Source organism: Microcystis sp. M44BS1, from assembly GCF_020244875.1.
GTDB lineage: Bacteria > Cyanobacteriota > Cyanobacteriia > Cyanobacteriales > Microcystaceae > Microcystis > Microcystis panniformis.
On record NZ_JADBVM010000092.1, the window covers coordinates 1 to 54,189 of the forward strand.

43 protein-coding genes, 1 tRNA gene, 1 other RNA gene and 2 pseudogenes are annotated in these 54,189 nt (G+C 42.9%); 18 read left to right on the plus strand and 29 right to left on the minus strand.

The window, feature by feature from the left end; genetic code table 11:
• Positions 1–78: 78 nt before the first annotated feature.
• The 4 genes from IM515_RS06405 to radA form a co-directional block, all read right to left on the minus strand.
• On the minus strand, positions 79–534 hold the full coding sequence (locus IM515_RS06405; RefSeq protein WP_287627932.1) for a DUF29 domain-containing protein: 456 nt from the start codon (positions 532–534) through the stop codon (positions 79–81).
• A 12-nt stretch (positions 535–546) separates the two neighbouring features.
• Positions 547–1,002, minus strand: a complete 456-nt coding sequence (locus IM515_RS06410; protein WP_287627934.1) for a DUF29 domain-containing protein — start codon at positions 1,000–1,002, stop codon at positions 547–549.
• Positions 1,003–1,065: 63 nt separating this feature from the next.
• Positions 1,066–1,167, minus strand: a complete 102-nt coding sequence (gene petL, locus IM515_RS06415) for a cytochrome b6-f complex subunit PetL (RefSeq protein ID WP_002752397.1) — start codon at positions 1,165–1,167, stop codon at positions 1,066–1,068.
• 45 nt (positions 1,168–1,212) lie between these two features.
• Positions 1,213–2,739, minus strand: a complete 1,527-nt coding sequence (gene radA / locus IM515_RS06420; RefSeq protein WP_002766575.1) for a DNA repair protein RadA — start codon at positions 2,737–2,739, stop codon at positions 1,213–1,215.
• A gap of 233 nt (positions 2,740–2,972) precedes the next feature.
• Here radA and rpaB point away from each other — a divergent pair, with 233 nt between their 5' ends.
• The 3 genes from rpaB (at position 2,973) to IM515_RS06435 (ending at position 4,682) form a co-directional block, all read left to right on the plus strand.
• Positions 2,973–3,701 (plus strand): response regulator transcription factor RpaB, encoded by a 729-nt coding sequence (rpaB, locus tag IM515_RS06425; protein ID WP_002734727.1) that lies wholly within the window; start codon positions 2,973–2,975, stop codon positions 3,699–3,701.
• Between the two features lie 9 nt (positions 3,702–3,710).
• On the plus strand, positions 3,711–4,352 hold the full coding sequence (locus IM515_RS06430; RefSeq protein WP_008206296.1) for a cofactor assembly of complex C subunit B: 642 nt from the start codon (positions 3,711–3,713) through the stop codon (positions 4,350–4,352).
• Positions 4,353–4,496: 144 nt separating this feature from the next.
• The gene (locus IM515_RS06435; RefSeq protein ID WP_061433146.1) at positions 4,497–4,682 is read left to right on the plus strand and encodes a hypothetical protein; all 186 of its coding nucleotides are present in this window, start codon (positions 4,497–4,499) and stop codon (positions 4,680–4,682) included.
• A gap of 86 nt (positions 4,683–4,768) precedes the next feature.
• On the opposite strand, the gene IM515_RS06440 is transcribed toward IM515_RS06435, so the two are convergent.
• The 5 genes from IM515_RS06440 to IM515_RS06460 form a co-directional block, all read right to left on the minus strand.
• Positions 4,769–5,443: a dual OB domain-containing protein gene (locus IM515_RS06440; RefSeq protein ID WP_287627937.1), complete on the minus strand. Its 675-nt coding sequence runs from the start codon at positions 5,441–5,443 to the stop codon at positions 4,769–4,771.
• Positions 5,431–5,877 (minus strand): DUF488 domain-containing protein, encoded by a 447-nt coding sequence (locus tag IM515_RS06445; RefSeq protein WP_002804177.1) that lies wholly within the window; start codon positions 5,875–5,877, stop codon positions 5,431–5,433. Before IM515_RS06445 ends, IM515_RS06440 begins: the two co-directional genes overlap by 13 nt.
• Complete coding sequence (locus tag IM515_RS06450) at positions 5,813–6,514, minus strand: DUF488 domain-containing protein (protein WP_061433144.1); 702 nt, start codon at positions 6,512–6,514, stop codon at positions 5,813–5,815. Before IM515_RS06450 ends, IM515_RS06445 begins: the two co-directional genes overlap by 65 nt.
• A gap of 117 nt (positions 6,515–6,631) precedes the next feature.
• Positions 6,632–9,265 carry a cyanophycin synthetase gene (cphA, locus tag IM515_RS06455; RefSeq protein ID WP_287627938.1) on the minus strand — a complete coding sequence of 878 codons (2,634 nt, stop codon included), beginning with the start codon at positions 9,263–9,265 and terminating at the stop codon, positions 6,632–6,634.
• A 104-nt stretch (positions 9,266–9,369) separates the two neighbouring features.
• Positions 9,370–10,224, minus strand: coding sequence for a cyanophycinase (locus tag IM515_RS06460; protein WP_043996481.1), 855 nt, complete (start codon positions 10,222–10,224; stop codon positions 9,370–9,372).
• 373 nt (positions 10,225–10,597) lie between these two features.
• Here IM515_RS06460 and trmD point away from each other — a divergent pair, with 373 nt between their 5' ends.
• The gene (trmD, locus tag IM515_RS06465; protein WP_287627940.1) at positions 10,598–11,293 is read left to right on the plus strand and encodes a tRNA (guanosine(37)-N1)-methyltransferase TrmD; all 696 of its coding nucleotides are present in this window, start codon (positions 10,598–10,600) and stop codon (positions 11,291–11,293) included.
• Between the two features lie 46 nt (positions 11,294–11,339).
• Here the strand turns inward: trmD and pglZ are convergent, their stop codons facing one another.
• From pglZ to IM515_RS06515, 10 genes are all read right to left on the minus strand, one after another.
• Complete coding sequence (gene pglZ / locus IM515_RS06470) at positions 11,340–13,871, minus strand: BREX-1 system phosphatase PglZ type A (protein ID WP_287697927.1); 2,532 nt, start codon at positions 13,869–13,871, stop codon at positions 11,340–11,342.
• Positions 13,872–13,884: 13 nt separating this feature from the next.
• On the minus strand, positions 13,885–15,027 hold the full coding sequence (locus tag IM515_RS06475; RefSeq protein WP_287627942.1) for a Fic family protein: 1,143 nt from the start codon (positions 15,025–15,027) through the stop codon (positions 13,885–13,887).
• A 317-nt stretch (positions 15,028–15,344) separates the two neighbouring features.
• Entirely contained in the window at positions 15,345–18,884 is a 3,540-nt protein-coding gene (gene pglX, locus IM515_RS06480; protein WP_287627944.1) for a BREX-1 system adenine-specific DNA-methyltransferase PglX, read from the minus strand.
• A 31-nt stretch (positions 18,885–18,915) separates the two neighbouring features.
• Positions 18,916–19,401, minus strand: a complete 486-nt coding sequence (locus tag IM515_RS06485) for a hypothetical protein (protein WP_287627945.1) — start codon at positions 19,399–19,401, stop codon at positions 18,916–18,918.
• On the minus strand, positions 19,398–20,462 hold the full coding sequence (locus tag IM515_RS06490) for an AAA family ATPase (RefSeq protein WP_002766560.1): 1,065 nt from the start codon (positions 20,460–20,462) through the stop codon (positions 19,398–19,400). Before IM515_RS06490 ends, IM515_RS06485 begins: the two co-directional genes overlap by 4 nt.
• 74 nt (positions 20,463–20,536) lie before the next feature.
• A complete protein-coding gene (gene brxC / locus IM515_RS06495) occupies positions 20,537–24,043 on the minus strand; it encodes a BREX system P-loop protein BrxC (RefSeq protein ID WP_287627946.1) in 3,507 nt (1,168 codons plus the stop codon).
• A 13-nt stretch (positions 24,044–24,056) separates the two neighbouring features.
• On the minus strand, positions 24,057–24,665 hold the full coding sequence (locus IM515_RS06500) for a DUF1788 domain-containing protein (RefSeq protein ID WP_228020846.1): 609 nt from the start codon (positions 24,663–24,665) through the stop codon (positions 24,057–24,059).
• 132 nt (positions 24,666–24,797) lie between these two features.
• Positions 24,798–26,294 carry a serine/threonine-protein kinase gene (locus tag IM515_RS06505; protein ID WP_287627948.1) on the minus strand — a complete coding sequence of 499 codons (1,497 nt, stop codon included), beginning with the start codon at positions 26,292–26,294 and terminating at the stop codon, positions 24,798–24,800.
• 518 nt (positions 26,295–26,812) lie between these two features.
• Positions 26,813–26,884, minus strand: a tRNA-Gly gene (locus IM515_RS06510).
• 324 nt (positions 26,885–27,208) lie between these two features.
• Positions 27,209–28,255, minus strand: a complete 1,047-nt coding sequence (locus tag IM515_RS06515) for a glucokinase (RefSeq protein ID WP_287627949.1) — start codon at positions 28,253–28,255, stop codon at positions 27,209–27,211.
• A 190-nt stretch (positions 28,256–28,445) separates the two neighbouring features.
• On the opposite strand from IM515_RS06515, the gene ccmP reads away from it, so the two are divergent.
• Positions 28,446–29,087 (plus strand): beta-carboxysome protein CcmP, encoded by a 642-nt coding sequence (gene ccmP, locus IM515_RS06520; protein ID WP_002766539.1) that lies wholly within the window; start codon positions 28,446–28,448, stop codon positions 29,085–29,087.
• A 386-nt stretch (positions 29,088–29,473) separates the two neighbouring features.
• Here ccmP and IM515_RS06525 read toward each other — a convergent pair whose 3' ends face one another.
• From IM515_RS06525 to ssrS, 3 genes are all read right to left on the minus strand, one after another.
• Positions 29,474–29,728 carry a hypothetical protein gene (locus tag IM515_RS06525; RefSeq protein ID WP_002731866.1) on the minus strand — a complete coding sequence of 85 codons (255 nt, stop codon included), beginning with the start codon at positions 29,726–29,728 and terminating at the stop codon, positions 29,474–29,476.
• A gap of 53 nt (positions 29,729–29,781) precedes the next feature.
• Positions 29,782–31,161: an NAD(P)/FAD-dependent oxidoreductase gene (locus IM515_RS06530; RefSeq protein ID WP_287627951.1), complete on the minus strand. Its 1,380-nt coding sequence runs from the start codon at positions 31,159–31,161 to the stop codon at positions 29,782–29,784.
• A gap of 423 nt (positions 31,162–31,584) precedes the next feature.
• Positions 31,585–31,772: non-coding RNA, 6S RNA (gene ssrS, locus IM515_RS06535), on the minus strand.
• Positions 31,773–32,014: 242 nt separating this feature from the next.
• Between ssrS and IM515_RS06540 the strand changes: the two are divergent.
• Both IM515_RS06540 and IM515_RS06545 read left to right on the plus strand, forming a co-directional pair.
• Positions 32,015–32,782 (plus strand): annotated as a pseudogene (locus IM515_RS06540) (XisH family protein); the annotation flags it as partial.
• 96 nt (positions 32,783–32,878) lie between these two features.
• Positions 32,879–33,214: a XisI protein gene (locus IM515_RS06545; protein ID WP_287627972.1), complete on the plus strand. Its 336-nt coding sequence runs from the start codon at positions 32,879–32,881 to the stop codon at positions 33,212–33,214.
• Positions 33,215–33,244: 30 nt separating this feature from the next.
• On the opposite strand, the gene IM515_RS06550 is transcribed toward IM515_RS06545, so the two are convergent.
• The 3 genes and pseudogenes from IM515_RS06550 to IM515_RS06560 all read right to left on the minus strand — a co-directional run.
• Complete coding sequence (locus tag IM515_RS06550) at positions 33,245–34,471, minus strand: PEP-CTERM sorting domain-containing protein (protein WP_287627953.1); 1,227 nt, start codon at positions 34,469–34,471, stop codon at positions 33,245–33,247.
• 206 nt (positions 34,472–34,677) lie between these two features.
• Positions 34,678–35,691 (minus strand): PEP-CTERM sorting domain-containing protein, encoded by a 1,014-nt coding sequence (locus tag IM515_RS06555; protein ID WP_287697929.1) that lies wholly within the window; start codon positions 35,689–35,691, stop codon positions 34,678–34,680.
• A 153-nt stretch (positions 35,692–35,844) separates the two neighbouring features.
• A pseudogene (locus IM515_RS06560) lies at positions 35,845–36,018 on the minus strand (hypothetical protein); the annotation flags it as partial.
• 294 nt (positions 36,019–36,312) lie between these two features.
• Here IM515_RS06560 and IM515_RS06565 point away from each other — a divergent pair.
• From IM515_RS06565 to IM515_RS06575, 3 genes are all read left to right on the plus strand, one after another.
• Positions 36,313–37,602 carry a M16 family metallopeptidase gene (locus IM515_RS06565; RefSeq protein WP_287627955.1) on the plus strand — a complete coding sequence of 430 codons (1,290 nt, stop codon included), beginning with the start codon at positions 36,313–36,315 and terminating at the stop codon, positions 37,600–37,602.
• Between the two features lie 115 nt (positions 37,603–37,717).
• Entirely contained in the window at positions 37,718–38,578 is an 861-nt protein-coding gene (locus IM515_RS06570) for a fructosamine kinase family protein (protein ID WP_287627956.1), read from the plus strand.
• 35 nt (positions 38,579–38,613) lie between these two features.
• Complete coding sequence (locus IM515_RS06575) at positions 38,614–39,204, plus strand: Uma2 family endonuclease (RefSeq protein WP_287627957.1); 591 nt, start codon at positions 38,614–38,616, stop codon at positions 39,202–39,204.
• Here the strand turns inward: IM515_RS06575 and murG are convergent.
• Positions 39,186–40,259: an undecaprenyldiphospho-muramoylpentapeptide beta-N-acetylglucosaminyltransferase gene (murG, locus tag IM515_RS06580; RefSeq protein WP_287627958.1), complete on the minus strand. Its 1,074-nt coding sequence runs from the start codon at positions 40,257–40,259 to the stop codon at positions 39,186–39,188. The genes IM515_RS06575 and murG overlap by 19 nt on opposite strands.
• 81 nt (positions 40,260–40,340) lie before the next feature.
• On the opposite strand from murG, the gene IM515_RS06585 reads away from it, so the two are divergent.
• Positions 40,341–41,147, plus strand: a complete 807-nt coding sequence (locus IM515_RS06585) for a DUF8623 domain-containing protein (RefSeq protein ID WP_287627960.1) — start codon at positions 40,341–40,343, stop codon at positions 41,145–41,147.
• 111 nt (positions 41,148–41,258) lie between these two features.
• On the opposite strand, the gene IM515_RS06590 is transcribed toward IM515_RS06585, so the two are convergent.
• The 3 genes from IM515_RS06590 to psb32 all read right to left on the minus strand — a co-directional run bounded on the left by IM515_RS06590 (position 41,259) and on the right by psb32 (position 43,815).
• A complete protein-coding gene (locus IM515_RS06590) occupies positions 41,259–42,077 on the minus strand; it encodes a transglutaminase-like domain-containing protein (RefSeq protein ID WP_287627961.1) in 819 nt (272 codons plus the stop codon).
• Positions 42,078–42,299: 222 nt separating this feature from the next.
• Entirely contained in the window at positions 42,300–42,899 is a 600-nt protein-coding gene (locus tag IM515_RS06595) for a hypothetical protein (RefSeq protein WP_287627962.1), read from the minus strand.
• Positions 42,900–43,131: 232 nt separating this feature from the next.
• Positions 43,132–43,815 (minus strand): photosystem II repair protein Psb32, encoded by a 684-nt coding sequence (psb32, locus tag IM515_RS06600; protein WP_002766515.1) that lies wholly within the window; start codon positions 43,813–43,815, stop codon positions 43,132–43,134.
• A gap of 222 nt (positions 43,816–44,037) precedes the next feature.
• Between psb32 and IM515_RS06605 the strand changes: the two genes are divergently transcribed.
• The 7 genes from IM515_RS06605 to mutS all read left to right on the plus strand — a co-directional run bounded on the left by IM515_RS06605 (position 44,038) and on the right by mutS (position 53,993).
• Positions 44,038–46,047 (plus strand): ATP-binding protein, encoded by a 2,010-nt coding sequence (locus IM515_RS06605; protein WP_287627963.1) that lies wholly within the window; start codon positions 44,038–44,040, stop codon positions 46,045–46,047.
• A 74-nt stretch (positions 46,048–46,121) separates the two neighbouring features.
• Positions 46,122–46,583: a hypothetical protein gene (locus IM515_RS06610; RefSeq protein ID WP_287627965.1), complete on the plus strand. Its 462-nt coding sequence runs from the start codon at positions 46,122–46,124 to the stop codon at positions 46,581–46,583.
• Positions 46,580–47,221 (plus strand): LppP/LprE family lipoprotein, encoded by a 642-nt coding sequence (locus IM515_RS06615; RefSeq protein ID WP_193960928.1) that lies wholly within the window; start codon positions 46,580–46,582, stop codon positions 47,219–47,221. The genes IM515_RS06610 and IM515_RS06615 overlap by 4 nt, the downstream gene beginning before the upstream one ends.
• A 58-nt stretch (positions 47,222–47,279) precedes the next feature.
• Positions 47,280–49,244 carry a single-stranded-DNA-specific exonuclease RecJ gene (recJ, locus tag IM515_RS06620; protein WP_287627966.1) on the plus strand — a complete coding sequence of 655 codons (1,965 nt, stop codon included), beginning with the start codon at positions 47,280–47,282 and terminating at the stop codon, positions 49,242–49,244.
• Between the two features lie 27 nt (positions 49,245–49,271).
• On the plus strand, positions 49,272–50,411 hold the full coding sequence (gene proB, locus IM515_RS06625) for a glutamate 5-kinase (protein ID WP_287627968.1): 1,140 nt from the start codon (positions 49,272–49,274) through the stop codon (positions 50,409–50,411).
• 182 nt (positions 50,412–50,593) lie between these two features.
• The gene (gene apcB, locus IM515_RS06630) at positions 50,594–51,103 is read left to right on the plus strand and encodes an allophycocyanin subunit beta (RefSeq protein WP_043995782.1); all 510 of its coding nucleotides are present in this window, start codon (positions 50,594–50,596) and stop codon (positions 51,101–51,103) included.
• Positions 51,104–51,344: 241 nt separating this feature from the next.
• Complete coding sequence (mutS, locus tag IM515_RS06635) at positions 51,345–53,993, plus strand: DNA mismatch repair protein MutS (protein ID WP_287627971.1); 2,649 nt, start codon at positions 51,345–51,347, stop codon at positions 53,991–53,993.
• Positions 53,994–54,189 lie beyond the last annotated feature (196 nt).

Consider the following 54,189-nt stretch of genomic DNA (forward strand, 5'->3'; position numbering starts at 1 on the left):
GGTTTCTTCTAACCAAAGAGAATCATCAATTTCGTAGAGAGTTTTTAAGTCGGGAATAACAGTCATTTTTTATCTCCTTTATTCGTAAGGTGGTAGCCAATTAGGATCGAGAAGTTCTGCTAAACTGTAGGGACAAGTATCAGGGAAAGTAACTTTATTCTTTGTCTTTTTCCGCACAAAGAAAACTGCATCTTCATAAATGCTAGTTAATTCATTTTGTAAATAATTACGGAGATTGGTGGTTAAGCCTCTTTTTAGCTGAATTTGAAAGTTGACTATTTCTAACTCCCAGTGATCCTGATTATATTCTCTTTCCCTTGTCCAAAATTGTAATAATAAACAATGTCTGATTATTTGCTGTAAAAAACTAGCAGCACGAAACTTTTTCTCGTTTCCCAAGTCTTCTAACTCCTCGATTAAGTTTTCTAAATCTAAAGCGTCAAATCTTTTCGCTTTTAAGAGTTCGATGGTTTCTTCTAACCAGAGAGAATCATCAATTTCGTAGAGAGTTTTTAAGTCGGGAATAACAGTCATTTTTTATCTCCTTTATTCGTAAGATGGTAGCCAATTAGGATCGAGAAGTTCTTCTAAACTGTAGGGACAAGTATCGGGAAAGTTGACTTGATTATCAGTTTTTTTACGAACGTATTGCCGGGACTCAAAGTAAATTTGCTCAAATTCCTGTTCTAGATATTTGCGAAGATTTGTGGTTAAATAGCGCTGTAACTGATATTGAAAACTTATTATCTCTGCTTGCCAATGAGCCTGATTATATTCTCTTTCCCTTGTCCAAAATTGCAGTAACAAAGCATGACGAATAATTTGCTGTAAAAAACTAGCAACACGAAACTTTTTTTCGTTTCCCAAGTCTTCTAAGTCCTCGATTAAGTTTTCTAAGTCTAGCGCTTCAAAATTTTTAGCCTTGAGCAGTTCTATAGTTTCTTCTAACCAGAGGGAATCATCAATTTCGTAGAGAGTTTTTAAGTCGGGAATAACAGTCATTTTTTATTTCCCCTAGAATTGGCAATAGTGACCAGTTAAACCGATCACTACAGCTTTTATATACTAGATAATTTTAGCGGAGCGCAGACCGAAAAAGAGACCGAGGGCAATTCCGGTAAAAACGATCAGATAACCCGCTAAAGCGGCAACAGCTAACACAGACATGGTGAAAATCTCCCAAGTAATTTAATCTTTTTTAGCATTGTACCGTTATTCTTGCCCTTCCCCTTCCTCGTCTTCCAGATCTTCCCCAAAGCGCTGCTGGGGGGGAATTGCGGCGACAATTGCCTCGATTACCTTACCGACTGGAACAATTTCTAAGCCCACATCTTCGGGATAAACTTGACCTCTGGGGACAATTGCCCGTTTAAAGCCCAATTTCGCCGCTTCTTTTAATCTTAGTTCCATTTGCGACACTAAGCGCACTTGTCCGCCTAATCCCACTTCCCCGATTAAGACTGTGCGCGGATCCACGACTCGATCGCGAAAACTAGCGACAACAGCGATCGCAACTCCCAAATCCGCCGCCGGTTCTTCCACTCCCAACCCTCCCGCGGAGGCAACATAGGCATCTAATTTCGATAAAGGAATGCCGACGCGCTTTTCTAAAACGGCGAGAATTTGCTGTAATCGGTTGTATTCTATGCCAGTAGTCGATCTTCGGGGGGAAGCATAACTGGTAGGGCTAACTAATGCCTGTAACTCCACCACAATCGGGCGTGTACCTTCACAGGCTACCACCGTCGCCGTACCCGGGGAAAATTCGTCGCGATTGCCTAAAAACAATTCTGAGGGGTTTTCCACTTCCACCAAACCGTGATCCACCATCTCGAAAATACCGATCTCATGGGTTGCTCCAAAACGGTTTTTCACGGATCTTAAGAGACGATGGGAGGCATAGCGATCGCCTTCAAAATATAACACCGTATCGACCAAATGTTCCAAAACTCGCGGACCTGCGATCGCCCCTTCTTTAGTCACATGACCGACAATTAATAAAGTAATATTCTCCCGTTTTGCCACCTGCATCAAGGCGGAGGTACATTCGCGAACTTGGGCGACGGATCCCGGTGCGGAAGTTAACGCCCCAAAATAAAGAGTTTGAATACTGTCAATTACCGCCACCTGTGGGCGTAGAGATTCTAATTCCCGCAAAATTTCCTCTAAATCAGTTTCTGGCAGAACATAGAGATGATTATCGAGTTCTGCGGTTGATTCAGAGGCTTTGTTCTCCTTGCCATTGCCATTATTTTCCGACTCCACGGGAACCACTCCCACCCCTAAACGGGCAGCCCGCAGTTTAATCTGTTGTCCCGATTCTTCGGCGGAAACGTAGAGGATGCGCGGTAATCTTTGGGCGAGTTGGTTGGTAACTTGCAGTAAAAGCGTCGATTTGCCGATACCCGGATCGCCGCCGATTAGTACAAGAGAACCGGGGACGATGCCACCACCGAGAACGCGATCGAATTCCCCGTAACCAGAGGGAAAACGTTCCTGTTCATACTGGGTAATTTCCGAGAAGCGCACCGAGATGCGCGGTTGCGGGTTGCGTTGCCCTTTGCCGTTATTTGGGCGACTATTTTGCCATCCTGGGCGATTTCCCGCCGGATTATTGCCACCAGCCATCACTTGTTCTTCTAGCGTCCCGTAGGTGTCACAACTGGGGCATTTTCCCAACCATTGGGGAGATTCCGCCCCACAAGCGCTACAGATATATATTGTTCGCGATTTCGCCATGTTTTTTAAGAAAAGTTGAAGAAAAGTGGTTTGAGGATCAATTCTCTTGTCAAATTTAATTAAGTATGATAGAGGGGAAGGAAGATCCTAAAGTTATTGATAATTGCCATAAAAGAAATAAAATAAGAAATTTAGGCTTAATGATAACGGCCAAAGGATATTCTATAAACAGGAACGCTCGTTATTTAACTTTAAAATTCATCACACTATTTAACTAAGGAGTGTTAATTCAGTTGGAGAACCAGAAGGAAAAAATTCTCGTTGTTGATGATGAAGCCAGCATCCGTCGTATCTTAGAGACTCGTTTGTCGATGATTGGTTATGAAGTCGTCACCGCCGCCGACGGAGAGGAAGCTTTAGAAACCTTCCGCACCGCCGAACCCGATTTAGTGGTTTTGGATGTGATGATGCCGAAATTAGACGGTTACGGTGTCTGTCAGGAACTCCGCAAAGAATCGGATATTCCTATCATTATGTTAACCGCTTTGGGGGATGTGGCCGATCGAATTACCGGGCTAGAATTGGGCGCGGATGACTATGTAGTTAAACCTTTTTCTCCCAAAGAACTCGAGGCGCGGATTCGTTCGGTGTTGCGTCGGGTAGAGAAAAATGGCGCTCCGGGGATTCCTAGTTCCGGTGTGATTCATATCGGTTCCATTAAAATCGATACCAATAAACGCCAAGTTTATAAGGGGGATGAACGCATCCGTCTGACTGGTATGGAATTTAGTTTACTGGAATTATTGGTCAGTCGCTCGGGAGAAGCTTTTTCCCGCTCGGAAATCCTTCAGGAAGTTTGGGGTTATACCCCCGAACGTCATGTGGATACGCGGGTGGTAGATGTGCATATTTCCCGTTTACGAGCCAAATTAGAAGATGATCCCAGCAATCCTGAGTTAATTCTCACCGCTAGAGGTACAGGCTATCTTTTCCAGCGGATTTTAGAACTAGACGAGGAATAGTTTTCAGCTATGGCACCAGCTGATCCCAATCGTATTTTAAGACTGTTACCCCTGTTCGCCGGCATCGTCGGGGGTACGGTATTAATGTTTAATCGTTTTGCCACTGCCGATTTAACCCCATCGCAAGCGCGTTCCGATGTGATGGGAGTGATTTTGAGTGGGGTTTTAATTTTGGTGGGTTTAATCTGGCAAAGAGTTCAACCCCGCTTACCGGATGCTGTGGAATTAATCGGGCGCGAAGGTCTGGAATTTGCCCCAGATTTGCCAGAACCGGTTAAAATTGAGCTTGCTTGGGCTTCCCATTTACTTTTAACTAACACCGTGACAAAATCTCTGATCGTTTATTATCGGGGAGAAGTTTTATTACGTCGCGGTATCTTAAGCCAGAATTCTGAAGTTAAAGTTAGTAATATTATCAAAAGAGTTTTAGAAACCGGTAAAGCCGTTTATTTAGTTAATTTAAATTTATATCCCGCTAAAATCGAGTTTGACTATTTGCCAGAAAACACCCAGGGCTTAATCTGTCAACCCATCGGTAAGGAAGGGGTGTTAATTTTGGCGGCAAATGCGCCGCGCAGTTATACTAAACAAGATGAAATTTGGATCGAGGGAATTGCTGATAAATTAGCCGACACTTTCAGTCAGTTTTAGACGATTTCAGTTGAGTAGGGAAAAAAGATGCCAAGAATCCAGTTTAGCAATCTTCATATCTGGTTGTAGGGCGATTTTGTCCAAAATTGGCACAAAGCAAGAGAATTGCTTGAGTATCGGCGGCGAACATCTAAGAATCTCCCCATGAATTCATCTACTTTTGATCGCTTGATTACCCGCGGCGAAAATTTCGATGCAGTATTAGCGATCGCCAAAGTAACCACTTCTATTCAGATTCTACCAGTTTATTTTCCCTTGATCGCTCCAGCATTTATGCTAAATTTACTGGTAGAATACTGGGGATTTACCCCGCCCACTTCAGTCTGTTAAACTCCACTGTTCATAGCTCTGAAAATTTCACGAACAGAGATTTTTTCGAGCAAACAACCTATAAAAAAGTTGTCTAGCCGTAATTCCTATAATTCAATTACAGCTGCTATTAATTTCCAGCAGGGAGCTTCTCCTTCCCAATTTGCCGAAGAGACCCAAGTCAGACTAAGACTGACGGTAACAAAACAGTTTTGCTGAGGTTGATAGCCTGTATTTAATTTCTCGACAAATACGGGATCAGTTATCTTTGCTTCTGTCAAACTGTTACCATTCGCTGTTGTAATTGTGCCACGCCACTCAAAATTTCCTTTTGAATTTTCTTTTTGATATACTCTAAAACTCTGCACATGAATCAACTGGAGAGTATAACGTTGATTGAAATTAAGGTTTTTCAAATAAGAAGGATTAACATATTTAATTGAATTGTGCAGTATTTTTGTTGGGGTTCTACAATACTTTCCCAAATCATTGATATTGAATCTACCTACACATTTCCATTCACCGGGTAAAACGGAAAGATTTTCCGATTCAAACCCAAAATCATTGCCAGTATCAGCAAGGGGAATTTCGAGAATATCTAAAACTTTTGGTTCTTTATCAGAAATTAGTCTAACTGATCGTGGAACCCTGCCATCTTCTGGATAAAGAGAATCACACACAGGACGAACCCAATTTCCTGAACTAATATCAATTCCAGCGATACAGCGTTCATTTAATTTCCATGAATTAGCAAGACAGACAATTTTTTTCAGAGATGACATATATTGATATTCCCCCATTTCTCCTTTAAATATTCCGCCACTAAACGACGGTGACAATTATGAGGTTTTGCCTCACTACAGAGTAAACAAGCGTTATTAATTACATCTGGAGAAACTTTTGTTTCAATCCTCCGGCTACTAATAAGTTGTCTAAATTTTTGTTCGTATATTGTCCAATCAACTTTTTTCTTTTTATATTCATCAAGAATATCTTGAGTTGGAGCTAAGTCTAAAACATGAACATAGTCAATTCCACCGATGACTTTTAAAAAATATTCTAGGTCAGCTTTTTTACTAAATCCTGCTAACTGGGAAACATTATTTAAACGAGTATCTATAACTCTCTTAACACCAGCTTTTTGTAAGTCATCAAAGAACTTCTGTGCAGTCTTTTGAGTAAAGCCGATTGTAAAGAGATTGATTGTCCTGTTCATCTTGATTACCACTTGTTTCTATATAAGCAATTGCATCACCCTGAAGCTTATAAGCTTTCTCCAAACATTCTGCTTTTGTGAGAAGATTGCTATTTGGCTCGACAAATAAAGAAAGCTGAATTTCTTTTTGACTACTTGCTGAAAAATCGGTCAAACTATGTTTAAACAGCATTCTTTCTTCCAGATGGTCATGAGATTCCAAGTCACCATTTTTGAGAATATGATAAATATCTAAATCGCAATGACGTAGATGTTGACAAACCAGAATCGCTCTATGACATTCAATCGGGTCTTTCTCCGCACACATAAGGGCAATTCGATGTTTTTTCACTCCCTGTAAAATTCGTTCAATTCCATGATTAAAAGCAGATGTTTTCGCAATTTTTTCGTATAAAGCTTGACCATTGACATAACATTCTTGGCTGCTCGGTCTGGCTCCTAATTCCTTGCCCAAAAACACATAGTAAATGCCTTCACTTTTTAAAGCATTTGACAATATTGACTGATTAAAATGCTTGAGAAATCGGCTATAAGGATGAGAACGAACATCAGCAAGGGCAGTTATATTATGCTTCTTAAGTAGAAGCATAAATGAGGCAATTTCGTGATTAGAGTGACCGATGGTGAATAACTGCATCAATATTATTATTCCTTCGATGAAAGCCTACAATAATCATTGTAGATCAACGATTGCCTAGAGAGGGGAACAGGCCATCGGGCCAGAAGTGACTCTATAGGCAGAATATCCTAACTTCTAACCCTGATTATCGGTAACGGGTCGATGTTTCTCGATCAAATCGATCGCCTGGGTGACACTTTCGGGGAAAATTACCACTAAACCACCCTCAGAAACCGTGCTTAAAGCCTTCTCTAAAGCCTCCGTTTCATCGAGAATAACTTCCGGACGCAAACTGGCATTTTCTTGGCTAATTCCCCGGAGAATTAAATCGGCCACTTCCCCCCGGCGGCGACCGCGAGTATCGTTATCTTCCTTAACAATAATTCGATCGAACATAAGCGCCGATAATTTCCCTAATAAAATTAAATCATCATCGCGTCGATCGCCAGGTCCCCCGACCACGCCGACTTTTTCCCCGGACCAATTGCCGACAAAACCGCCGACGGCTTCGTATCCGGCGGGATTATGGGCATAATCGATTAAAGCGTGATGGTGTCCCAAGTCAAACAGGTTCATCCTGCCGGGGGTCTGGGCCACGGAAGGTTTAAAAGTCCGCACCCCTTGGCGAATTAACTCGATATCGATACCCTGCACAAAAGTGGCTAAACAGGCGGCCAGGGCGTTAGCAATCATAAAAGGAGCCATTCCCTGCATAGTCACGGGAATATTAACCGCTTCCTCGATTCTCAGCGTCCATTCTCCCTCTAGAATCGACAGATAGCCATTCTCATAAATGGCGGCCATGCCACCGCGACGGATATGGTCGTGAATAATCGGGTTATCGGGACTCATGGAAAAATAAGCGACTCTTCCCTTCACTTTTTCGGCCATACTAACGGTCAAGGGGTCATCGGCATTTAAAACCGCGTAACCCTCGGCGCTAACCACCTCGGCAATAACGCTTTTTACTTTCGCCATCTGTTCGATGGTGTCGATATCACCGATACCCAAATGGTCGGCGGCCACATTTAACACCACCCCCACATCGCACTGATTAAAGGCTAAACCCGATCGCAGGATACCACCCCGGGCCGTTTCCAACACGGCAATCTCCACCGTGGGATCCTTCAAAATCATACTGGCACTGTAAGGACCGGTGTTATCGCCCTTTTCTACCAGATAATCATCGATATATACGCCGTCCGTCGTGGTAAATCCGACTATTTTCCCCGTTTGTCGGCAAATATGAGAAATTAAGCGGCTAGTGGTGGTTTTGCCGTTAGTTCCCGTAATCGCCAGAATTGGCACGCGACTGGGAGTCCCGGGGGGGAATAACATATCGATAACTGGGGCGGCGATATTGCGGGGTAAACCGCGACTGGGGGCGACGTGCATCCGAAAACCGGGGGCGGCGTTGACTTCTACGATCACCCCGTCCACTTCTTTCAGGGGTTTGCGGATATCATCTGTCACCACATCGATACCGGCAATGTCCAAACCGATTAATTTTGCCACTCTTTGGGCGATCCAGACGTTTTCGGGGTGAATTTCGTCGGTACGATCCACGGCGATGCCGCCGGTGCTTAAATTAGCGGTGGCCCGCAGATAGGCGATCGCTCCTTGGGGTAAAATGCTGGTTAATTCATAGCCCTGTTTTCCTAGCACATTAAGGGCGGTTTTGTCAATGGTTATTTTAGTTAAAACGTTGGCATGACCGTCACCCCGGTTGGGATCCTGATTAGTAATTTCGATTAATTCTTCTACAGTTGAGCGCCCATCACCGACGACGTGAGCGGGGATCCGTTCGGCCACGGCGGCGACTTTGCCATTGATGACTAAAATTCGGTGATCACTGCCTTTATAGTACCTTTCTACGATCACGCTGCGGGTTTTCGAGGCGGCACTGGCCAGATCATAGGCTTCCTCTGCTTCCTGTTGATTTTTGATGTCGATGCTGATGCCCCGGCCGTGGTTGCCATCGAGGGGTTTAATCACGATGGGAAACCCTCCCACTTCCTCAATTGCCGCTGACAACTCATCCAAGTATTGAATCACCGTACCCCGGGGGACGGGAATCCCACCATCCTTGAGGATAGTTTTCGTGCCTTCCTTGTCACAGGCCAACTCAACGGCTAAAATCCCCGAAAAACTGCTTAAAGTGGCTTGAATGCGCTTTTGGTGAACGCCATAGCCCAATTGCACCATGGCACGAGCGCTCAGAAGTAACCAGGGGATATTTCTAGCTTGTGCTTCTTTGACGATGGTTTCGGTACTCGGACCGAGGGCGGCATTATTGCATAAATCGCGTAAATCGGCTAAATCCTGGGCCAATTCTTCCTTAGGATAGGTTCCCGTATCGACAATCGATTGACACAAACGCACGGCAGCCCGACCCGCATAACGTCCCGCTTGCTCCTCAACGTACTCAAATACCACGTTATAGACTCCGGGGGTGGAGGTGCTTCTAGTGCGACCAAACCCGACGGGAGTTCCCGCCAATTCCTGCAATTCTAGGGCGATATGTTCGATGATGTGGCCCATATAAGTGCCAGTGCGGACTCGTTCAAAGAAACCGCCGCGATAACCGGGCGAGCAGTAATGTTCGACTAAACTGGGGAGAACGTCGATTAATCCCTCGTAAAAGCCGGGGATTTCATTCGATGGCTTCTCTGCGAGATCCTCGAGATCCAGACGCATAACAATGAGCTTGTCGCGACGAATACTCCAGTAGTTGGGACCGCGCAGGGTTTGGGTTCTGAGAATTTTCATGATGCTGGTGTTCGCTGTTGAGAAGCACAAAGAAGCCGTTGTTTATTGTCTGGTTTTCCGAGATGGGTAAACTGTTCATCGTGAACAGTTTTTCAGGAGTTTTTTTACCCCAATTTAGCGATCACTTGCTGTTTTTTGAGATGATAGCCATCACCGTAGGAAAGAATATGCACCCGCAAATTATGCAGACTCAGGGGTTCGTTAGCGGTGACGTGATGGTGGTTGGTGTGGGACATTTCCCTAGCATCAATTACCGTCACTGTACCGCAGCCGATTACTGTCATCGTGCCATCCCGTTCAAACATAGCGCAGGTATCCTCATCGATGCCAATTCCTAAACGTTCGGGATAACCAGAGATAGCGCTCATTAGCCGGGCCATGCGGTTGCGATTGTGGAAGTGTTGATCGACAATGACTTCAGGAATGAGACCTAATCCCATGGCCATATCCACTAGAGCGCGATTGGGTGCTTCCCCGCTGCTGCCCCCAGCAATCATGTGATGACCCATAACGGCGGCCCCGGCGCTAGTTCCAGCCAAGGTCAGTTCTCCCTGTTGCACTCTTTGTCTGATCCTTTCCATCAGGGGGGTATCGGAGAGCAAACCGCATAAACGCAGCTGGTCGCCTCCGGTCATAAATACACCTGTACACTCTTCGATGTAGGCTTGGAATTGGGCATCTTCTCCCTGCACACGATCGCGAATATCGATAACTTTGACGTATTTTGCCCCCATTTCCTCGAAAATCTTCTGATAGCGATCGCCGATTAAAACCGGTTCTCTGGAAGCGGAGGGAACAATAGCGATCACTGCTTCGCTACCCCCAGCGCGATTCCAAAAGGTATGCAGTATCTCTTTACCGTGGACTTTATCCTCGGCACCTCCAATGACTAAAATCGCCGTTTTGAGAGATACGGGGGTAGGATTTTGGTGGTGTTGGGTTTCTAGCTCGATGATCATGTCACTGAACGAATAGACATTTTTAGGGATGGAAGGTTTTTCGGGAAGATGTACAGGTATCTTGATGTTATTTTCCCTGAGCGGTTGACGGAAAAAAATGCGGTTTAGGAATATTTTTCGGGACATCAAGCAATAGTAGAGGCGATTTTAGCAATTTTCTTCGATCCACTGGCAATGACGGACTGTTAGTTAACTTTTAGTCTAGGCTAGACTTCGATCACTCAAGCTAGAGCCAGAAAAACCCCTAGACAGTACAGCATAGTCTATCATGTTATTGAGATAGACTGGCGCAAAATTAGCAAGATTTTAACTGATCGATCCGTGACACAATGATACATTAAACACTATCCCAGTCTAGGCCTTAATTTTCCCCGTGCAGTTTGACATTATTACTCTCTTTCCCGATTTTTTTACTTCACCGCTGCAGTCGGGGTTGTTGGCAAAAGCTCTCGAACGCGACATCGCTAGGGTAAATTTGGTCAATCTTCGGGATTTTGCCCACGATAAACACCGTCGTGTCGATGATGAACCCTACGGTGGTGGTGTGGGAATGTTATTAAAACCAGAGCCAATTTTTGAGGCGATCGAGTCTTTAGCAATTTTACCACCCCGGGAGATCGTGCTGATGACTCCCCAGGGGGAACCTCTCAATCAAGCTTTACTGAAAACCTGGGCCAGTAGTTATCAGCAGTTAATTCTCATCTGTGGGCATTATGAAGGAGTAGATGAGCGGGTTTGTGAGCATTTGGTGACTAGAGAGGTATCTTTAGGGGATTTTGTCCTAACTTGTGGGGAAATCCCTGCTTTAGCCATTATTAACGGGGTGACGCGGTTGTTACCTGGGACGGTAGGTAAGGCAGAATCGTTGAAATTGGAGAGTTTTGAGGCAGGTTTATTGGATTATCCCCAATATACCCGGCCCCCGGTCTTTCGCGGTTGGCAAGTGCCGCCGGTTTTGCGATCGGGTAATCATCAGGATATCGCTGATTGGCGCTATCAACAACAACTCGATCGCACGAAGGAACGTCGTCCGGATATCTGGCAAAAATGGCTAGAGGAACAGGATTAATCGCCAAAAATGCTCCCGTGGGAAGTGGGGTGTGGGGTGTGGGTGCTTAAAAATCAAAATCACCGGTAAAGGAACGACGGATGGGATAGGAAACAGATTTATATTCTGTAAAATGGGAAGTATTGGTCAGTTTTTCTTCTAATCGTAATAATACCTCTTGATTATTGATATTATTCCCTTGACTGGTTAGGATAAATCTTACTGGAAATTCTCGCTCTCTTGGATTTTCCGATGGGGAATCAAAAGTCAGTTCGTGGAGATCAGAAATTAACTCTCCCATGGGTGTATAGATGCCAGCTTTTAGCCTACGAGGTTGAACTTTATCGGTGACGGGTTTTTGTTGATAAAAAGTAACAGCTAGTTGCCCTGATGTAATGGTTGAGGTAGAGTTACGAATAATTTCCACTTCCACGGTAGAAAGATCCCCTCGTCTTTTTTTATTAACTTTAACAATGGGAATAATAATTTCCTGTAAACTTGCGCCACCATGAACAAAACGACTTCCCGATCCTTGGATTCGTAAACGACTAATAGATTTGGGAATTTGGATTTCTAGTTCTCCCGTTAAACCGATCTGTTGTGCTTTAAATTTTTTGAGTCTATCGGAGTCTTCTAGTGCTTTACCGATCAGAAAACGCCTATTTTTTTTGATGATTTTATCCCCTAGGACTTCCACCGTGGAAAAATCACTATTCTCGACATCACTATGTTGGTAAATGAACCCATGATCTGCCGTAATCAATAGGTTACTGGCATTGGCTCCCGTCAGTTTTTTAATGAGCTTATCGAGTTCAGAAAAGGTGTTTTCAACCACCTGAAAAACTTGTTTTTCTGTTGCTAATTTATCTCCGATCTGATCAATTTGATTGTGATAAACATAAACCACATCGTGATCTCGAAATAGGGAACGACTTCGATCCTGGTTTAATTCTAATAGTTCTTTGGCTTGAATAACTGTTGCTTTTTTTTGTATCTTTTGAAAGGCTTTTTGGATAATTTTACGCCGATTTTCTGTTCCTTGAGAGTCTTGTTGATCTACATAAACAGAATCATCAATTATTTCTAGTGTTTGATTAGGCAAAAGGGCAGCCATTCCCAGTGCAGTATAACTGGGTAAGAGAGTGATAGCAGCTTCTAGGGTGGCTTCATAACGATCCTCTTGACGAATTAAACTGACTAACTCATCCCCGATTTCATAGCGGAGAGCGTCGGAAATAATGACACAAACTTTTTTATCTTTTTTCAAAAATGGTTCTACCCATTTGCTAAAAAATGACCTTTGTGAAGAGAATTCTATCTTGTTCCATTGGGTGACACTATCAACAAAGACTTGCCAAGAACTATTAAGGTTTAAAAGATAGGAATTTACATAACGGTTTTCAATTTCTTGACTAAGTTTTTCTGTCAGAGTAGGTTGAGCAGCCGCCACCAGATGATAAATAAATTTACGGTAGAGTTGATCAATTTTAAACCAAGATTGACAATATTTTTCTAAGCCATCTTTGAGGGATTCGATGGATAAGTTAGCTTCATCTAAGACTTGAATAAACTGTGAGGCATAGTTAACAACTTCGTACAAATGTTTAAATTTTCGATACCAGTATCCTTGTTGACGCTGACGCACAATATTAATAACTTCATGAGTCGCAATGGTTCGATTACTAACCGCTTGAATGAGATCATGAATTATTTTTAGGTCAATTAAGCTAAAATAATCTATTGAGATAAGTTCTTGATAACGTCGCTGGTTGAGTTTTTCCTTAATATTGAGAATTTCAGCACAATGATCGGATAAGCTTTCAAAAGATTTTTCAAATTGACGGCTATCTTTCCATCTGTTGAAAAAAATCAGGGCATCTTGTGTTAGTGTTTCCTGTCCTTCTAAGGCGTAATTATAACAGGATTTAAAGAGTTGTATGACAAAGTCTTTGATACTTAACTCTGAGGAACGATAACCATAAACTTGTTCCATTTGTTGCCAAAGAAATTTAGTTAAACCAGTGCGATCGCAGAGTTTAAATTTTTCGTATTGTTGTTCGGCGTGTTCTTTTAAGAGTTGTTCTACAATGGAATCTAAACGGGGAGGTGCGGCAGTACAAACCGCCAACATTTTTAGGCGAATATTGGTTTTTGTGTCATGGGGTTGAAGTAATTGTTTTAGGGATTCTCGGCGTTTATTAGACAGAAAAAATTCACGATGAGGAGCAAGCACATCGGCAAATTCTGGCCCTAGTTCTAATTCATTTAGCCAAAGAGAAACTTGATCGCTGCTGAATTTTCCCTGTGCTAACTCCACATCTAGTAACCAGTTATCTAAATATTCTGGTTCTTTGCCTTCATGGTATAAGAGGAATTTTTGTTGAGGTTGTTCTTTTAAAATTCGGTATTTTAATCCAAATTCGTTATTTTTTATCTCTATTTTTTCAATGTTTTCTAATTCTAATCTCTCGAAATCTGAGCGTAACTCTTTTTCGGTGTCATACCAAAAAACAATCCGGTAACGCTCAAAAAGTTTAGTTAAGGCTTGTTTAATCTGCTGATTCAAGGGGTTAACCTCCAAAATTAATAAATTATACAAAACTCTTTAATCTTTAATCTTTAAAAATTTCTAAGTAGGGTGCATAAGAAAAAGCCCGATTTCTTTTTTGTCCCGTGATTTCTTTTAAAAGTCCTAAATAACAAAAATTTTTAACTAAAGTATTAGCATTAGGATAGGATAATTGAGTAATTTCTTGAACATGATCGATAGAAACAATCGGGCGAAAATAAAGGTTTTCAAGTAAAGCGATCGCATTACCAGATCTTCGTCCCATTTTCTCAAGTAAGAGTTGACGATGGTTTTCTTTCATAGTTACAATTGTTCTCGCTGTATTAGAGGCTTCCTGAGCAACTTCATAAATTCCTTTGAGAAAGAATTTTAGCCATATTTCCCAATTGCCAGTATCCCGAACAGCTTGAAGATAATCATAATATTGAGAGCGATATTTTTTAAAATAATAGGAAATATAAAGTAAGGGTTGTTTTAAAATATTTTGTTCACAAAGTAGAAAAGTAATTAATAAACGTCCCACTCTACCATTACCATCAAAAAAAGGATGAATAGTCTCAAATTGAGCATGAGCTAATCCAATTTTAATTAAGATTGGCATAGGTTTTGGATCATGTAAGAATTTTTCCAAGTTATCCAAGGCGGTTTTCATGTCTGAGGGCGGTGGAGGTATGTAGGTTGCTTCTTTGAGAGAACACCCTGCAAAACCAATCCAATTTTGTTGATCTCTAAATTCTCCCGGTTTACGTTCTGAACCCCTAACATTTTGCAGGAGTTTTTCATGAATTTCTCTAATTAATCGTAAGGAAACAGGTAAGGTTTCTAACCTTTCTAATCCATAGTTAAGGGCAGCGATATAATTGACTACTTCTGCCACATCTTGAGGATTTTCGGGTTCTAGGGTTTGAGATTCAAATTCGAGGACATCTATGAGAGATGCTTGTGTACCTTCGATTTGACTAGATAAGACAGCTTCTTTCCGCACATACATAAATACAAAGAGATCGGGGTTGGGTAGTGCATCGGTTGAACCATCTAACCGCCCCAATGCTCGATCAGCTTGGGACAAAAGTTGCCACATTTCCTGATCCATGACGATTTCAGGAGATGGTGGCAGAGGATTAGGGATGAAGGCCTGATATCCTTCTATTTGCGTTATATATCTACCTGCTCGTGTCTGGTTCATTGTTGTTATTGTTTTCGTTAATACTGAGCCATGATTAGAGTCTTATTATCAATATACCCCTCTTTTCGTTAATAACGTGGGAAGTGGGTAGTGGGAATCTGGAGGCTCTCTTGGATTTGGTGGGTAAAATGTGTTCTAAGATACAGTCCTTTTGGCGACGGAGTGGAACGAACCACAAAGACACAAAGGACACAAAGATTGAGCGATCCTATGTAAGTTAAACTTATCACACAGAAACTAGAAGAGCCATCTGGATAATCTTCTAAAACTTTAATAATGGCTTATTTAAGATGAATTTTGGTTAAGTAATCCATACTTTAACCTAATCCTGTTATATTTTTCAGGGCTTTACCTAATTTAGTATAGTTGACTTTTACCCCATCATCAAGCTCTATTTCCTTCTGGGCGATGGCTAAAGGATAGAGGGTTTCTTGTTCGTAGGTTTCTAATTCTCCGATCATTTTTTTGATTTGTTCGCTTTCTCGTAGGGCTTTGGTTTTTTCGGTTTTAGTTGCACTTGTACTAATTTCTATTTGTTGGAAGGTGTCTAGTTTTACTTCTAGTTTAAGCCGAAATTCCCGCAGATAGCTATTAAGGACGATATTAACGGTATCAGGGCGATAACGATGGAGATAAATTAGGGCGTTAAATGTTCCTTTTGGGCTACTAAATAACCAATATATGGGACGTTTTTTATAACGTTTAGTGTGGTCATCATAAAAGTCTTTGAGAAAGTATTTTTCTAGGGATTTCCCGATCGCTTCTTCGATAAAGTTGAGGTTTTGTTGATAGTTTTTCTCCCCAAATGTGAGCCGCAGAAATTGCCAGAATTTTTCGGTTATATCATCACTAAACCAGTCCCCCTCAAGGATGGGGATAACGTTGGTTTCTGTTGGGGGAAAGGTGGGGTTTGGAATCTGTTTAAGGTAGTCTTGCAAGGTTTCCCCTTGGTTGACTAAAATTAAGCCTTCTTTATCAAGAGAATAACGTCCAAACATACAACCCACTGAGTAGGAGATAAATTCTTTGATAGTATCTGCTAAGAATAAGGTTTCGAGTTCTTCTTGGGGTTTATCGCTGTTATAACGATAATGGGGGTTACAGGTTAAGGTGATTTCTTTTAAGAGAACTTCGGGAGTTAATTCGTCTTGTAGTCCATAAGCTTCGATAAATATACTGTTATTTTCTTCCTCTAGTTTCTGCATTTCTAAGGTCATTTCTTGCCATTTCTGGCGGAGGTTTTGATAGGTTTCTTTCAGGGAAGTGGAAAGTGGAAAGCGGGGATTTTGTTCTAGGTTTTCACTTCCCACTCTCAAAAGTGGAAGGGTGGTAAAATCCCACGAGGTTTCGTATGAGTTCCAGTCTTGGCGACTTAAACTAATACTTTTAAACCCCACAGTTTCTATTAAAGAGTTATTATTTTTTACAATGGGAATACTAGCAACATTTCCTACTTGAAAATTTAAGGTAGGATTCATAATTTTCATCAAATCAAAGGCAATTTTTGAACATAAAAGAGAAGTTAAAAACATCATATTTTCTTGCTCAGTAAATAATGATGATCCACCAACATCAAAAATAAAGCCTTTAGGAGAAAACCTAACACCAAAACAGGATGAACTAACAAAAGACCATGTTATACTTTCTTGAAAATAATAATCTGTATTTTGTGGTCTTGATCTTGCTTTTCCACCATTTTCTATACCAAAATTTCTTATTTCTTGTCCATCATTTTCCCAATTGACTAAATACTCTTGATTACCATACCATTTTCTAAACTCACCACCTTTGTTATAGGGAAACCATTTTTTCTGAGACTCTTGAGCTTGTTTTCTATTTTCTAAATTAAAACCAATATTTTGATACTCAACTTCAAACCATAAACGCAAAAATCGATCATTATCTGCTGTTGCTAATCCTTGTCTAGGTGAAGCAATATTTTCTAACTTTTCTGAAGTAGCAAAAATTTCTAAGACTCTATCACTCACCCAATAAGCGATCGCATTTCCTGGAATCTTCTTAAAATCACTAGCAGAAGCGCAATAAAACCAACCACAATTAGGATTTTTTATTGCTTCTAATGCTTTAACGGGTTGAATATCTACACCATAAAACTGCTGTAAATCAATAAAAGCCCCTTTATAATTGGGTAAAAATTGTTGATATAAAGTAAAGGCACAAATAGGAACATAAGCAGACTCAAAAAAAGCATGATATTCTGGTCTAACTAAAGAAGTAATGGTACTTTTACTTAAAATGCCTGTGCGTAACTTTTCATAGGAACTTAAAAACATCCAAGTAAAAGGAGTCATAAATCCTGTAAACCCGTTATTTTTACATAATTCTAAACAACGCACCATAAAAGCAGAAAATAGATCCGATTTTACCTCACTATAATTATCCTGTAAAAAAGCCTTTAACCGATTATTCATCCCCTTGTTACCCATATAGGGGGGATTAGCCACAACAAGGTGATACTTAGGACTTAAAAAATCCGCCATATTTAACACATCTATTACCTTCTCGTGGGTTTTATATAACAATAACTGACTAGCGACATTGCGCTCATTTAATAACCCTATCATCCCCTGTACATCCGTCACCGTAGGACGAATTAACGCCCCAAAATTATCCGCCTCCTTAAACTCATGTAGTGTTTCTAATAAAGGCGCAGTAAACAAATCGCGCCCGACAAAATCTAGATAAGGCTGTAGCTCTTTTTCAGAAAACTCAACTTTTTTCAACACACAAATATTAGGCTGGATGGGTTTACGAAAAAATCGTCTTTCCTTTTCCCTCGCTTTCATGGTTAATGCAAATGCTGCCAAACTTCCCGCCCGTTCATCAATTTCTATGCCATAGAGATTATGGGTTAAAATCTTGCTAGGAATCTCATTTGCTGTATAACCTTCTTCCTCATATATTGCATAAAGTAAATCAAAAGCATAGACTAAAATATGTCCCGAACCACAAGCAGGATCACAGATTTTTATATCTTCAGGCGAGTTGATTTTTAAGTACCCATCTCCCACTTCCCACTTCCCACTATCCACATAATAGGACATTGACTCAACTAACCGAGACTGAGGACGGTTTAACATCCATAAACGCCCCAGGGAATTTTCTACTAAATAACGGACAATCCAATGAGGAGTAAATAACTGAGTTGCCGCTGGAATATTCTGGGGAGTGATTTTTTTATTATTTTTTAGTCCCTCAAAAACCTCGTCTTTTTTCTCAGAGATATAAAACTGATATAACCACCCAATCACCTCCACACTCTCACAATTTTCTGGAGTCATTGCCTCACGAGTATAAGCTAAAATTGAATTACCCGATAATAAATCATCGGGCATCAATAACTCGGTATAATCATCAATTCGTTCAAATAAATAGGGCATCAACTGATGATAATAATTACACACTCCTACAATTAATAAACGATAGGCTTCCCCTTGAGCATCATAACTCGGTGCAGTTCCGCTTAATAAATCAAAAATCTGCTTTCTGACCTGTTTATTGAGCATTTCCTCGTCAATATGTCCCGTTTTCGCCTCAGCCAAGATTTCTGGCTGAAACTGCCCCTCAGCAGCGGACACAACCCTAATGGAGTGATAGCGGTTGCTATCCATAAACCGCAAGGCACAAAAACGGTTAAACCAAGTATAGGCAACCTGTTCAATAAGCTGTTCTTTGCCTAAAACTTCGATTTTTTCGGCTAACTTGCTGATAGCTTTGGGATTTTCTCGTCTTGCGGCGCTATTTTCACCTAAGACCACTTCTAACTTAGTCGTCATCTGTTCTCTGAGATAACGACGGGCATACTGAGCGAATTTTTTAAGTCTTGATGTATCCATAAGACAATTTTATCCTAAAAAAGAAAACTTCTCAAGACAATCTTATTATCGGCCATGCTGTAAATTGCTGATTCCAGATGGCAAAATTAAGCACAATGCAACTATTACAATTTTCTTGACTCCATCTTTTTCCTTTTTGACCAATAGGGATTTGTTGGCGTAATTCCTTATTCATACGAGATAAAAGAGGAGTATCTAATTCGAGTAAACAGAGATATTTAATCGGTTTATCAATTTTATTTTCACACCAACGATATAACCAAGAATCTCGATATTTATGTTTAAGAGTTTCTCGCAAATTATTAAAATAGCTAGAGTCTTGATACTGTTCGGGTTTATGGAAATTTTTAACTTCAATAAACAAATAAAAATCGGTCAACTCAACGATAATATCTACTGCTTTCATCGCATGACTTAACCCATGATAATGAAGTTTATTGGTTTCTTTTTCATCAAAAATAAAAACATCTAAAGCATTAGGAAAATCAAACTCAAAGCCATCACATTCAATTTTCATTTCCCCAAAACTCCCATAGTTTTATCTATTTCATTATTGATTAAAGCCTCAAAAGCTTCATCAATTGGGTTCGGGTAAATTTCTAGATATTCATGGGTGCTATTAACCCTTAATTGATTATTTTCCTGTTCCCGATAAAGACTATGATAAGTAATCTTATCATCTTTCTTTTCATCAATTAGTAAATCAAACCATTTTAAAAAAACATAATCATGAGTAGCCACTATAACTTGTTGACCATTACGAGATAATTCTAGTAAAATTTCTACCAATAGCCTCATTAATTTAGGGTTAATATTTCCTTCCGGTTCATCCCAGAATAATGTCCCACTCATCCCCGGTTGAATTGCACCCGTTTCTAATAACCTAGATAATACTCCCATCTTGCGAAAACCTTCAGCGATTGCATTAACAGAATATTCTATATTTTTGACTTTAAAATTTACCCTACCTCCTCCATAAAAGATAAATTTTCCCCCACAAATATTTTTAATTTCTTCCATCGCCCATTTAGATTTTTCCTGAAGATTTTCAGACCGGATAACAGGTAAATCTAGCAGTGACCATAGATCTCGATAGGTTTCATCAAAAGTCATTTGATACCTATCGTAAAGACTAAGCATTCCCTCCATAAAAGATAAAGATTCTTGAGCGGGAATAAAAACAGGAGTTTGTTGGTATTGCTCATAATTTTTATTCTCGATAATATGCACAGATTGGGAACTCTTAGAAAAACTAATTTTCAGCATTTGCTCTAGGGAAAAGTTAATAGTACATTCTGCCCTTTCTTCTGCTCCCGTGTGATGAAGTTTTCCTAATTTATTATTTAAAGGAAGAAAAAGACGAATTAACCGCTCGGTTAAAAAATCCCTTAAATCAGACTCCTCCATCTCCGATGGCTGTTTAAACAGTTTATACCCAGAACTAAGGGCATAAGCAACTTTTAACAAATGAGTTTTTCCCGTACCATTTTCTCCAATAATGACGTTAATCTTCGGAGAAAAATCAATTTTTAAACGTCGAAAAGCTGTAAAATTTCTCAGTTCTAATGATGTAATCATCTTTTCATCTCAATCAAGAAATCGGTAATCTCTATATCGTGGTAAATAGTTCCCACAACCCCACACCCCACTTCTCAAATTTGAATCCGTTTACCTTCCTTAATTTCTGCCATTAAAGCCTCACGCATTGCCGAGAGATACTCCTCCACATCCGCCTCATCTGCCAGCCATGCCTTGCCAAAATTAACCTTAATTGTCTGACTGGGTATATATTGAGTTTCTGACTCCTTAACCCGACGGGTTGCTTGGGAAGAAACCCCATCAACCCCCGTCAACTTAGTCATTTTTGAGAGTAACCGAGGATAGGTATCCGTTTCAAACTTCTGACGGGTACTGCGAATCATAGCAATCAAATCTTCTTGAGCAATAGAATCACAACAATCCTGAAAAGATTTCAGAATTTCCTGCTGTTGCACCGGAGAAAGTTGGGAAAACTCGGCCATTTTACCCATTCGCTCTTGTAACAACCCGATTTCTTCCTGTGCTTGTTCCACTTCCTTGGTAACTTCGCTAGAAATTTCTGCCTCTACCGACTCTATTAACCCCTTTACCTGCTGCATCCGGCTTCCTTTAAAGCATTGGGTATCCGTGAGAACTGTTCTCAGTTGAGATAGATTATCGCTGTTGATATAACTAAAATTGGGCTTTTGAGTCTCTAATAACAGTTTAGCCCGATCATAAATCCGTTTTTGTTCCCCCTGCATAAAACTCCGAATCGGATCTATTACATCCCCTTTAAGATCTAATAACTCATCCTCTCGTTCGGTTAAATCGGTAAGATACCAATCATAAGGCTTATTACATACATCATTCAGGGTTTGTCGAGCCGGTTCTAAAGCCGATAAAAAAGGATATTTATCCATTTCTGAGAGTGTTTTTTGAATCGATTGGCTGAGTTCCTGAAATGCTGCTTGCGTTTTCTGATAAATAGCTTTAGGTTCATTATCTCCACAGGGTTGAGCAAAAAATTCCTCATAAAAATCCTTAAGTTTTCGTACCTGTGAAGAGGTAAATTTCTGTTGTGGCTGTAGTAAAATATTACTATAATTACGGGACTTACAAATAGCCTCAACTAATGCCCCTCCTTCTAACAAATTGCCCTCTCTTTCCACTTTTAGCTTACCTTTGGCGCACAGTTTGGCAACCATACATAAAATCGCCCCCTCACTCCACCCATAGGGTTTACGTTGAAAATTATCGGTTAGAGACTTCATAGATGTCCTTAACCCCTTTTCTTTATCCTTTTGAGTAAAGTTAAAAACCTCTTTTTCTGGTTCACTTAAATCTTTGACATCATTACTAAATAAACCCTCTTGAGACGGTTCTAAAAAGTGCTTAAATTGTTCGACTTTATAAGTCACTCCCCCTAACATTTGAAAGTTATGATACACCTCGGCAATTAATTTCTGAAACCCTAAAATAATTCTACTTTGAGCATCACTACTGCTAATCTCTAACTCCCTTCCCGATACAAATAACTTAGCCTGTCCTAATAAACTTTTCAGCCTGTTTTTAATCTTTTCGTAATTTTGTTGATTGCTTTGATTTTTTTGATTCAAAATACTTTTAACTTCTTCCTGATGAGTGACAGATATATTCTGTTGAACATACTTTTCTGTTCTTTTATACATGGTTAAATCTTTCATTAAAAGCTGATCAGAAGGGATAATAACTAATAACTCATCCCGTCCCATATTCTCCATCTGTAGGGCTTTTTCTTGCTCATGTTGCCAGAAAAAAGGAGTGATGATTTGAATACTTAACTCGTATTCTCGTTTATAAAGTATTCCATCAATCTTACGGGAGAATTGATAATCTTGTGTCCCCTCTTGATTGCGAATTTTTGCGGTTTTGAGAATCTCCTCAAAAATTAAATTATTTAAGGCATCTAAAATCCTATTATCTTCTAATTCTGTATTTTTAATCTCCTGCTCAATGTCTTTTTCCTTGTCCGTTAAATACTCATACAAGTCCCCCGTTCTCTGAATGTAGGTTTGATGTTCAAGCAGGTTTAACCCTTCCTGAACTCGATTTTGTAGGTGGGAAATATCCTGTTCAAACTCTTCTAACATCAGGATGGATAAATTCTGTAAATTAGCCTTAAATCCCTCTACATATTTAACTAGAAATAATGCCTTGAGAAGACGCACGGCAAAAGAATTATTAAGATTATCTTCTGCTAAAGTAATACCACTCTGAATATTAGATTTCAACGTTGATCGAATTCCTTGAAACATTAAATCAAATGTAGCTAGATGACCAATTTCTTGCCCCTCAATTGCTATTACCACCTTACGGAAAACCGCCAACATTGAGCGTTCCCCTACCGAACTATGTTTTCCTTCAAAAGCACTATGTATAGATAATCCTCTAATAGCAGACTGGAAAAGGGTAAACTGATAGGGAATAAAAGGATAACAATCGATAAAATGGTTTCTATCTTGGAAATTACGGAAATCCCTTGAGCCATCGGAAAAGCGAAATAAGGTAGGTAAATTATGCCGTTGTTGCTCATAAATCTGCCCGAGTATTCTAACACCATCCTCATTTTTTGTCAGCAGACGTTTCTGAATAACTTCCGCCACATCCCGGCTGGTTAATTTCATGCGATTAGCAAAACGATCTTGAATTTTAGAAAAATCCTTAGTTCGATGATTTCCCATTTCTCCTAATACCGTTTCCATATCTTCCTGAGCGGTGACAATCACCCAAGAACGTCCCTGACATTTTGTTGCTAAACTCTCGGCAATGGTTTGTAAATTGGTCATTAATTTAACATTATCCGCAATGTATTGTCCCACCTCATCCACAAAAAAGTTTAGTCTAAAATTAGAGGTTTTCTGTTCAATAAATGCTTTTACCTCTTGGGAAAAATCATCAATGGAAAGTTTATAATCCTGACGATATAAATCGAGAATATTGGTGGAATTTTCCACCGATGCACCGGTCACTTTTCCATAGGCGATCGCAATATTTTTTCTTTCTAAAATGACTTGTTCCCGTCCCCTTTCCCAGGGTTTACCAGCAACGGATTCATACTCAGTTTTAAAAGCAGTATATAACCCCCGCTCATCTAATTCTTTTTCAAACTGAGCAATATAGCCCTGTTTTCCATAATAACCCCGCGCTTCATTGAAAACCTTGCTAAAAACCGATAATAAAGCATCAAATTCTGTTTTACTGGTGACATCCGCCTTTTGATCGATATTAAATAAAATACTTTGAGCAGGAATAGCAACAGCTTTCCTCAAGTCTCTTTTAAGAATTTCATTGTTCCGACATTTGGGTAAAAATTTTTCAATTGCTTGGCTATTTTCGAGCCTGCGATCCTCTAACAACAGGGCCAATATTTTTAATAAATGGGACTTACCAGAGCCAAAAAATCCCGATATCCAAACCCCATTAACTCCTGTATAATTGTTATAAGCTGACAAAAACTCCTCTAGGCGTTTTTCAACCTCGCAGGTAAGCACATATTCTTCTAGTTCAACGTGCAGACTCGCCTCATCATTGGCATCCGCTTTGATTACCCCTTCCATAGGACGACTAACTTGTTTCTCAAAAATTCTACTTAACTGCATAATTAGTTCTCCCTTAAACTTGGTACTCGTAAATGTTAAAAGCTCGATAATATTTGTCATCTCGTAAGAGTCCAAATAAATTGAGAGAGGCTCCCGACTCTAGGGAATAGGTGTAGGCCCCCGGAAAAAACATTACCGTCGGTTGGTTGTTGTTCGTGGTTTGGAGGTTATTAAGAACATTATGGGAACGAATATAGGGAAAAATTTGACCAACGCCCCATAAAAACAAGATATCAAACGGATTTTCGGCAATTTTTTCGCCTAGGGCTGGAATTAAATGACTCTCCGAATCTAACACATTTTGTAAAAGCTCTTTCAGTTCCCCTTTAGATATGGAGGATTCTATATCGAGAATTTGCTCAAATATCTGCCGTTCCCTCAATAATTCAAGACAGAGATCATAAAGATTGATCTCTAATATGCGAATCCCTTTTTGATGCAACTGACTAACCAGTTGCTTTTGCAGACGTTCCATTTCAACACTGTCTTGAGGTGGGTAAGGACAGATAAAAAAAGGAACTTCATTGCCAATTCCCTGTTTTTTGAGAAATCGCTCTGCTGACAAGACCGATAATAAATATTCAAATCTTTGGTTGATTGCTATTGTTTCAAGAGAAGACATCCAAATTTCGCCCATCTTGTCAATAATATTAGTATGCCCATTTTATCTGAATAAGAGTCAAAATCTTTCCCCCCACTTCCCACACTAAGGGCTAGAGGAACAGGATTAATCGCCAAAAAGCTGGCTTGCTGCCTACAATTTCAGGTGATTAAGGGCTAAATTTCGTTGTTGGAGAGCAAATTGATGGCTAGGCTCTAGTTGTAGGGTTTGGTTAAAGGAAACCACTGCTTCCGAGAAACATTTTAACTTGTAGAGACAACAACCCCGTTGATACCATGCCTCAGCCTTTTGGGATTGTAACTGTAAAGCCTTATTATAAGCGGCGACCGCTTCACTGAGTCGTTCTAATTCCCGTAAAGCTTCGCCTTTGCTAAACCAAACATTAGCATCGGATTTAATGGCCAGGGCCTGATTATAAGCCGCTAGACCTTCGGCATAACGTTGCATCCGACAGAAAATCATGCCTTTGTAATGCCATGCTTCCAGATAATCTGGCTGCAGTTGAATCGCCTTATCCAAAGATGCGATTGCGGCGCTGATTTGTCGTAAATTAGCTAAAGCGATGCCGCGATAAAACCAAGCCCGAGCATTATTAGTCTCTAATTGAATTACCTGATTAAAAGACCCTAAAGCTTCAGGAAAACGCCCTAATCGTTGCAAGGCCAGACCGCGATTATACCAAGCATTGACAAAATTGGGCTTTTTCCGCAGGGACTGCTGATACAATTGAACTGCTTCGCGATTCTCCCCCAAATCGAGATGCGCGTTACCGCGATAAAACCAATCCTCTGCTGAAATTTCCCGCACTAAAGCTTGTTGTTGACGCAATTGCCTTAAATCTTTTATGGCATCTAAAACTTCTGCTGCCGAGGGAAAGCGTTGGCGCCAGTCATAACGGGTCATTTTATCGATAATAACTGCTAGATCATCTCTAACATCGGCATGATTGCGCCAAGCGATTTCTCCGGTTTCGGCATCTTCGGGAAATTGCATCGGTTTGAGACCGGTTAAGGCTTGAATAGCGATGATTCCCACGGCATAGACATCGCTAGACAATCGCGGTTTATTTTGCGCCTGTTCACTAGGCATATAACCAGGGGTACCAATCCCAATGGAAACACTGCTCTGTTTTGCTTTTAGCCATTGAGTCCCCACTTGTTTGACTCCGCCAAAGTCGATTAAAACTAGCTTGCCCTCTTGGCGACGGATAATATTATCGGGTTTAATATCTCGGTGAATAATGTTATTTTGATGGACAAAAGCGAGAACTTCCAAGATATCCTTTAATAACTGAATTACCTGACTCTCTTCTAAACGCTTACCCTTAGAGATTTCCTGACTAAGATCGTGACCATCGATAAATTCTTGAACGAGATAAAAAGACTTCTTTTCCTGAAAACTGGCGAAAAATTGCGGTATTTGAGGATGATGGCCGAGTTTTTCTAAAGCTCTGGCCTCACTCTCAAATAATCCTATAGTAATTTCGTTAACCACTTGGGGGATTAACTGTTTGACCACACATTGAGGACGGCCGGGGCGATAGTTATCTTGGGCTAAAAAAGTTTGACCGAAAGCCCCTTGACTTAGAGGTTTAATAACTTGGTAACGTCCCCCGATAATTAGTTTCATGGTAGCGATAGCATTATCTTTGCCCTAGAGCAGCTTGATGGGACGGTTAACAGCCAAAGGGGTTAACTTGACCAAGCCCATCTTGCCAGTTAATTGATATATTACCAAAAAATTGGGTTTAAAGCCTCGCCCTTTTAGGGCGACTTGATCTGATGTATGATACTAAGAATAGGGGGCCGGGTAAGCAACCGCTTAAAAAACCCAGTCATCAACCGATGAACGCACCTGGAAAACTAGAGTTATGGGGTTCTATAGGGGAATGCTCCTATAGGTAAAAATTCTCAGCACCAAGTACCAAAGAAACCAATTATTTTAGAGGTTTTGAACTGTATCGTAGGGTCCCCCGAGAACAGGCTTCTGTAAGGTCGCGAAAGTCTGAGGAGAGAACCACCCAGAGGTGGGATTTCGCCAGGAATCTAATTCAAGTGGACTCGTTGAGCCATAAATTCACAGCAGTGATGCTAGAAGAATCCACGTCCGTTTACGGCGTGGGGTATGTCAAATCAATTGTCGTCAGAAGCGGGTAACGCGACTCGAACGCGCGACATTCACCTTGGGAAGGTGACGTTCTACCACTGAACTATACCCGCAAAAGTCTCCCTAATCATAGCATTGACCCCCCAGCCAGAGCAACTAACTACCCTAGGCTATTTTCCATCACCGCACCAGTGCAGTTTGTCGGCAAAACTGGCCCGGTCGCAATTTAACATTTTTTCCTGACAGGACAGCAGGACTTTTTCTAGCTGTTGATCGGCATTTTTTCGGCTTTCTAGCCGCTTTTGTCGATAAACCCCAAAAATAACATCTAAGCCCCCCCAAGCACAGCCAAGGGCAGGAAAACCGTCATGGAGAACATTTTTTTGATCGCTTACCTCGATCGCTGCTGCTGTTGGTAAAATCCAGTCAACCCTCCCTCATAGCTGACTAGCGCAGGAAACTGCCCCCATTAGTCCCACTTGGGCATTAAGGACGATATGAACGGGAATATTGCTTAATAGCTCCCTCATCCGACCTTTAGCCCGAAAAGCCTTCATAAAGCTACCCTCGGTCATTAGGGGAAGATTTTTGGCCGCAATCCCTCCCGCGATGTATAATCCTCCGTAGGGAAGCAACTTGAGGGCTAAATTGCCCGCTTCCGCACCGTAGGCCTCGACAAAGATTTTCATGGTTTGATAACAGAGATAATCCGCGTCATCTTGGGCAAAACTGGCAATTTTAGCCGCTAAATCGACGGTTTTTTGCGGTTTACCCATTTCTTCTAGCCAAGTGCGGTAAATTTCCGCCATGGCTGGCGAGGACTGACTATAGTTATTATCGTGGAGAAATCGATAGATAGAAGTGATTCCAGGGCCGGAAACCACTCGCTCCACCGAAAGGCGCTCGATATTATAGAGTTCCAAGAGATAATTTAATAGTTGATATTCTAAACTCGATCGAGGGGCAAAATCGGCATGGGAACCCTCACTAGCAAACACCCGATATTTACCCTTCGAGATAGGAATCAAAAAACCCTCTCCTAACCCCGTTCCCGCACCAATAACCGCAATCGGGGCCTCTGGTACTGCTGGGGCCGACTGTAGATTGTGCAGCTCCTCTGGGGCTAATCCTAACACCCCATAACCGATCGCCGCAAAATCATTAATTAATTTTACTCGCTCAATCTGCAGCTCCTGGCTTATGCGATCGCCAGTGAGGGACCAACTTAAATTAGTCAATTCGGAACTATTGTTAACCACAGGACCGGCAATACCGAAACAAGCTTTTGCCACTGGGGGAATAGTAGCCTGTCGGGCCAAAAACTGCTGGACGATCGGCACCAGATCGGGGTATTGTTCACTAGGATAAATTTCTTGATCGAGAGTAGTTAGCAGGGGTTGGGGACTATCTGGTGAGTTTTGGCAATCCACTAAACGCAGGATTGTTTTAGTTCCCCCGATATCTCCCCCTAAAAGAATCGTCATGCTGGTTGTCCCTCAGTTTGTCCCCATAATTATAGTTTTTTTACCGCTTCCCCCAGGCAAATTTAAGGGCAGCCGATTCTATACTATAGTTAAAGATGATAATGCCTAAGCCCTAATTAAGGATAGATTAATCGTCGCTCCGGGGTTTGCATGGGGATTTGCTAGAGGACAGAAAGAGGGAGAAATTAGCTTGGGTGTAGAACTTCGCAGTTACGTTTATCTTGACAATTTACAGCTTCAACACGCCGCTTACATCGGTACAGTCGCCCAAGGATTTTTACCCTTACCCGGGGATGCTTCCCTCTGGATTGAAATTTCCCCCGGCATCGAGATTAATCGCATCACCGATATTGCCCTCAAATCCGCCGTGGTTCGTCCGGGGGTTCTATTCGTAGAACGACTCTATGGACTGCTAGAACTCCATTCTAGCAGTCAGGGAGAGGTGAGGGCGGCCGGTCAGGCAATTTTGCAGTATTTAGGCGTTAGTCAGCGCGATTGTCTGAAACCGCAAATTGTCTCTAGCCAAATTATTCGCAACATTGACGCTTACCAAGCCCAATTAATTAACCGTAGTTCTCGGGGTATGATGTTAATGGCGGGACAGACTTTGTACGTTTTAGAAGTGCAACCAGCTGCCTACGCTTCCCTAGCCGCTAATCAGGCCGAAAAAGCTGCTTTAATTAATATCCTACACGTTACTTCCGTGGGCAGTTTTGGCCGCTTATATTTAGGGGGAGAAGAACGGGATATTATCGCCGGTTCCCGAGCGGCAGTTTCAGCTTTAGAAAATATTCAAGGTCGAGCTTTTCCGGGTAGCGACAAAAAAGAATAAGCTAACAAAGGCCGGAGGCAAAAGGCAAGAGGTGGTTAGATATGTATAATTAGGGCTTGCTGAATAAATGTGAAATGTAGGCAAGGTAAGGGTTTTATGGCTTTTCTCGCGAAACAGGTGCAAGATTTTGAGAGAATCGTCGTTAAAAACCTTGCGTCTTCATCAGCCCGAGTCCTGTAGGGGCGAAGCATTCGGGCAATAACCTATCGGTGAAACCGGAGATTTTCTATCCGAATGCTTCGCCCGTACTTTTTGCCGCAAACCCTAATTAATTGTGTCTAGCTACTTACTAAATCCCGTTTAAAAGGTATAGGATAGTGGGGAGTGGGAAGAAGGGAGAGGAAGTTTGAGCATTTGTACTAAATAGCTAAAAAAGTAATTTCGCCCTATTGAGGAGATTCAAAAATTAGTTCGCCATTATTCATTTTTTCAACGACTAAATGGCGATAGAGTGTCACTTGCCGGAGGATTTGGTCGGGATTATTTTTCTTATTAGAAAACATGATAGTTTTAATCGATTCAAATTCTATTCTTGTGATTACACCATCTTTGATCGCTCGTTCAATTGTAACTCGTAAATATTCTAATTCTTGGCTTTCCTCTGGGGTAATTTCCAGACTGTTAGGATGTTCTATTTTCATGATCGATTGTTCTTACCGGCTAACTGATAACTAGATAATCACGGCTATTTTTTTCAGACTTTCACAATCGGTGGAGAGAGAGTTTCCGTCTGGTTAGAAACGGCGAGATTATTATTATTTTGGCTGTTATTTTGCGGCAATTGTCCCGAGGCTAAATTCTGCCCCTCTCCCGTAATCAAACGAGCGCCACGACCGCGGGTAAAATAATTCCAACCCCATTGCACCATCACCACTAATTTATTATCAAATTCGATCAGATAGTAAATATGGGCCCAAACCCAGACTAACCAAGCGATGAACCCAGAAAACTTGACAAATCCCAAATCAACCACGGCCGCATTTTGGCCGATCACTGCCAGACTACCTCGATCGATATAATGAAAAGGTTTAATACTTTGCCCTTTTAGGCGAGAAATTAATAAATTCGCCAGATATTCGCCCTCCTGCATGGCCACGGGGGCAATTCCGGGTAAAGGTTTATCTCCCTGATGGGCAAAATTAGCCAGATCCCCGATCACAAAAATATTGCCATAACCGGCGATACTTAAATCGGGTTCGACGATTACCCGGCCGACGCGATCGAGATTTACCCCGGTTCTTTCGGCCAAAATTCGCCCCATTCTCGATGCTTTTACCCCCGCTGCCCATAAAATTGTCTCGGCAGCGATTTCTGTGGTTTTTTCTCCCTGACGGACGGTGACACAACCTTCCACAATATTGGTAACGATGCTGTTAGTTTGCACTGTCACCCCTAATTTTGTGAGAGAAGCGGCAGCTTTAGCGGATAAATCGGGTGAATATGGGGGTAATACTCGATCCATCCCTTCTAAAAGCAAAATTTTCGCTTCTGTGGGGTTAATCTGGTGGAAATCAGACCTAAGCGCACCGTGGGCAATTTCTGCGATCGCTCCTGCTAATTCTACCCCCGTCGGTCCGCCACCGACAATAACAAAAGTTAATAAAGCTTGCCGCTTTTCGGCATCAATTTCTTTCTCGGCCTTCTCAAAAGCGAGATAGATGCGACGACGCATTTCTACTGCGTCTTCAATGGTTTTTAACCCTGGAGCGTAGGGCTGCCATTGATCATTGCCAAAATAGTGATGACTGACTCCCGTGGCAATAACTAATTGATCGTAGGCGATCGGCGGGTGATCTTCCAAGATCACTTCTCCCTTAACTGGATCTATATCTATGGCATGATCGAGGAGAATATCTGTATTGTCATGACCCCGTAGGATTAAGCGCAAAGGTGAGGAGATATCGGCCGGAGACAGCGCCCCAGTAGCGACTTGATAGAGGAGGGGCTGAAAAAGATGGAAATTTCGCTTATCGATGAGGGTAACATGAACGGGGGCGTTTTTTAGGGCTTTGGCCGTGTATAAACCCGCAAATCCGCCGCCGATGATAACAACTCTTGGCTGTTTTTCAGTCATTGCTTAACAATAATTCATAAATTTTTCCCTAGTGTAGTCCGGATTGTCACAATTTAGCGGTGACAAGCGTTACCGAAAACAGTAGTCTTTAACCTAGAAAAAAATATAGATAAGCTGCCCGCGCATTTAAATTGCTTGTTGAGATGAGGCACTCTTGCACTCTTGCAAGAGTCAACAGAACGTAGGTTGGGTTGAAGCATGAAACCCAACGCCTGCTCATGTTACGCTACCGCTAACCCATCCTACAAATAATTGTGCCTCCCTACTTAAGCTGTTGACTATCTAAATTACTCGTTAAGATTGCAGGGGAGCAGGGAGAGGTAGTTTGAGCATTTGTACTAAAATTTCCAATACGCAGTTCAAATTCAGTACAGCTTACAGTGCTTATGCTCAGAATTTGGACTATATATGCTCGAAAAACTTGAAAAGACCGCTACGCCGTTTTACCTAAGTTTATGACCTGGGTTAACCAGGTGGGAACTTATATTCCGCATTTCTGTTTCCGAGTACAAGCTCGGTTTACTACCACACGGATTGGTTATTTGCTCCCTTATCACAATCAAGCATAGATCAAAAAACTTGAAAGGCAGTCACCAACGTAGAAGCCTGATTTGTTTTCATCATAGCATTTTTTTTTCTCAGAGGCAAGAGGGGAGATTCAGTGATCAGATTTGAGTTTTCAGGTTACTGTTTACCGATCACAGCCAAAAAGCCTGCCAAAACCCAGCAATTCCCAATTCAAACGGTAGCACAGAATACAGAACCAGTCTTACTCTTGCCTTTCAAAATGGAGTGAAGGGTTTGAACAGTGGGTTTCGGGGGAATGGAAGTCAAACAACTGGGTTTTATGGGGATGCTGAGCTATTTCCAGGTAGTTATCCCTGGGATAACTGAGCCTCGAAGTGCCAGCAATGCTACCCGCTACAGTCTGAAAGACGCAATATTAGGGGCATTCGCCGCCTTTTTTCGCCAGAATGAATCATTTCTAGAAGATCAGCGTCAACTTAATAGTTATTGTGGACGAGATAATGCTCAAAGTCTGTTTGGTTTGGTCAATATCCCGACAGTAGAGCAGACGCGGAACATCCTCGATGGAATAGCCGCAAAGCATCTTTTTCCCTGGTTCAGATGGATTGATCAAGGGCTGAAAGACCAAGGCTATTTGAGGGGGTTTGAGGCGTTGGATGGCAACTTACTCGTCGCCCTAGATGCTACTCAGTACTATAGTTCAGAGAAAATTAGTTGTCCTTATTGCTCAAGCCGCACCTCAAAACAGGGAAAGATAACCTATCAAATCAGGAGAAAGGTAAAATTGGCTAAAGATTTAGTTTATCAAGCAGCCAAAAATGCTTTGATCAAAGATAATTGGTTAATTACTCATGACCCTTATACGATAAGTTTTGGAGGGGTGAATATGGCTGTCGATTTAGGCGCAGAAAAGCTGATTGCTGCGACTAAAGATCATCAAAAGATTTCCGTAGAAATTAAAAGTTTTTAAGAGGGTTCTTCAGCGATCTCAGAATTTCATACTGCTTTAGGACAATTTATTAACTATCGGGCGGTTTTAAAGAGAAAAGACCCAAATAGAGTCTTATTTTTAGCTATTCCTAGTTTTACTTACGACACTTTTTTCTCTTTAGATTTTACCCAATTGATGATGAGAGAAAACCATTTTAAAATTAATCATTTTTTCGCCAAGTCAGGAGGTAATCTTAACATGGATAAGTTAGCAAAATATCGTCAATTAGTCAAAAGTATTCTCTCGGAATATACTCAATATAAACCCACTGGTAATGATTTGGAGATTCAAGCTATTTTTGATGAACAAAAAGAACATTATCAGGTCGTTACTTTTGGGTGGGAAGGCGAAAAATATGTACATTATTGTCTCATTCATATTGACCTCAAGTCTGATAAAATTTGGATTCAATGGAATATGACAGAACAAGATATTGCTGAAGACTTAGTTAAACTAGGTGTTCCTAAAAAAGATATTGTCATTGGCTTTCATCCTCCTGTACTTCGTCAATTGACCGATTATGCAGTAGGATAAATTAATTTATCCTACTGCAATTAATCGCAGTTAGCTGTCTGGTTCTTGGGGGTTATCTGTTGGTGACTTTGCTTTTTTTGATAGGATACCTTTTACTTTTATTGCGGCTAAACCTAGTCCGAGTAAACCTAAACCAAAGATATTAGAAGGTTCAGGGACAGTCTGTGGTGGGTTAGTTGAAGAATCAAGTCGGGCGATCCAGCCTTCGGTCTGACCGCTAGGATTCGTGCCGACCCCTACGATCGTCAGCCCATCGGTGGAGATTCCCTGCGCTATAGATAACTGCCATCCCGTCAGATTCAATCCGAAATCGGTGATGAGAATGTCCTGAAGACTCCTCATCCCCCCGGATGGAGTCCAGCGGAACGCCTCGTTCCCGCTCCCGGAACTGCCTAAACCGACGACGACGGAGCCATCGCCCGATACCCCGTTAGCAAAGCTACTGAAATTTCCGCCGGGAAGGTCGCCGAGACCCACCATTCCCCCAGAACTCGTCCAACGGAACGCCTCTTGCCCACTCGCGGTAAAGCTGTAACCGACGATGGCGGAGCCATCGCCCGATACTCCGTTGGCAAAGCTAGCGAAAATCCCGCCGGGGAGATCGCCGAGACCCACCATTCCCCCAGCACTTGTCCAGCGGAACGCCTCATACCCGCTCGCCGAACTACCGTAACCGACGACGACGGAGCCATCACCCGATATCCCGTAAGCAGCGCTAGAGATATACCCACCGGGGAGGTCACCGAGACCAACTATCCCTCCTGATGCTGTCCAGAGGAACGCCTCTTGTCCGGTCACGACATTGCCCAAACCGACGACGATGGAGCCATCGCCCGATACCCCAAAAGCAACACTCGCGAAAGCCCCACCGGGGAGGTCACCGAGACCGACGATCCCCCCTGCTTGAGTCCAGCGGAACGCCTCCAACCCGCTCGCGGAATTGCTGGAACCGACGATGACAGAGCCATCGCTCGATACCCCGTAAGCAAGGCTACCAGAATTCCCTCCGGGGAGATCACCGAGACCGATCATCCCACCTGAGTCCGTCCAACGGAACGCCTCGTTTGCGCTGCTTGCGGAATAGCCGTAACCGATAACGACGGAGCCATCGCTCGATACCCCGTAAGCTCGGCTAGAGAAACCCCCGCCGGGGAGGTCGCCGAGACCTTGAAAGGAGGCGGCATGGGCGGGATTGGCGAGAGCGATCGCTGAAGTCACGAGGGCGATTCCGAAGAGAGTTTTGTTTTGGTTTTTCATGGTTTTTGATGTTTGAAATAAGTGGGGTTTGAGAGAATACGATCTTCGTGGGGCAAAAGTGTTACTTAATCGATACGTTCATCTAGTCGATACGGACTTTACTCTATGCGTCTCGATCGCAAGGCTTCTTAGCTATTCAAGAAGAACAAAATTTTTTCTCGGGTAGGCACGGGGATTTTCGTCAGAAATCCCCATCGCATACCGAATCAGCGTTTCTTGTATCTTGTTGCCAGTCCCAGCAGGGAAACTAAACCGATCGCAAAAACGGCGGAAGGTTCGGGGGTGCTGGTAGAGGTCGCGCCTAGGCGGGCGATCCAGCCTTCGGTCTGACCGTTAGGATTCGTGCCGTACCCAACGATCGTCAGCCCATCGGCGGAAATCCCCTGCGCGCGCGATAGTTGCCATCCCGTCAGATTCAATCCGAAATCGGTGGTGAGAAGATCTTTAAGACTTCTTATCCCCCCTGCTTGAGTCCAGCGGAACGCTTCGTACCCGTTCGCAGAGTTGCCGAAACCGATGACGACGGAGCCATCGTCCGATACCCCGCTAGCATAGGTATCGACACTCCCGCCGGGGAGGTCACCGAGACTGACGATCCCTCCTGCTTGAGTCCAGCGGAACGCCTCAATTCCGCTCGCGGAAGTGCCGTAACCGACGACGATAGAGCCATCGCTCGATATCCCGTAAGCACCGCTACCGAAACCCCCGCCGGGGAGGTCACCGAGACCAACGATCCCCCCTGCTTGGGTCCAGCGGAACGCCTCATTCCCTGTCGCGGGGAAGGTGATACCGACGACGACGGAGCCATCGCCCGATACCGCTTGAGCACTGCTCTGAGAAACCCCACCAAGACCGACGATCCCCCCTGCTTGAGTCCAGCGGAACGCCTGGAAATTGCTCGCGGAATGGCTGTAACCGACGACGACGGAGCCATCGCCCGATACCCCGTTAGCTATGCTTTGGAAAATCCCACCGGGGAGGTCACCGAGACCGACGATCCCCCCTGCTTGAGTCCAGCGGAACGCCTCCAACCCGTTCGCGGAATTGCCGGAACCGACGACGACAGAGCCATCGCCCGATACCCCTAAAGCAGAACCCTGGAAAGTCCCGCCGGGGAGGTCACCGAGACCTTGAAAGGAGGCGGCGTGGGCGGGATTGGCGAGAGCGATCGCTGAAGTTGCGAGGGCGATTCCGAAAAAAGTTTTGTTTTGGCTTTTCATAGTTTTAGTGTTTGGTATGGACTGGGCTTGTAATAATTAACATAACTCATATGACAAGCTAAATCACTCAATGAAACTGCATGAAAAAATCGAAGAAAGAAATTCCGATTTCAATCATGAATAGAAAATCCTTTTCGAGATAATGTTTTAAATCTATTGGTGGTTCTTTTCAGAGCTAGTTTTTTCCAGATATGCTGGTAAATCATCCAGAGAAAGCAATGTCAAAAGACTTAACTTAGTTTTATTGACTTTTTCCAAAAAACCCAACACCTTACCCTCAGACATCTCAGCATTAATCTCCACAAAAACATAACCAATTCTGTCCGATAAAACCTCCTCTACCGAATCACCACCAAAACCTGATTTAGGGGTTACAAAGGTGAGATGCTCCCCTTTTAGACTTTATGCTCGATGATGCCATCCCTAGGGCTCTTGTTAATTCTTCTTGATGTTGGATTGGGATGTACAGGGCAAAAGTGTTTGAGGTTCCGTATCATTTGCTACATTCTGAATTTGGAATTGCTGGCCAACACCTGATCTTGTTGGCTCCGTGAAAGTCTGGGACTACAATAGGGAAAAGTGACAATTTTTGCCAGAGTGATCACCGAGGACTAATAAAGAATGACGGCTATCCTAGGGAAACCTGCCACACTTAACACTCCGATTCTGCACCGTCTTGCCAATGGTTTAACGATTATTGCCGAAAGTCAACCGGTAGAAGCGGTTAATCTCAATGTCTGGCTGCAGGTCGGCTCGGCCTTAGAATCGGATCAGATCAATGGGATGGCTCATTTTCTCGAACACATGGTTTTTAAGGGAACCCGTAACTTAGACAGTGGTGAATTTGAACGGGCGATCGAATCGAGGGGAGCGGTGACTAATGCCGCTACTAGCCAAGAATACACCCATTATTACATTACCACTGCCCCGCAGGACTTCGCCCATCTGGCCCCGCTGCAGCTAGAAGTGGTTTTAGAAGCTTTAATCCCTGATGAGGCTTTTGAGCGGGAAAGACAGGTTATTTTAGAAGAAATTCGTCGTTCTCAGGATAATCCCCGTCGGCGCACTTTTTATCGCACCATGGAGACTTGTTTTCAAGTTTTACCCTATCGTCGTCCGGTGTTGGGTCCGACGGCAGTGATTGAAAATCTTACTCCTCAACAAATGCGCGATTTTCATCAGACTTGGTATCGTCCCGAATGGATGACGGTGGCAGTGGTGGGTAATTTGCCTGTAGATGATTTAATGGCTATTGTGAGGGATTCTCTAGATACTTTAGGCAGTAAGGGCAATTCTGGGCTTATTTCCCATCCTATCGCCCATCTACAGCCCGAAGCTCCCTTTAAAGAGATTATCCGTCAAGAATACGAGGATGAAAATTTGCAGCAGGCCCGCTTAATCCTATTTTGGAAAGTGCCGGGGTTGAGAGACTTAGAAAAAACCTATCCTCTCGATGTTTTAGCGGCTATTCTGGGTCAGGGCAAGGTATCGCGATTATTTCAATCTCTGCGCCAAGAAAAGGCCTTAGTTTCCCAAATAACTGCCAGTAATATGTCCCAAGCAGTGCAAGGAGTGTTTTCCGTGTCGGCCCAATTAGCCTCGGAAAATATCGAGCAAGTGGAACGGGAGATAGTAGCACAGATTGGACAAATTCAACAGGAAGCTGTGACAGTTTCTGAACTGGAACGAGTCAAAACCCAAGTGGCCAATCGGTTTATTTTTAGCAATGAAAGACCGAGCGATCGAGCCAACCTTTACGGTTATTATCATACTCAGATCGGTGATTTACAACCGGCTTTTTGTTATCCCCAACACATTGAAGCCCTCACTTTAGAGGATATTCAAAATGCCTGTCAAGAGTATTTAAATCCCCACGCTTACGGTGTGGTTGTGGTAAGACCAATTCAGTAAACAGGGAATGGGGAAATGGGGAAATGGGGAAATTTCAACCAAAACCCTAACACCCTAACACCCTAACACCCTAACACCTGATTCCCGACTCCTGACTCCTGAATTCTGATAACCTATGTGGACTCAAATTGCCCGACATATTGCCCAAACCACGGAAAAACCTTTTGAAATTGAGAAAAGTCATCCCGTTAGTGGTGGCTGCATCAATCAGGGTTATGCGGTCAGTGGCAATGGTTTAATTTATTTCGTTAAGATTAACCAAGCGAACCAAGAGGCCATGTTTGCCGCCGAAGCTTTAGGATTAAAGCAAATTCACGCTACCAAGACTATCAGGGTTCCGGAGCCAATTTGTTGGGGAATTGCCGAGAAATCTAGTTATTTAGTGCTAGAGTGGCTAGAATTCGGCGGTGGCAATAGTCAAAGCTGGGAAAAAATGGGGCAAAATTTAGCTCATTTACATCAAGTTTCCCTATCCGATCGCTTTGGTTGGCATTGTAATAATACCATTGGTTCTACTCCCCAGATTAATACCATTAGTAACAATTGGGCGGATTTTTTCGCTCATCAGCGTATTGGCTATCAATTAAGACTTGCGAAGGAGCGAGGCGGCAATTTTCCCGACGAGGATCAAGTTATTCCCGCTATTAGCGAGATTTTGAGTCAGCATCAACCCCATCCCTCCCTCGTCCACGGTGATTTGTGGTCGGGAAATGCGGCAATTACCGTCGATGGGGAACCAGTAATTTTAGACCCTGCCACCTATTGGGGAGACCGGGAGGTAGATTTAGCCATGACGGAACTTTTTGGCGGTTTTCCGGCGGCTTTTTATCGGGGTTATAACGATGTTTTCCCCCTCGATGCCGGTTATCAAAAGCGCAAAACTCTTTACAATCTCTACCATATTCTCAACCACTTTAATTTATTTGGTGGTGGTTACGCTTCCCAGGCCAATCGGATGTTACAGGAAATTCTTTAAGGGTTTTACTTGTGAATCTTTACCGAGGATAAATTATGTCTGTTCGAGAAACTACTGTGATGAAAACTCCAGAGACAAAAGTATGGACTGATGCAGAATTTATGGCGTTACCTGACGATGGTAATCGTTACGAATTGGTCAAGGGAGAGTTAATTAATCTGGGAAATTCTGGGGCTTTACACGGTTATATTGCCATTATTTTAAGCGCTGCTTTATTCGCTTTAGTAACATCTCGAAAACTAGGGGTATTATTGGACTCCAGCACTGCTTTTACTATGAAAAATGGCAATAAACGTTCTCCCGATATAGCCTTTTTTGCCAAGGAACGTCTGCAAGGATTGGAAGAATTACCGACGGGTTTTTTAGAAGGTGGACCCGATTTAGTGGTAGAAATTCTCTCTCCAGGGAATACAGTGGCAGAAATCGAGGACAAAATTGCCGAATATTTTGCCAATGGGACTCGTTTGCTCTGGGTTATCAGTCCAGGTCAACACTATGTTTTAGTTTATCGTTGCGGGTACGAACCGCAGGGATTATTAACATCAGGAGATTTTCTGGAGGGGGAAGATGTGGTTCCAGGGTTCACTTTTCCGGTGGCTGATTTGTTTCAAAAACTATCTTTGTGACTCTTTCTTCTCAACAAATCGGCTAATAAATCGGCACTGTCACTAATGGCTAGATGAGAAGCTTGTTGGGCCATGGCGGCCAATTTTTCGGGGTTAGACCATAAATCCAGGACTAATTCGCCTAAAAACTGAGCAGTTAACTCATTTTGACGGTAAAGATAAGCGGCTTGAGCTTCAGCGAAAACTTGGGCATTATAGAACTGATGGTCTTCGGCAGCAAAAGGATAGGGAATTAAAATCGAAGGCGTACAAGTGATCGCTAATTCTGTTAAAGTGCCGGCACCGGAGCGACTGATAGCTAGATTAGCTCTTTGCCATAATCCCGCCATATTGTCGTAAAAAGGCCGGGAAAAATAGTTAGAATGGCGCAAACTATCCGCTTCGGGGTCGTTTTCTCCCGTGAGATGCACGATATAAATGCCTTTTTCTAACCATTGGGGAGCGCTTTGTCGGACAATTTGATTAAGAGCTACGGCCCCTTGAGAACCACCGGCAACGACAATTAAAAAAGCAGTCTCTGGAATCGGTAAATCTAGGGACTGGGGAATGAGAAACTGCTCTCGTACAGGCGTACTAGCCCAAGTGGTGCGAGTGCCGGGTAAATAGCTGGCGGTTCCCTGAAAACCGAGGGCAACCGTATCGCACCAGCGACCGAGAACTTTCGTGACTTTGCCCGGTATGTAGTTAGATTCGTGTAGGATGACGGGAATATTGGCTAAACGAGCCGCTAAAATCGTCGGACCTGCGATATAACCCCCGGTGGTAAAAACTGCCGCTATCTGACGTTTTTTGATTAAACTACGCACTTGCCAAATGGCCCGCAGTTGACTGAACAGAATCTTGAGAGTTTTTAACCCCAAACGGGTTTGAAATCCCTCAATGGGGATGGTGTGCAGGGGATAGGTTTTTGGAACTAAGGACTGTTCCAGACGGTCTGGAACTCCTAACCATTCAATCTCGTAATCCGGCAAGCGCTCGGCCAGGGCCAAAGCGGGAAATAAATGACCACCAGTACCACTAGCGGCAATCAAGAGACGGGTTGGAGTGCGTGCCATAATTCGAGAGAGGGTAAATTCAGTCCTAGAATGAAATAATCTACCATAGTTATCGATCGATCCTTACATAAACTATCACTAATGCGTAACTTGAACACAATCCCCGATAAATTTTTTCGTCAATCCCTCAATTTTTCTCTATCGTTGCTGTTAGGTTTGGGGTTAACTTTTACCCTTGCCACCAGTTTGCGGGCCGAAAAGCCAGAAACTGCTCCAGCTAATTTAAAAACCCTTATCTCCAAAATCGAAACGGCGGCTAATGAGCGGGATATCAAGCAATTAATGGGGTTTTATAGTCCGAAATTTACTAACTCCGATGGCTTGACCTACGAAAAAACTAAAAAGGCTTTAACTCATTTTTGGGAACGTTATAACAATCTACAATACACCACGACTCTCGAATCTTGGAGTCGTTCCGGGGACAAGTTAACGGCCAATACAATTACTAAAATTACCGGGACAGGAAAGGTGCAGGGACGAGTGGTGGAAATGAATGCCACGATTCGTTCTCGTCAACAATTTCAAGGGAATAAACTGGTTTATCAGGAGATTTTAAGCGAGAGAGTCGAGTTAAGCACTGGCAAAAATCCCCCCATTGTTCAAGTGAGAATTCCCGAAAGGGTGAAAGTGGGTGAAGAATTTGATTTTGATGTGATTGTCCGCGAACCTTTAGGGGATGATTTATTGGCCGGAACGGCGATCGATGAGAAAGTAGATATTGAGCGTTATATTAATACAAAGCCTCTAGAATTGGAATTATTACAGTCCGGCGGTTTATTTAAGCGGGTAAAAGCGCCGGCAACACCGGAAAATCGTTGGTTATCGGCGATTTTAATCCAAGGAGATGGGATTGTTGTCGTTACTCAACGGGTTAAGGTAGAAAAGTAATTTTTATCTGGGTTTTGCGGCAAAAAGCTTGTTGGTGGGGTGTGGGGTGTTATTACTGTTGCCGCTCGCCTCATTTCAACAAAATTTAGATGCGCGGGCAGCCTACTCTGATTAAGCATAGAGGTGGGAAACATCGCTCGTCCATACTTTAAAATTTGTTAAATTTACTTGACCAAAAGAAGTTGTTAGGGCAGCATCAACGGCATCTAAGCCGCGAGTCATTAAAATCCGCCCGATTCTGGGGGTGTTATGACGAGCATCAAAAGTGTACCATTGATGGTCTAAATAGACTTCAAACCAAGCACTAAAATCCATCGGTAGGGGTTGGGAAGAAATACCGATATCTCCGAGATAGCCGGAGGCATAACGGGCAGGAATATTTAGGCAACGGCAAAAAGTCAAAGCTAGGTGATTAAAATCGCGACAAACCCCCGTTTTTTCCCGATAGACATCATAGGCGGTTTTCGTCACCCGCGCGTATTCGTAACCAAAACGAATGTGACTATGAACCCAATCACAAACCGCTTGTACCCTTGCCCAACCGGGGGGAGTTTGTCCGAAAAGTTCCCAGGCAATTTCCGAAAGCAAATCCACTTCACAATAACGGCTACTCATTAGGTAGGGAAAAACTTGGGTTGGTAACTCTGCTAGAGGAATTTCTTGGGCATTCCCATTAACTATATCCGGTTTCCATTCATTCTCGATAACTGCTTCATTGTGAATGCGAATCTGTCCGGCGGGTAAAATTAGACGACTGGTTCGATTACCGAAGCTATCTAAAAATTCTTCTATTTTTGTTGCCGGTTCCACCCGCAAGTTTTCCGATTGTCTCACTTGATCTAAAATTGAGGGGTGTAGATAAAGTTTTAACAACATGACCACGGGTAAGGGTGTATCAAAGCCAAATTCATAACCAACATGGATTAACATTAGTCCTCCTATCTAGATGAAATTTTGTCAGGATTGGTAGAGATGAAACGCCAATAATCGCCAGACTGATAAAAAGTTAGGCCTGACTACTTGGTTAAAAGTTTGAGGAGAAAGTAATAGCCAAGCTGAAAACCGATAAGCTTTGTACAGAGTTTTTTTATTGTAAACTGCTTCAAATAAAAGCTTTGTAACTTTGAACACAAGCCATCGGCAGGATTAGAGCTATCGAAAAGAGTCCGGGGTGGATGGTTCCTCTAATAGACGAATTTCAATGGGGATGTGGGCTAGTTTAGCAAAAATCTTTTGTTGATGACTGACGGGCCACCATTCGTAAAGAAAAATTTCTAAAGGTCGCCAGAGGGCCACCCAACCACTAATTAATAGTCCTTCTTCTAAGAAGTGAATAAATGTATCGCTGCCAAAACGACCAATTAATTCGCTGAGACTCAAACAAACAAAAAGAAAGGAGAGACCAATTATCAAAGATATGCGTCCCTGTCGCCAAATTGTGCGTAATTTTCTTTGTTCTCCCTGTTGGCGATAGTCAAAATAATTATGTAAAGCTGAGGGTAACAGATGTCGGGCGGTGTTTTGTTCTGTACTGGGAAGATAAAAGACTAATTTAAGGGGGGTATTGAGGGGAAATTCATCCACAGAGTTAATAATATAATTTTCGGCATTATCGTCTAAATCTCTATCTAAAAATGGCGAAGGATCGAGAGAATTAAAGACTTGCTGTAACTGATTAAGTTTAATTTCAATTAAGTAAGTTCCTTCCTCCTCTCGATAATAGGATTGTAATTGATTTACCAGTTTAGACATTAGTTATTAATGTTAAGCAAATGGGGTGAACTGATACAACTAAAATCTACTAAGTAGGTAGGCACAATTATTTGTAGGGCGTTGGGTTTCATGCTTCAACCCAACCTACGTTCATCTTATATTTAATTCCACCCACCCACTTAGAAGTTACTTCATCTTGCCTATGCAGGCTGAGGATTGTACTATCTCTGAGAATATTTTAGCTGTATCAGTCCCAGAACATTAATTTAATTTAGCGACCAAAACCAGCGTACCAAAAATAGGTGACCATGGGGATTACTGTAGCTAAAACCAGTAAAACTATCACCCAAATTGTGGCATTTTTATCGTCAGTTTCTTCTGCGGTAGTAAAGGTACTTTCGATATTAATTGTCGCTACTTCTGGGGGTCCGGGATCCGCTTCTCCAGAAAGTACCGCCGTTAGACGACGACTAGCATCGAGTAAAGCTTGATTATATTTTCCCCCATCTTTGAGGGGAACTGCCATAGTTTCCGAGAGGATACTATCAGCAATAGCATCGGTTAATAAGGGTTTTGCTTCCTCGCCAACCCGAATAGCAGTTTTATTGGTTAAAGTATCAAGGACGATGATAGTTTGATTAGTGCGATCTTCAGGATTAGGATACCATTCTCTCAGGATATCATCGGCTAAATTGTCAATTTTTTGACCGTAATCCAAGCGCCGGACTACCACCATTCTCACTTCTTGGCCAGTTTTTTCGGCGAGATTTTTCAGGTCTTTATTTAATTTTCCCTCGTTAGCGGCACTAATGGCCGAAACGGGATCGACCACATAAGTGGGCGCTCCAGAGCTTAAAATGGGGAGGTCATAGACTCCCATGGCAGCAGCCGGTGACAGGGAAACAGCCAAGGCTACACAGCAGGAGAGAAGGAGAGAAGCTAATAATTTGAGCATATTGATTCGGTAAAATTCCTATAGAACATAATAGGGGAAAAGTTTACTGTTTTTTGAGTCGGGAGACAGGAGATGGGAAGTGGGGAAGTGGGGAAGTGGGGAAGTGGGGAAGTGGGGAAGTGGGGAAGTGGGGTGATGGGGAAATTCAACTAATACCCTAAAACCCTACAACCCCCAAACCCTTTTAACTGATAACTGATAACTGATAACTGATAACTGATTATGAGTGATTTTGAGGAACTAGAGTCTAAAAAACGGGAAAAAGCCCTAGAAATGCAGGCCCATCGCGATAATTTGCTCTCGCGGGTGACAAGATTACTAATTTCTCAAGATATCCACTTGGCGATCGATCATACCCTAGAACTGCTCTGTCAATTTACCCAGAGCGCTCACTGTTACATTATTCAATATTCCACCTGTCGTCAGCAGTGGAGTATGGTTTATGAATACTGTCACCCCGACTATCCGCAGGTTATCCCGATTCGGGAAGAATCACAAAATCTCTCAACGGAAACCTTTCCCTGGTTTTCTGAACAATTATTAAACGGTATTCCAGTTAAACTGAACTCTTTAGACGATTTACCCGCTACTGCTATCCCTGAAAGAGCTATTCTCGCTCATAGTTCTACTCCCTGTCTCTTAATCGTTCCCATGTGGGATAGTTGTGGGGTAACGGTGGGTTATCTGGGATTGGATGCAAGTGCAGAAAAGCAATGGACAAAGGAAGATGTCACCTTTGTGCGGTTGGTGGGAGAATTAATTGCGATCGCAGAAAGTAGATATGAAGCGGAAAAAGAATTAAAAGAGGCTAAAGAAGCGGCAGTTAAGGCAAATAAAGCTAAAAGTGAGTTTCTAGCTAACATGAGCCACGAATTACGCACTCCTCTTAATGCTATCTTGGGTTTTACTCGCTTAATATCCCGGGATAGCAGCATCAGCAGTGAATATCGGCAATATTTGGAAATTGTCAATCGTAGCGGAGAACATTTATTAGAGTTAATCAACGATATTCTAGAAATGTCGAAGATAGAAGCGGGAAGAACGGTTTTTAATCCCAGTAATTTCGATTTATACGCTCTTTTAGATAATATTGCCGAAATGCTACGCTCACAAGCGCAGGCAAAAGCTTTAAGCTTAATTTTTGATCGCAGCTCCGATCTGCCTCAATATATATGTACTGATGAAAGTAAATTGCGACAGGTGTTAATCAATCTCTTGGGTAACGGATTGAAGTTTACTGAGTCGGGAGGGGTGACTCTCCGGGTAAAATTAGGGGAGAAAAGAGAAGATTATCAGCGATTGCTCTGGGAAATTGAAGATACAGGACTAGGAATCGCTCCAGAGGAGATTTATAAGCTATTTCAACCCTTTAACCAAACGGAAACGGGACGAAAATCCCAACAGGGGACAGGATTGGGTTTACCTATCAGTAAAAAATTTGTTGAGTTGATGGGAGGTGCGATCGGAGTTAGTAGTATTCTGGGTCAAGGAAGTATTTTTAGTTTTGATATTCAGGTGGGTTTGGTGGGGGAAAATGAGATTAAAACCGAAACCAATAGGGCAAAAGTAATCGCTTTAGCCGAAAATAAGCCTAAATATCGGATATTAGTCGTCGATGATCGACCGGAAAGCCGTTTGCTGTTGCTGAAACTCCTGACTACCCTAGGATTATCCGTGCAAGAGGCCGCTAATGGTCAAGAAGCGATCGCAATTTGGCAAGCATGGCAACCTCATCTTATCTGGATGGACATGAGAATGCCGGTGAAGGACGGTTACGAAGCAACTAGGGAAATTCGGCAGTTAGAGGCTGATAATCGCGGAAAAACGGTGATAATTGCCCTAACTGCCAGTGCTTTTGAAGAGGATCGCGCCTTGGTTATTGCCGCCGGTTGTGATGATTTCGTGCGTAAACCTTTCCGAGAGGAAGTTATCTGGCAAAAAATGAGCGAATATTTAGGATTAAAATATATTTATGCCGATAATGAGCCAAATCAGCCCAATTATTCGCCAGTTTTCCTCGATTCCCTGCAATCCCTATTAAAATTAATCAGTCCCGTCTGGATTAGACAATTGCAACAAGCGGCGCGAGAATGTGATGATGAAAAAATTATCGCCCTAACCGCAGAAATTCCCCCCGATTATGCTACCCTTGCCCAAGGTTTACAACAGTTAGCCAGAGAATTTTCCTTTGATGCGATCGAAACCATCATTAGAGATTTAAACATATCTTAAGAGAGTATTTTATCTAGATCTCAAAAACGTGATATTCTAAAGGCATAAATCCCTAAATATGACAATTTTAAAGGATGAAACTGTTAAAAATGCTCATCGGTACTTGGTTAATACTACCGATTTTTTCCGTTCATGCTCAAGTCCCCTCGCTGCCCCCAATTAAGCAAAATTCCCCCAATCTTGGTGATCTACCCAATGATCCCACCCAGCAGAAAAATTGGCTTTGTACCCAAGGAGATCAACGCATTGCCGTGGCTGCTAAAGAAGAGAAAGGTTGGAAAGAATTAATTGAAAAACAAGGTTGGCAATGTCGTGAGGAAAATACCGACATACCCGATAAAACTCTCGGCTTTTCCTGTGAACCAGAACAAACCCTCGGCCTCTTGACAGTTTACTGGTTAAATGGTAGTAATGGTCAACAACAATTAAGCCAATGGCGAGATAAATTAGCAGCACAACAGGGGATGGTTTGTACCATCAATAACGTGCAGTTATTCGATACTCAAGAAAATATACCCAACCCATCAAAACCATGATTAAATTAGCAATTTTGCCTCAATCTATCCTCCTAGGTATCAGTTTACTATTAAACAATTCTCTGCCCTTACTTGCCCAATCTACACCCCTGAGCGTGGATAATTTAAGAAATACCGTCTATAACATTCCCAATCGGGGTTCCGTAATTGTCAGCGATGGTATTTTTCAATCCAATGAGGGACAGATTTTAGGAGTGCAAGTCAGTCGAGAAGCTTTGATGGGGGACTATAATAACGATCAAAGGACTGATGGTATTGTCGTATTAAGAGTGATTACCAGAGATCAACAGCAATTACATTATTTAGCCCTAGTGATCGATAATAACGGTACTGCCACTAACACCGATACTGTCCTGTTAGCCGATCGAGTAATTGTCGATAATCTGAGTGCTAAAGATGGTACGATCACCGTCAATATGAGAAGATTTCTCCCCCGGGATCCTTCCTGTTGTCCGTCGGGAGTTATCACCCAACAATTTGCGATTAATCCTAGTATTAATCAATTGACTTTACTGAGTACCAACGAAAGTCAACCCACCACCCCCAATGTGCAGGTAGTACCCGCTTCCCCCCTGAGAATTAATAATAATAATCTCCCCTTTCAACCTCCTGCTGGGGCCATCCAAATCCGCTTTTAACCTTATTTTTGGTGCGTTACGCTGTGCTAACGCACCCTACCTTTTTACTTAACAAAAAATGCCCTACAAATATCCCATCCAACGCTGGTATATTGCCGCAACTAATCCCGAAAAAATTGAGAGGTTAGCGCGGGAAATGGGATTATCATCCTTATTGGCAACTATCTTAATTAATCGCGGTATTGATACCCCCGAATTAGCTAAAACTTATATAGATCCTGAAGCGGATATCTTACCCTCTCCCCTAGGAGAATTTCCCGACTTAGAAAAAAGTGTCAATTTATTAGTAAAAGCGATCGCCTCCGGCGATAAAATTGCTATCTGTGGGGACTACGATGCTGACGGCATGACCAGTACATCTTTACTGTTAAGAGCCTTGAGACATCTCGGTGCTAGGGTAAATCATGCCATACCCAGTCGCATGAAAGAGGGATACGGAATTAATCAGCGCATTGTCGAAGAATTTGCCGAATCGGGAGTCGGATTGATTCTCACCGTTGATAATGGTATTTCCGCTCACGAACCGATCGCCCTAGCGATAGAATTAGGATTAAAAGTTATTATCACCGATCATCACGATCTGCCGCCAATTTTACCAAATGCCTCCGCTATTCTCAACCCAAAATTATTAACCCCTAACTCTCCCTATCAGGGATTAGCGGGGGTGGGAGTCGCCTATATTTTAGCGGTGACAACTGCCCAAAAAATGGGTAAATTACAGGGATTAACCGAGTCATTATTAGCATTATTTACCCTAGGCACTATAGCAGATTTAGCCCCATTAATCGGGGTAAATCGTCGCTGGTTAAAACGGGGGTTAAGAAAATTACCCAAATCCCAATTAGTCGGGATTCAATCCCTGATGCAAATAGCGGGAATTAGCGAGGAACAAAAGCAATTACAACCGGATGATATTGGCTTTAAATTGGGGCCGAGAATTAATGCAATCGGTAGAATTGGCGATCCCCAGATAGTTATTGAATTATTAACCACCGATGACGCAGGAATTGCCTTAGAAAGAGCAATGCAGTGCGAACAAATTAATCGTACCCGTCAAGAATTGTGCGAAAAAATTGAAGAAGAAGCGATTAAATTAGTAGAAGAAACACCGATTCTTTGGCAAAAAGATCGAGTTTTAGTCTTAGTCGAAAAAGATTGGCATCATGGGGTAATTGGTATTGTGGCCTCCCGTTTGGTGGAACGGTACGGAGTGCCGGTTTTTATTGGTACTTACGAGGAAGAAGATACGGGTAAAATTCGCGGATCTGCCAGAGGAATTGAAGAATTTCACGTTTTTGAAGCCCTGCAATTTTGCCAAGATTTACTAGGAAAATTTGGCGGTCATAAAATGGCGGGGGGGTTTAGTTTACCCACAGCTAATTTACTAGCATTTAAACAAAGATTAAGTCAATTTTCTCACAAAATTTTACAAATAGAACAATTAAAACCTTTAATCAAAGTTGACACTATCCTAGACTTTAAACAAATAAACCTGCAACTTTTTCAACAAATTGATAGTTTGCAACCCTGGGGAATTGGGAATGAATTACCCGTTTTTTGGACTCCTAACGTGCGAGTAGTGGAACAGAAAACTATCGGAAAAAATCATTTAAAATTATTGCTGGCTCAAAGCGATAATACCAGAATTAAAGCCCTAGCTTGGCGTTGGGGCGAATATTGTCCTTTACCAACGCGTTTAGATATTGCCTATAAACTCAAAGAAAATACTTGGAATGGTAATAAAACCATAGAAATTGAATTAGTGGGAGTGCGATTACCCCAAGAAAATGATAGTATTAAAAAAGCAATTTTTATGCACGCCGATAAAATGTATCAATGTAGTTTTTGGGTTGATTTAAATGAGATTCGCATCAAAAATGAACAGGGCGATATTTTAGTCGTGCAGAAAGGGCAGCGCATTGGTTTATTAGGCAAAAATCGACAACAAGCGAGAGAAGTCAACGTCACTGAACCCCGTTTTTATACTTTAATTAAAGTTGCCATCAAAGCTTTGGCTATCTAGCAACACCTCCCCAAAAGCACCTTGACGATGAACCAAACCATAGTGATCAAAATCGGTACTTCCAGTTTGACCGATAATGAAACCGGCCAATTATCCCTATCCACGATCGCCGCTTTAGTGGAAGTCCTCACCCGGTTGCGCGCTGCCGGTCATCGGGTGGTATTAGTATCTTCCGGGGCCGTGGGGGTGGGCTGCCGTCGTCTGGGAATACAGGAAAGACCGAAAAAAATCGCCCTCAAACAAGCGATCGCCGCCGTCGGTCAAGGTCGTCTGATGCGGATCTATGATGACCTCTTTACCAGTCTTGGTCAACCGATCGCCCAAATTTTGCTGACCCGTCCCGAATTGATGGAACGCACCTGTTATGTCAACGCCTATAATACCTTTCAGGCTTTGTTTGAATTAGGGGTGATTGCCATTGTCAACGAAAATGATACGGTGGCGATCGATGAGTTAAAATTCGGCGATAATGACACTTTATCAGCCCTTGTAGCCAGTTTAATCGAGGCTGACTGGTTATTTATCCTCACCGATGTGGATCGCCTCTACAGTGCCGATCCGCGGCTATTTCCCGAAGCGGCGGCTATTGCCCGAGTTACTCCCGCGCAATTAGCGCAACTATCGATCGATGCCGGTAGTAGTGGCAGTCAGTGGGGGACCGGGGGTATGGCGACTAAATTGGCCGCGGCCCGGATTGCCACCAGCGCCGGGGTAGAAATGGCGATTACTAGGGGAAGACAGCCTAGCAATATCTTAAAAATTATGGCAGGAGAGGCGATTGGAACCCGTTTTGAAGCCCAAAAACGCAGTGATAACGCCCGCAAACGCTGGATCGCCTACGGACTACTGCCCATGGGTAAAATCTATCTCGATGCTGGGGCGATTCAAGCCATTTGTCAGGGGGGAAAATCTCTGCTCGCGGCCGGGATCACCAAAGTGGAGGGGGAATTTAGCGCCTCGGAATCGGTGCAATTGTGCGATCGAGAAGGCCGGGAATTGGCCCGGGGAATTGTTAATTATAGTAGTGAGGAGATCGATCGAGTGAAAGGTCAACATTCCGAGCGTATTGCCAGTTTATTGGGTTATATGGCCGCAGAAACCATCATTCATCGGGATAATCTCGTCATTTTGAGTGCCTCGTCCACTACCTCGACTAATAAGGGATAATTCCGCCACCCAGCGCCGGTCCAGCCAATGCCTTAAATGTAAAGAAATGTCTCAAAAAAACAACAAATTGTTAGACAAGCAAGAGAGTTAGACTAGGGATGTCCCCCGAAGTTCAACCCTGTGAGATTATAGATGAAGTGAAACTCAAAAATGTCTTTATTGCTGTTGGGAGAAACTTAATAATGCGAGACGCGGTAACTAGCCTGATTAGAAAATACGATGTCACCGGACGTTATCTCGATCGAGATGCGATCGATAATCTTAAACAATATTTCACCTCGGGAACTGCCCGTCTAGCTGCCGCCGCCCTAATTAACGCTAATTCGGCGGCGCTCGTGCGTGGGGCGGCGATTCGTCTATTTGAAGAAGTTCCCGAATTGATCCGCGCCGGGGGTAATGCCTACACCACCCGTCGTTATTCTGCCTGTCTGCGGGATATGGATTACTATCTCCGCTATGCCAGTTATGCCCTAGTAGCTGCTGATACTAATGTTCTAGATGAGCGGGTACTGCAAGGACTGCGGGAAACCTATAATTCCCTCGGGGTTCCCATCGGTCCGACGGTGCGCGGTATCCAAATCATGAGCGAAATGATTCAAACCATGGCCACTGAGGCGGGTATTGCCGACACCTCTTTGATCGCTGAACCCTTTGATCATCTCACTCGCGAATTAAGCGAAGTGTCTATCTAAATTCAGTTATCAGTTATCGCTTATCAGTTCTGTCCGTTCAATTTTTGATGGAACGAACCCGCATCAGTACCCACTCTCAGCCTAGGGGAGTGGGGAAGGTGCAGCAAGGGGAACCATTGAGCGGTTCTCCCGGTGCGGAAGTCTGAGGCAACCGCCATCGACGAAGAAGCGTCAGAAACTTCCCACTCAGCCAAGGGGTGGGGAACAGTTCATTAAAACATTGTCCAGCTTTCTTTGACCCATGACTCTCTCCTCGGATTTTCCCCCAGAACCACCCGCTACCAATAAGGAGTCCCATCGTGATTATCGCGGACTCGATCGCAGTAAACTCACCCCCATGTATCAGCATTATGTGGAGGTAAAAGAAACCTATCCCAATGCTCTTTTACTCTATCGTGTGGGCGATTTTTTCGAGTGTTTCTTTCAGGATGCGGTGATTATCTCCAGAGAATTAGAATTAGTTCTCACCAGCAAGGAAGGGGGTAAAGGTATTGGGAGAGTCGCCATGACTGGAGTTCCCCACCACGCCCTGGAGCGCTATAGTCGTTTATTGGTGGAAAAAGGCTATGCGGTGGCGATTTGTGACCAAGTAGAGGATTCAACGGAAGCAGCCGCCGAAAAACGGCTAGTAGAACGCGCTATCACCAAGCTTCTCACCCCCGGAACCCTCACCGATGAGGGAATGTTAAATGCAAAAAAGAATAATTTTCTGGCTGCCGTGGTGATTACCGGAGAAAATTGGGGATTAGCCTATGCAGACATCTCCACCGGAGAATTCTACACCACCCAAGCCAGCGATTTAACGGCTTTAAGCCTAGAATTAACCCGTTTACAGCCCTCGGAAATCCTTTTTCCCATCAATGCCCCCGATTTAAACCGTATTTTGCGCCCCGGGGAAAAATCCGACCATCTCCCCCCCTGTTTACCCGATAGTTTTTGTTATTCTCTCCGTCCCCAAACTATCTTTACTCTCACAGAAGCGAAAAATCGTCTCCTAATCACCTATAAAATGCGTTCCCTAGAGGGGATGGGCTGCGAACATTTACCCCTTGCTATTCGCGCAGCTGGAGGCCTATTAGAATACATTGAAGATACCCAAAAAGCCAATCAAGTCCCCCTACAACCTTTAAAAACCTACTCTGTCTCGGAATTTTTGATTTTAGATGGGCAAACCCGTCGTAACCTTGAAATTACCCAAACGGTGCGCGATGGTAGCTTCTATGGTTCTCTATTATGGGCGATCGATCGCACTTGTACGGCCATGGGTAGTCGCGCTTTACGTCGTTGGTTACTGCAACCTCTCTTAGATTCTCGCGGTATTCGCGCCCGTCAGGATACTATCCAAGAGTTAAAGGATAATCCCGCCCTGCGCCAAGATATTCGGCAAAAATTAAGGGAAATATACGATATAGAACGTTTAAGCGGCCGTGTTGGCGCAGGAACAGCTAATGCCCGCGATTTACTTTCCCTAGCGGCATCCTTAGTCAAATTGGCCGATTTAGCGGCTTTGGTTGCTGCGGGAAATTCGCCCTATTTGAAAGCTTTACAGCAAATTCCCGCCGATTTGGAAAAATTAGGCCAGCAGGTGATAGCGCATCTGGTGGAATCTCCTCCGCTGCACCTCAAGGAAGGGGGGGTGATTCGCGAGGGAATTGATGCCCAATTGGATGCCCTGCGGCGCGACTATCAGGAAGTAATCGATTGGTTTAAAAATCTGGAGACGACAGAGAAAGAAAGAACGGGTATTAGCAATCTTAAGGTTAATTATAACAAAACTTTCGGTTATTATATCAGTTTACCCCGCAGTAAAGCCGATTTCGCCCCAAAAGAGTATGTGCGTAAGCAAACTTTAGTCAATGAGGAACGTTATATCACCACCGAGTTAAAGGAGAAAGAAAATATAATTCTGACGGCAGTAGATGAATTAAATAAATTAGAATACGAGATTTTTAGCGATTTACGCCGTCAAGTAGCCGAATTTTCCCCAGAAATCCGGGAAGTGGCCACAAAAGTCGCCGCTTTGGATGTGCTGGCCGGATTGGCAGAAATCGCCGTTTATCAGGGATATTGTCGCCCAGAAATCGCCGATGGTCGTCTTATCGATATTAAAGATGGTCGTCATCCCGTGGTGGAACAATCCCTTGGGGCCGGCTTTTTTGTGCCGAATTCGATTAATTTGGGCAATCAGGAGGGTTTAGAATACCCTGACTTGATTATTCTCACCGGTCCCAATGCTAGTGGCAAAAGTTGTTATCTGCGACAGGTGGGATTAATTCAATTGTTGGCCCAAACCGGCAGTTTTGTCCCGGCAAAGTCGGCCAAAATCTCCATCTGCGATCGCATTTTCACTAGGGTGGGGGCTGTGGATGACCTCGCTACTGGCCAATCCACTTTTATGGTGGAAATGAACGAAACCGCCAATATTCTCAATCACGCCACGGAGAGATCATTAGTATTATTAGACGAAATTGGCCGGGGGACAGCCACTTTTGACGGTTTATCCATAGCTTGGTCTGTGGCGGAGTATTTAGCCACGGTACTGCAATCGCGGACGATTTTCGCCACTCACTACCACGAACTGAATGAATTAGCCTCAATCTTAGAGAATGTAGCTAATTATCAGGTAACAGTCAAAGAATTACCCCATGAGATAGTATTTTTGCACCAAGTACGACCGGGAGGTGCGGATAAATCCTATGGTATCGAAGCGGGGAGATTAGCCGGTTTACCAGCTTCTGTGATCGATCGTGCCATGCAGGTGATGGGTCAAATCGAAAAACATAGTAAAATTGCGATCGGTTTGCGTCAGGGAATTAAGAAAATTAAACCGGTTAAGTCGGATCATCCCCCCTCTCTGCAGCAGTTAGACATTTTTGATGACAGTAAGTAGGGTTTGCTGAATAAATGTGAAATGTAGGCAAAGTAAGGGTTTTGGGGCTTTTCTCCCGAAACAGGTGCAAGATTTTGAGAGAATCGTCGTTCAAAACCTTGCGTCTTCATCGGCCCGCGTCCTGTAGGGGCGAAGCATTCGGGCAATAACCTATCGGTGAAACCGTAGATTTTCTATCCGAATGCTTCGCCCGTAC

Excerpts from the sequence above, each read along its gene's own strand:
- IM515_RS06405 (WP_287627932.1), bottom strand. The coding sequence starts at position 534 with ATGACTGTTATTCCCGACTTAAAAACTCTCTACGAAATTGATGATTCT.
- IM515_RS06410 (WP_287627934.1), bottom strand. The coding sequence starts at position 1,002 with ATGACTGTTATTCCCGACTTAAAAACTCTCTACGAAATTGATGATTCC.
- petL (WP_002752397.1), bottom strand. The coding sequence starts at position 1,167 with ATGTCTGTGTTAGCTGTTGCCGCTTTAGCGGGTTATCTGATCGTTTTT.
- radA (WP_002766575.1), bottom strand. The coding sequence starts at position 2,739 with ATGGCGAAATCGCGAACAATATATATCTGTAGCGCTTGTGGGGCGGAA.
- IM515_RS06430 (WP_008206296.1), top strand. The coding sequence starts at position 3,711 with ATGGCACCAGCTGATCCCAATCGTATTTTAAGACTGTTACCCCTGTTC.
- IM515_RS06435 (WP_061433146.1), top strand. The coding sequence starts at position 4,497 with ATGAATTCATCTACTTTTGATCGCTTGATTACCCGCGGCGAAAATTTC.
- IM515_RS06440 (WP_287627937.1), bottom strand. The coding sequence starts at position 5,443 with ATGTCATCTCTGAAAAAAATTGTCTGTCTTGCTAATTCATGGAAATTA.
- IM515_RS06445 (WP_002804177.1), bottom strand. The coding sequence starts at position 5,877 with ATGAACAGGACAATCAATCTCTTTACAATCGGCTTTACTCAAAAGACT.
- IM515_RS06450 (WP_061433144.1), bottom strand. The coding sequence starts at position 6,514 with ATGCAGTTATTCACCATCGGTCACTCTAATCACGAAATTGCCTCATTT.
- cphA (WP_287627938.1), bottom strand. The coding sequence starts at position 9,265 with ATGAAAATTCTCAGAACCCAAACCCTGCGCGGTCCCAACTACTGGAGT.
- IM515_RS06460 (WP_043996481.1), bottom strand. The coding sequence starts at position 10,224 with ATGATCATCGAGCTAGAAACCCAACACCACCAAAATCCTACCCCCGTA.
- IM515_RS06475 (WP_287627942.1), bottom strand. The coding sequence starts at position 15,027 with ATGAACCAGACACGAGCAGGTAGATATATAACGCAAATAGAAGGATAT.
- pglX (WP_287627944.1), bottom strand. The coding sequence starts at position 18,884 with ATGGATACATCAAGACTTAAAAAATTCGCTCAGTATGCCCGTCGTTAT.
- IM515_RS06485 (WP_287627945.1), bottom strand. The coding sequence starts at position 19,401 with ATGAAAATTGAATGTGATGGCTTTGAGTTTGATTTTCCTAATGCTTTA.
- IM515_RS06490 (WP_002766560.1), bottom strand. The coding sequence starts at position 20,462 with ATGATTACATCATTAGAACTGAGAAATTTTACAGCTTTTCGACGTTTA.
- brxC (WP_287627946.1), bottom strand. The coding sequence starts at position 24,043 with ATGCAGTTAAGTAGAATTTTTGAGAAACAAGTTAGTCGTCCTATGGAA.
- IM515_RS06500 (WP_228020846.1), bottom strand. The coding sequence starts at position 24,665 with ATGTCTTCTCTTGAAACAATAGCAATCAACCAAAGATTTGAATATTTA.
- IM515_RS06505 (WP_287627948.1), bottom strand. The coding sequence starts at position 26,294 with ATGAAACTAATTATCGGGGGACGTTACCAAGTTATTAAACCTCTAAGT.
- IM515_RS06515 (WP_287627949.1), bottom strand. The coding sequence starts at position 28,255 with ATGACGATTCTTTTAGGGGGAGATATCGGGGGAACTAAAACAATCCTG.
- IM515_RS06525 (WP_002731866.1), bottom strand. The coding sequence starts at position 29,728 with ATGAAAATAGAACATCCTAACAGTCTGGAAATTACCCCAGAGGAAAGC.
- IM515_RS06530 (WP_287627951.1), bottom strand. The coding sequence starts at position 31,161 with ATGACTGAAAAACAGCCAAGAGTTGTTATCATCGGCGGCGGATTTGCG.
- IM515_RS06545 (WP_287627972.1), top strand. The coding sequence starts at position 32,879 with ATGGATAAGTTAGCAAAATATCGTCAATTAGTCAAAAGTATTCTCTCG.
- IM515_RS06550 (WP_287627953.1), bottom strand. The coding sequence starts at position 34,471 with ATGAAAAACCAAAACAAAACTCTCTTCGGAATCGCCCTCGTGACTTCA.
- IM515_RS06555 (WP_287697929.1), bottom strand. The coding sequence starts at position 35,691 with ATGAAAAGCCAAAACAAAACTTTTTTCGGAATCGCCCTCGCAACTTCA.
- IM515_RS06565 (WP_287627955.1), top strand. The coding sequence starts at position 36,313 with ATGACGGCTATCCTAGGGAAACCTGCCACACTTAACACTCCGATTCTG.
- IM515_RS06570 (WP_287627956.1), top strand. The coding sequence starts at position 37,718 with ATGTGGACTCAAATTGCCCGACATATTGCCCAAACCACGGAAAAACCT.
- IM515_RS06575 (WP_287627957.1), top strand. The coding sequence starts at position 38,614 with ATGTCTGTTCGAGAAACTACTGTGATGAAAACTCCAGAGACAAAAGTA.
- murG (WP_287627958.1), bottom strand. The coding sequence starts at position 40,259 with ATGGCACGCACTCCAACCCGTCTCTTGATTGCCGCTAGTGGTACTGGT.
- IM515_RS06585 (WP_287627960.1), top strand. The coding sequence starts at position 40,341 with ATGCGTAACTTGAACACAATCCCCGATAAATTTTTTCGTCAATCCCTC.
- IM515_RS06590 (WP_287627961.1), bottom strand. The coding sequence starts at position 42,077 with ATGTTAATCCATGTTGGTTATGAATTTGGCTTTGATACACCCTTACCC.
- IM515_RS06595 (WP_287627962.1), bottom strand. The coding sequence starts at position 42,899 with ATGTCTAAACTGGTAAATCAATTACAATCCTATTATCGAGAGGAGGAA.
- psb32 (WP_002766515.1), bottom strand. The coding sequence starts at position 43,815 with ATGCTCAAATTATTAGCTTCTCTCCTTCTCTCCTGCTGTGTAGCCTTG.
- IM515_RS06605 (WP_287627963.1), top strand. The coding sequence starts at position 44,038 with ATGAGTGATTTTGAGGAACTAGAGTCTAAAAAACGGGAAAAAGCCCTA.
- IM515_RS06610 (WP_287627965.1), top strand. The coding sequence starts at position 46,122 with ATGAAACTGTTAAAAATGCTCATCGGTACTTGGTTAATACTACCGATT.
- IM515_RS06615 (WP_193960928.1), top strand. The coding sequence starts at position 46,580 with ATGATTAAATTAGCAATTTTGCCTCAATCTATCCTCCTAGGTATCAGT.
- recJ (WP_287627966.1), top strand. The coding sequence starts at position 47,280 with ATGCCCTACAAATATCCCATCCAACGCTGGTATATTGCCGCAACTAAT.
- proB (WP_287627968.1), top strand. The coding sequence starts at position 49,272 with ATGAACCAAACCATAGTGATCAAAATCGGTACTTCCAGTTTGACCGAT.
- apcB (WP_043995782.1), top strand. The coding sequence starts at position 50,594 with ATGCGAGACGCGGTAACTAGCCTGATTAGAAAATACGATGTCACCGGA.
- mutS (WP_287627971.1), top strand. The coding sequence starts at position 51,345 with ATGACTCTCTCCTCGGATTTTCCCCCAGAACCACCCGCTACCAATAAG.